General features: G+C 63.5%; 43 protein-coding genes and 1 other RNA gene (1 of these 44 only partly in view). 20 read left to right on the top strand and 24 right to left on the bottom strand.

Annotation, left to right across the window (positions count from 1 at the left end; all coding sequences use genetic code 11):
* Positions 1–50: 50 nt before the first annotated feature.
* The 5 genes from MWN76_RS19420 to MWN76_RS19400 form a co-directional block, all read right to left on the bottom strand.
* Positions 51–317, bottom strand: coding sequence for a PepSY domain-containing protein (locus tag MWN76_RS19420; RefSeq protein WP_250464583.1), 267 nt, complete (start codon positions 315–317; stop codon positions 51–53).
* Between the two features lie 70 nt (positions 318–387).
* Positions 388–843 (bottom strand): hypothetical protein, encoded by a 456-nt coding sequence (locus MWN76_RS19415; protein WP_250464580.1) that lies wholly within the window; start codon positions 841–843, stop codon positions 388–390.
* Between the two features lie 71 nt (positions 844–914).
* Entirely contained in the window at positions 915–2,198 is a 1,284-nt protein-coding gene (gene bioA, locus MWN76_RS19410) for an adenosylmethionine--8-amino-7-oxononanoate transaminase (protein ID WP_250464579.1), read from the bottom strand.
* Between the two features lie 113 nt (positions 2,199–2,311).
* Positions 2,312–4,777, bottom strand: a complete 2,466-nt coding sequence (locus MWN76_RS19405) for an ABC transporter permease (protein ID WP_250464576.1) — start codon at positions 4,775–4,777, stop codon at positions 2,312–2,314.
* Positions 4,777–5,511 carry an ABC transporter ATP-binding protein gene (locus MWN76_RS19400; RefSeq protein ID WP_250464574.1) on the bottom strand — a complete coding sequence of 245 codons (735 nt, stop codon included), beginning with the start codon at positions 5,509–5,511 and terminating at the stop codon, positions 4,777–4,779. Before MWN76_RS19400 ends, MWN76_RS19405 begins: the two co-directional genes overlap by 1 nt.
* Positions 5,512–5,803: 292 nt before the next feature.
* Between MWN76_RS19400 and MWN76_RS19395 the strand changes: the two genes are divergently transcribed.
* Both MWN76_RS19395 and ttcA read left to right on the top strand, forming a co-directional pair.
* Positions 5,804–6,472 (top strand): arylesterase, encoded by a 669-nt coding sequence (locus MWN76_RS19395; protein WP_250464572.1) that lies wholly within the window; start codon positions 5,804–5,806, stop codon positions 6,470–6,472.
* 240 nt (positions 6,473–6,712) lie between these two features.
* Entirely contained in the window at positions 6,713–7,630 is a 918-nt protein-coding gene (gene ttcA / locus MWN76_RS19390) for a tRNA 2-thiocytidine(32) synthetase TtcA (protein ID WP_250464570.1), read from the top strand.
* Here ttcA and MWN76_RS19385 read toward each other — a convergent pair.
* Positions 7,515–8,111 (bottom strand): hypothetical protein, encoded by a 597-nt coding sequence (locus MWN76_RS19385; protein ID WP_250464568.1) that lies wholly within the window; start codon positions 8,109–8,111, stop codon positions 7,515–7,517. The two genes, ttcA and MWN76_RS19385, sit on opposite strands and share 116 nt — an antisense overlap.
* Positions 8,112–8,309: 198 nt before the next feature.
* On the opposite strand from MWN76_RS19385, the gene putP reads away from it, so the two are divergent.
* The 3 genes from putP (at position 8,310) to MWN76_RS19370 (ending at position 11,192) form a co-directional block, all read left to right on the top strand.
* On the top strand, positions 8,310–9,782 hold the full coding sequence (gene putP / locus MWN76_RS19380) for a sodium/proline symporter PutP (protein WP_250464567.1): 1,473 nt from the start codon (positions 8,310–8,312) through the stop codon (positions 9,780–9,782).
* 137 nt (positions 9,783–9,919) lie between these two features.
* Complete coding sequence (locus MWN76_RS19375; RefSeq protein WP_250464565.1) at positions 9,920–10,432, top strand: O-acetyl-ADP-ribose deacetylase; 513 nt, start codon at positions 9,920–9,922, stop codon at positions 10,430–10,432.
* Positions 10,433–10,727: 295 nt separating this feature from the next.
* Complete coding sequence (locus MWN76_RS19370) at positions 10,728–11,192, top strand: Mpo1 family 2-hydroxy fatty acid dioxygenase (protein ID WP_250464563.1); 465 nt, start codon at positions 10,728–10,730, stop codon at positions 11,190–11,192.
* 135 nt (positions 11,193–11,327) lie between these two features.
* Here MWN76_RS19370 and MWN76_RS19365 read toward each other — a convergent pair whose 3' ends face one another.
* Complete coding sequence (locus MWN76_RS19365) at positions 11,328–11,813, bottom strand: Lrp/AsnC ligand binding domain-containing protein (protein WP_250464561.1); 486 nt, start codon at positions 11,811–11,813, stop codon at positions 11,328–11,330.
* Between the two features lie 198 nt (positions 11,814–12,011).
* On the opposite strand from MWN76_RS19365, the gene ald reads away from it, so the two are divergent.
* Positions 12,012–13,157 carry an alanine dehydrogenase gene (ald, locus tag MWN76_RS19360; protein WP_250464559.1) on the top strand — a complete coding sequence of 382 codons (1,146 nt, stop codon included), beginning with the start codon at positions 12,012–12,014 and terminating at the stop codon, positions 13,155–13,157.
* A gap of 247 nt (positions 13,158–13,404) precedes the next feature.
* On the opposite strand, the gene MWN76_RS19355 is transcribed toward ald, so the two are convergent.
* On the bottom strand, positions 13,405–14,121 hold the full coding sequence (locus tag MWN76_RS19355; protein ID WP_250464557.1) for a 16S rRNA (uracil(1498)-N(3))-methyltransferase: 717 nt from the start codon (positions 14,119–14,121) through the stop codon (positions 13,405–13,407).
* A gap of 82 nt (positions 14,122–14,203) precedes the next feature.
* Between MWN76_RS19355 and chrA the strand changes: the two genes are divergently transcribed.
* On the top strand, positions 14,204–15,388 hold the full coding sequence (gene chrA / locus MWN76_RS19350) for a chromate efflux transporter (RefSeq protein WP_250464555.1): 1,185 nt from the start codon (positions 14,204–14,206) through the stop codon (positions 15,386–15,388).
* A gap of 19 nt (positions 15,389–15,407) precedes the next feature.
* On the opposite strand, the gene MWN76_RS19345 is transcribed toward chrA, so the two are convergent.
* Positions 15,408–16,268, bottom strand: a complete 861-nt coding sequence (locus tag MWN76_RS19345) for a 6-carboxytetrahydropterin synthase (protein WP_250464553.1) — start codon at positions 16,266–16,268, stop codon at positions 15,408–15,410.
* A 140-nt stretch (positions 16,269–16,408) separates the two neighbouring features.
* Between MWN76_RS19345 and ffs the strand changes: the two genes are divergently transcribed.
* Together ffs and MWN76_RS19335 are read left to right on the top strand one after the other, a co-directional pair.
* An RNA gene (gene ffs, locus MWN76_RS19340) (signal recognition particle sRNA small type) lies at positions 16,409–16,506 on the top strand.
* Positions 16,507–16,697: 191 nt separating this feature from the next.
* The gene (locus MWN76_RS19335; RefSeq protein WP_250464551.1) at positions 16,698–18,590 is read left to right on the top strand and encodes a M2 family metallopeptidase; all 1,893 of its coding nucleotides are present in this window, start codon (positions 16,698–16,700) and stop codon (positions 18,588–18,590) included.
* Positions 18,591–18,772: 182 nt separating this feature from the next.
* Here the strand turns inward: MWN76_RS19335 and MWN76_RS19330 are convergent, their stop codons facing one another.
* The 8 genes from MWN76_RS19330 to purM form a co-directional block, all read right to left on the bottom strand.
* Positions 18,773–19,987 (bottom strand): alginate export family protein, encoded by a 1,215-nt coding sequence (locus MWN76_RS19330; protein ID WP_250464549.1) that lies wholly within the window; start codon positions 19,985–19,987, stop codon positions 18,773–18,775.
* Between the two features lie 72 nt (positions 19,988–20,059).
* The gene (locus tag MWN76_RS19325; protein ID WP_250464547.1) at positions 20,060–20,920 is read right to left on the bottom strand and encodes an ABC transporter ATP-binding protein; all 861 of its coding nucleotides are present in this window, start codon (positions 20,918–20,920) and stop codon (positions 20,060–20,062) included.
* Between the two features lie 27 nt (positions 20,921–20,947).
* Complete coding sequence (locus MWN76_RS19320; RefSeq protein WP_250464546.1) at positions 20,948–21,937, bottom strand: ABC transporter permease; 990 nt, start codon at positions 21,935–21,937, stop codon at positions 20,948–20,950.
* A gap of 86 nt (positions 21,938–22,023) precedes the next feature.
* Positions 22,024–23,418: a CmpA/NrtA family ABC transporter substrate-binding protein gene (locus MWN76_RS19315; protein WP_250464544.1), complete on the bottom strand. Its 1,395-nt coding sequence runs from the start codon at positions 23,416–23,418 to the stop codon at positions 22,024–22,026.
* A 639-nt stretch (positions 23,419–24,057) separates the two neighbouring features.
* A complete protein-coding gene (locus MWN76_RS19310) occupies positions 24,058–25,449 on the bottom strand; it encodes an OmpP1/FadL family transporter (protein WP_250464542.1) in 1,392 nt (463 codons plus the stop codon).
* A gap of 232 nt (positions 25,450–25,681) precedes the next feature.
* Complete coding sequence (locus tag MWN76_RS19305) at positions 25,682–26,392, bottom strand: DUF3108 domain-containing protein (RefSeq protein WP_250464540.1); 711 nt, start codon at positions 26,390–26,392, stop codon at positions 25,682–25,684.
* Positions 26,393–26,758: 366 nt separating this feature from the next.
* Complete coding sequence (purN, locus tag MWN76_RS19300; RefSeq protein ID WP_250464538.1) at positions 26,759–27,424, bottom strand: phosphoribosylglycinamide formyltransferase; 666 nt, start codon at positions 27,422–27,424, stop codon at positions 26,759–26,761.
* Positions 27,424–28,485, bottom strand: coding sequence for a phosphoribosylformylglycinamidine cyclo-ligase (gene purM / locus MWN76_RS19295; protein ID WP_250464536.1), 1,062 nt, complete (start codon positions 28,483–28,485; stop codon positions 27,424–27,426). Before purM ends, purN begins: the two co-directional genes overlap by 1 nt.
* A gap of 238 nt (positions 28,486–28,723) precedes the next feature.
* On the opposite strand from purM, the gene MWN76_RS19290 reads away from it, so the two are divergent.
* From MWN76_RS19290 to MWN76_RS19280, 3 genes are all read left to right on the top strand, one after another.
* On the top strand, positions 28,724–29,818 hold the full coding sequence (locus tag MWN76_RS19290; RefSeq protein WP_250464534.1) for a DUF2066 domain-containing protein: 1,095 nt from the start codon (positions 28,724–28,726) through the stop codon (positions 29,816–29,818).
* 1 nt (position 29,819) lies between these two features.
* Positions 29,820–30,545, top strand: a complete 726-nt coding sequence (hda, locus tag MWN76_RS19285; protein WP_250464532.1) for a DnaA regulatory inactivator Hda — start codon at positions 29,820–29,822, stop codon at positions 30,543–30,545.
* Positions 30,546–30,775: 230 nt separating this feature from the next.
* Positions 30,776–31,714 carry a universal stress protein gene (locus tag MWN76_RS19280; RefSeq protein ID WP_250464530.1) on the top strand — a complete coding sequence of 313 codons (939 nt, stop codon included), beginning with the start codon at positions 30,776–30,778 and terminating at the stop codon, positions 31,712–31,714.
* 121 nt (positions 31,715–31,835) lie between these two features.
* On the opposite strand, the gene MWN76_RS19275 is transcribed toward MWN76_RS19280, so the two are convergent.
* Together MWN76_RS19275 and sodB are read right to left on the bottom strand one after the other, a co-directional pair.
* Positions 31,836–33,725 carry a DUF885 domain-containing protein gene (locus MWN76_RS19275; RefSeq protein WP_250464528.1) on the bottom strand — a complete coding sequence of 630 codons (1,890 nt, stop codon included), beginning with the start codon at positions 33,723–33,725 and terminating at the stop codon, positions 31,836–31,838.
* 94 nt (positions 33,726–33,819) lie between these two features.
* Positions 33,820–34,401 carry a superoxide dismutase [Fe] gene (sodB, locus tag MWN76_RS19270; RefSeq protein ID WP_250464527.1) on the bottom strand — a complete coding sequence of 194 codons (582 nt, stop codon included), beginning with the start codon at positions 34,399–34,401 and terminating at the stop codon, positions 33,820–33,822.
* Positions 34,402–34,715: 314 nt separating this feature from the next.
* Between sodB and MWN76_RS19265 the strand changes: the two genes are divergently transcribed.
* Complete coding sequence (locus tag MWN76_RS19265) at positions 34,716–35,483, top strand: hypothetical protein (RefSeq protein WP_250464525.1); 768 nt, start codon at positions 34,716–34,718, stop codon at positions 35,481–35,483.
* A 173-nt stretch (positions 35,484–35,656) separates the two neighbouring features.
* Complete coding sequence (locus MWN76_RS19260) at positions 35,657–37,165, top strand: fumarate hydratase (protein WP_250464523.1); 1,509 nt, start codon at positions 35,657–35,659, stop codon at positions 37,163–37,165.
* 491 nt (positions 37,166–37,656) lie between these two features.
* Here MWN76_RS19260 and cysZ read toward each other — a convergent pair whose 3' ends face one another.
* The 5 genes from cysZ to gatC form a co-directional block, all read right to left on the bottom strand.
* The gene (cysZ, locus tag MWN76_RS19255; RefSeq protein WP_250464521.1) at positions 37,657–38,499 is read right to left on the bottom strand and encodes a sulfate transporter CysZ; all 843 of its coding nucleotides are present in this window, start codon (positions 38,497–38,499) and stop codon (positions 37,657–37,659) included.
* 13 nt (positions 38,500–38,512) lie between these two features.
* A complete protein-coding gene (locus MWN76_RS19250; protein WP_250464519.1) occupies positions 38,513–38,812 on the bottom strand; it encodes a PA4642 family protein in 300 nt (99 codons plus the stop codon).
* A gap of 265 nt (positions 38,813–39,077) precedes the next feature.
* Positions 39,078–40,529: an Asp-tRNA(Asn)/Glu-tRNA(Gln) amidotransferase subunit GatB gene (gatB, locus tag MWN76_RS19245; RefSeq protein WP_250464517.1), complete on the bottom strand. Its 1,452-nt coding sequence runs from the start codon at positions 40,527–40,529 to the stop codon at positions 39,078–39,080.
* 2 nt (positions 40,530–40,531) lie between these two features.
* Positions 40,532–42,010, bottom strand: coding sequence for an Asp-tRNA(Asn)/Glu-tRNA(Gln) amidotransferase subunit GatA (gatA, locus tag MWN76_RS19240; protein ID WP_250464515.1), 1,479 nt, complete (start codon positions 42,008–42,010; stop codon positions 40,532–40,534).
* A 46-nt stretch (positions 42,011–42,056) separates the two neighbouring features.
* Positions 42,057–42,344 (bottom strand): Asp-tRNA(Asn)/Glu-tRNA(Gln) amidotransferase subunit GatC, encoded by a 288-nt coding sequence (gene gatC / locus MWN76_RS19235; protein ID WP_250464587.1) that lies wholly within the window; start codon positions 42,342–42,344, stop codon positions 42,057–42,059.
* Between the two features lie 360 nt (positions 42,345–42,704).
* Between gatC and MWN76_RS19230 the strand changes: the two genes are divergently transcribed.
* The 6 genes from MWN76_RS19230 to MWN76_RS19205 form a co-directional block, all read left to right on the top strand.
* Positions 42,705–43,739, top strand: a complete 1,035-nt coding sequence (locus tag MWN76_RS19230) for a rod shape-determining protein (protein WP_250464514.1) — start codon at positions 42,705–42,707, stop codon at positions 43,737–43,739.
* A gap of 301 nt (positions 43,740–44,040) precedes the next feature.
* Entirely contained in the window at positions 44,041–44,913 is an 873-nt protein-coding gene (gene mreC / locus MWN76_RS19225; protein WP_284500748.1) for a rod shape-determining protein MreC, read from the top strand.
* Positions 44,900–45,379 (top strand): rod shape-determining protein MreD, encoded by a 480-nt coding sequence (gene mreD, locus MWN76_RS19220; RefSeq protein ID WP_250464510.1) that lies wholly within the window; start codon positions 44,900–44,902, stop codon positions 45,377–45,379. The genes mreC and mreD overlap by 14 nt, the downstream gene beginning before the upstream one ends.
* Positions 45,380–45,490: 111 nt before the next feature.
* On the top strand, positions 45,491–46,138 hold the full coding sequence (locus tag MWN76_RS19215; RefSeq protein WP_250464508.1) for a Maf family protein: 648 nt from the start codon (positions 45,491–45,493) through the stop codon (positions 46,136–46,138).
* Positions 46,135–47,625, top strand: coding sequence for a ribonuclease G (rng, locus tag MWN76_RS19210; RefSeq protein WP_250464506.1), 1,491 nt, complete (start codon positions 46,135–46,137; stop codon positions 47,623–47,625). The genes MWN76_RS19215 and rng overlap by 4 nt, the downstream gene beginning before the upstream one ends.
* Positions 47,626–47,853: 228 nt before the next feature.
* On the top strand, positions 47,854–51,524 hold the 5' portion of the coding sequence (locus MWN76_RS19205; protein WP_250464504.1) for a YhdP family protein. The gene runs 535 nt beyond the window's last position; only the first 3,671 of its 4,206 coding nucleotides appear in the window; its start codon is at positions 47,854–47,856; its stop codon lies beyond the right edge, outside the window.

Below are 51,524 nucleotides of genomic sequence, written 5' to 3'. Positions count from 1 at the left end.
AGTTCAAAGCCGAACGCCGGCCGCGCCGCCGGTGCGCGGCCGGGTCCGCTTCAGTCGTTGTCGGGCCTGTCCGACAGTACCTTGCCGCTGTTGGGGTCCACTTCCAGGTCCCGCTTCTCCGCGCCCTTGTAGGCTTCGATTTCCCAGCGGCCGTTGTCGAGCGAGACATCGGTGATGGGGGTATAACCCAGCTGTTCCAGTTTGGTCAGCAGCGTCGACAGTGCCATGGCGCCGGCCGGGGGTTTTTCGTCGGCGACAGCGGGCTGCACGGCGACAGCGATCAGTGTGGCGAACAGTAGTTGCTTCAATAGGCGCATCGGTATCTCCTCGGTTACCCACCAGAGGGCGGGGGCCTGGGGCCCGCCGCCGTTTTGTCGCCTGCGTGGATCAGGGAGAGGTGTCCTGCAGGCGCTGCTGTATCATCGCGCACCACTCGGCGCTGCCGCCATCGGGACCGTGGGCGCCATCGCCGCCGGTGAGCTTGTCGATGGCGAGGAACCACTCCTCACTGCCCACTTCCGGCAGGCCGCCGGGATAGAGATCGGCCATATCGCCGTCGTGCATGGCCAGTACCTGGTCGTTGACCCAGCCGAACCACTCCTCACTGCAGACAACCACCTCGCTTTCGTCGCCTTCCGGTGTCGTGGCCATCTGGTCGTCCTGGCCGCCCATTGTGGTATCCGGTTCGTCGGGGTCCGGCGGTGTGACCGATTCCTCCATCGTCTCGGTGATGGTTTCATCGGCGGAGCCATCGGCGCCGGCCGGATCGTGGGTGTCGCTCTGGCGGCCGCAACCGCCGAGGGTGAGAAGCAGCACTGCGATCAGGGGGATATAGCGATACATGGGAATCTCTGCAAGTTGCCAGTTTGATCCTAAGCATAGGATGGATTTGGCGACTTTGCCGGCAGGTTTTTTTACCCGAGCACTTCCACCATGGCGCCGGTGAGCTGGCTCAGGTCCCGCTCTGAGATCACATACGGCGGCATGGCGTAGACCAGCCTGCCGAACGGGCGCAGCCAGACGCCGCGATCGATCAGTGCCTCCTGCACCTGCATCATGTCCACCGGTTCGCGCATCTCCACCACGCCGATGGCGCCGAGGGCGCGCACGTCGGCCACCGCATCGGATTCCCGCAATGGCGCCAGTTGGGTCTGCAGTTGCTGTTCGATGCTGGCGACCCGCTGCTGCCAGGGACTGGAAAGCAGCAGGTCGATGCTGGCATTGGACACGGCGCAGGCGAGCGGGTTGCCCATAAACGTGGGGCCGTGCATGAATACGCCGGCCTCGCCGCGGCAGATACCGTCGGCGACCCTGTCGGTGCACAGCGTTGCGGCCAGGGTCATGGTGCCGCCGGTCAGCGCCTTGCCCAGCGCCAGGATATCCGGGCTGATAGCGGCGTGTTCACAGGCGAACAGTTTGCCGCTGCGGCCGAAGCCGGTGGCGATCTCGTCGGCGATCAGCAGCAGGTCGTATTCGTCGCAGAGTTCGCGCACGCGCTTTAAATACTCCGGCGAATAGAAGCGCATGCCGCCGGCGCCCTGCACAATGGGTTCCAGTGTCACCGCCGCCAGTTGCGCGTGGTGCTGTTCGATCAGCTGGCGCAGTTCGGCGATATCGTCGTCGCCGCAGGGTTGGTCGAATTTCGGCGCCGGTGCCGGCGCAAAGAAATGCCGGGTCAACTGGCCGGCAAACAGGTGGTGCATGCCGTTGACCGGATCGCAGGTGGCCATGGTGCCGAAGGTATCGCCGTGGTAGCCGTTGCGCAGCGCCAGCAGTCTGTTTTTCTCACTGCGACCCCGTGACTGCCAGTACTGCAGCGCCATCTTGATCGCGACTTCCATCGCCACGGAACCGGAGTCGGCCAGGAAGACCCGCTGCAGCGGTTGCGGGGTGATTTCCACCAGCCGTTTGCCCAGCTCGATCGCGGGCTCGTGGGTGAGGCCGCCGAACATCACGTGGGACATTTTTTCGAGTTGCCGGTGCGCGGCGGCGTTCAGCTCCGGCACATTGTAGCCGTGCAGCGCGCACCACCAGGACGACATGCCGTCGATCAGGCCGCGGCCGTCCTCCAGGTAAATCCGCACCCCCTCGGCGCGCTCCACCGGGTACACCGGCGGCGGGTCGATCAGGGAGGAGTAGGGGTGCCAGAGGTGGTTGCGATCGAAATCCAGATCCATAAGACAGGTGTTCTTTTTCATTCTCTCGTCACTCCGGCGAAGGCCGGAGTCCAGGGGGGCTCGGTGGCACTGGAGTCCGGTACTGGATCGAGTCCGGCACAGGCCCCGCGCCGGAATGACGATGTATCAAATTTTTACGCCAGCTCGCGCAGCACTTTCAACGGCGGCTGGCTGACCGAGCTGCGGCAGGCCAGGGTGCCGGCGGTGCCCACCAGCAGCGCGCCGGCCAGCGGGCCCAGCAGCCACAGCAGCGGGTGCCAGGCAAACGGCAGCTCGAACACCCGCTGCGACAGTACCGCCAGTGTCAGTTCGGCGCCGGCGGCGGCGAGCAGGCCGGCGGCGGTGCCGAGCAGGCCGAATTCCACCAGCAGGCTGTTCAGCAGCAGGCGCCGGCGGCCGCCAAGTGTGCGGATAATCGCCGCCTCCTGCAATCGCTCGGCGATGCTGGCGCGCACACCGGCGATCAGCACCAGCACACCGGCCACCAGCATCAGTGCCATGACCGATTCGATCGCCAGCGACACCTGGCCGATGGTGTCGCGGATGCGCTCGATGATCTTGTCCAGCTCGATCAGGCTGACGCTGGGATACTGGCGCACCAGCTCGTTGACGAACAGCTTTTTCTCCGCCGGCAGGTGGAAACTGGTGATATAGGTGGCCGGAAAGTCCCGCAGCGTGCCGGGGGCGAAAATCATGAAGAAGTTCGGCCGCATGCTGTTCCAGTCGAGCGAGCGCAGGCTGGTCACCGGCGCCTCCACTTCCAGGCCGCCGATGGAGAAGCGCAACTGGTCGCCGAGCGCCAGGTTCAGGCGCGCCGCCAGTTCCACTTCCACCGAGACGCCTTCGTCTGTCTCGTCCCACCACTGGCCCTCGAGAATGCGGTTGTCCGGGGCCAGGTTCTCGGTCCAGCTCAGGTTCAGTTCGCGGTTCAGGGCGCCGACGCGATCGCCGCCGCGCTCTTTGTTGTATTCCTTCGCCGGCACGCCGTTGATGGCCACCAGGCGGCCGCGCACCATCGGGTAGAGCTCGGTACTGGTGATGTTGTTTTCGGCCAGCATGGTTTCCAGCTCGTCGACATCGTGCGGGGCGATATTGAACAGGAAGTGGTTGGGGGCGTTGTCCGGCAGCTGCATGCGCCACTCTTCGACCAGCGTGGTGCGCGCGAACACCAGCGCCAGCATCGCCAGCAGGCCGGTACCGAAGGCGGCGATCAGCAGCGTATTGAAGGCGGCGCGGCGCTGCAGGCTGCCCAGTGCGATGCGCCAGCTGCCGCCGAGGGTCGAGAGGTGCCCGCGCACCAGCAGCTGGTTGACCAGCGCGGCGCCGCCCACCAGCAGCGCCATGCCGGCGAACAGCGCCAGGGTGATGGCGATATCGCCGGACAGCCACCAGATCAGCAGCAGCATCGAGGCCGGGCCCAGCACCAGCCCCAGCCACTCGCGCCGGTCCGGGTTGCTCCAGTCGCGGCGCAGGGTCTGCATGGGATCGGTGCGGGCCAGGCGCGCCAGTGGCGGCAGGGCGAAACCCAACGCGCAGGCGATGCCGGTCACCAGCCCCACCAGCAGCGGCCGCCAGTGGCTGGGCGGCGGTTCCACTGGGAAGAAATCCGCCATTAGCGACACGGCCTGGGCCTGTACCAGCGAGCCGATCAGCAGCCCGGCGACCGTGGCCAGCAGGACCAGGCCGGCGAGTTGGCCGAGGTAGATGCGCAGTACCTTGCCGCGGCCGGCGCCGAGGCTTTTCATGACCGCCACGTAGCTGGTGTGGCGCAGGCTGTAGCGGCGCGCGGCGAGGCCCACGGCGACACTGGCCAGCAGTACGGCGAGGCTGCCGGCCAGGTACAGGAAGCTCTCGGCGCGACCCAGCGCCGCGGCCACACGCGGCTGGCCCTCCTGCAGGTCGATCACCCGCTGGTGTTCGGTCAACTGCGGTTGCAGCCATTGGAAGTAGTCTTCCAGCGCCGCGTCGTCGCCGGCGAACAGGTAGCGGTAGCGCACGCGGCTGCCGGGTTGCACGGTGTTGGTGGCGGCCAGGTCTTCCAGGTTCATCATGACCCGGGCGCCCATGGAGAAGAGGTTGTCGCTGCGGTCGGGTTCGTGGTCGAGCAGGCCGGTGACGGTCAGCTCGGCGTCGCCAACCTGCAGGTTGTCACCCATTTCGAGATTCAGCAGCGGCAGCAGGCGCGGTTCCAGCCACACCTGGCCGGGTGGCGGTCCGCTGTCGGCCACGCGGCTGCGGGCATTCTCAGCGGGGCGCATTTCCAGTTGGCCGACCAGCGGGTAGCTGCCGCTGACGGCCTTGATGGCGGCGAACTGGAACTGGTCGCCAGCGGACAGCATGGAGGCGAAGCTGACGGTCTGGGCCCGCTGCAGGCCGCGCTCGCGGGCGCCCTCGAGCCAGGCCGGGTCTGCGGGTTCACTGCTGCGCAGCACCCGCTCGGCGGCCAGGAAGGTCTGCGACTGGATGTGCATGGCGCGGGTCAGCCGGTCGGTGAAATGGGCGATGGCGGTCACGCAGCTGACCGCCAGCACCAGCGCTGTGGCGATCAGCGCCAGTTCGCCGCCGCGCCAGTCCCGGAAGAGTAGCTTGAGCGGCAGCATCAGGCGGACACCTCCGAGAGGTTGTCGCCGGGGGCGGAGCCGGCAATTTCGACTTCGCCGGCGGCCATGCGCAGGTGGGACTGGCAGCGTTCGGCCAGGCGCTGTTCGTGGGTGACCAGCACCAGGGTGGTGGCGGATTCGGCATTGAGCTGGAACAGCAGGTCGATGATTTTCTCGCCGTTGCCGGCGTCGAGGCTGCCGGTGGGTTCGTCGGCGAACAGGATACCGTCGTTTTCGCTGTCGCTGCTGCCCGCAATGCTGCAGAAGGCGCGGGCGAGGGCGACACGCTGCTGTTCGCCGCCGGAGAGCTGGCGCGGGTAGTGGTGCAGGCGGTGCTCGAGGCCGACGCGGGCCAGGAACTCCCCGGCGCGCCTGGCGGCGCTGCGCTCGCCGCGCAGTTCGCTGGGTAGCATGACGTTTTCCCGCGCGGTGAGGCCGGGCAGCAACTGGAAGGTCTGGAAGACGAAGCCGACACAGCGGGCGCGCAGGGCGGCGCGCTGTTCTTCGTCCATGGCGGTAATTTCCTCGCCGCCGAGCCAGATTCTGCCCTCGCTGGGCACGTCGAGCCCGGCCAGCAGGCCCAGCAGCGTGGACTTGCCGGAGCCGGAGGCGCCGGTGATGGCGAGGCTCTCGCCGCGGGCGAGTTGCAGGGAGATGTTGTTCAACAGCGTCAGCGGGCCCTCGCCGGTGGCCACGCGGAGGTGTAAACTTTCGGCCCTGAGTACGGCGGACATGCTGGATTCCTTGTTCTGCCTGGTTACGCATCCCTCTTGCCTGTAAGAGGGGGTTGTGGCGGCCCTGCTGCCGGGGGAAGTTTGCGGGACACGGGCTGGGCGCCCCCCAGTGAATACGTCCCTGGACCCAAAGCACTCGCTTCGCTCGCGGGGCCGGCCCTACGCTCGTAATCGACATCCCTGTCTCATACGGTCCCGCAAACTTCCCCCGGCAGCAGCGCCTTTGCATCTGACTGCGGTATTCTTTTCGAGTCCCGCAGATTGATACGTTAAAAGCAGTGGAGAGTATGACATGACGACTGATTTTTTCCGGCGCCTGGCCGCGCATTTTGGCTTGTGCCTGCTGCTGTTGATCCCGTTCGCAGCCGCCCAGGCCTCGGCGGCGGACAAACTGGTGGTGCTGGGGGACAGTATCAGTGCGGCCTACGGTATCGATGAGGCCCGGGGCTGGGTGCAGTTGCTGCGCGACCGGCTGGCGGCGCGGGAGAGCCCGGTGGAGGTGGTGAATGCCAGTGTCAGCGGTGAGACCACGTCCGGCGGCCTGGCGCGGCTGCCGCGGCTGTTGTCGGAGCACGAGCCGCGCTGGCTGATCGTGGAGCTGGGTGGCAACGACGGCCTGCGCGGCTATCCGCCGCAGGCCCTCGCCCGCAATCTGCAGCAGATGGTGAAACTGGCCGACAAGGCCGGTGCCGAGGTGTTGCTGCTGGGCATGCGTATGCCGCCGAACTACGGTCGCGCCTATACAGAGGCGTTCGCGGCCGTCTACCCGCGGGTGGCGGAGGCGGCGGGGATTCCGTTCCTGCCCTTTTTCCTGGAGCCGGTGGCGCTGGAGGAGGGCGCCATGCAGACCGACGGTATCCACCCCACCGCCGAGGCCCAGCCGGCCCTGCTGGAGCATGTCTGGCCCTGTGTGGAGGCGATGTTGGGTGAGGAGGCGGATGCGCAGTCGTGTACTCCGTGATCGAAATGCGTACAATCGCGTGTTTTTGGCGGGGCCGTGTTCGAGCTCCGTGGCGGCCCTGGTACCGGGATTCGTTTGCGGGACACGCCGTGAACCCATCTATGGGGGCTTGTCTGCGAGGTCCTTCTCGCAGACAGTCCCGCAAACGAATCCCGGTACCAGGGCCTTCGCATTAAACTTTCGGCCCGAGTCCCGAGTCCCGAGTCCCGAGTCCCGAGTCCCGTTTGTAAGAGAACCACCATGTCCGAACTGGAAAACCGCCGCGAGCGGCTGGAATTCAACAAGCTGCAGAAGCGCCTGCGCCGCAATGTGGGTCGCGCCATCGCCGATTTCAATATGATCGAGGAGGGCGACAGGATCATGGTGTGTCTGTCCGGCGGCAAGGATTCCTACGCCATGCTGGATATTCTGCTGAACCTGCAGAAGACGGCGCCGGTCCGTTTCGAACTGGTGGCGGTGAATATGGACCAGAAGCAGCCGGGCTTCCCGGAGCATGTGCTGCCGGAGTACCTGCAGTCCCTGGGGGTGCCGTACCACATTGTGGAGAAGGATACCTATTCGGTGGTAAAGGAGGTGATTCCGGAGGGCAAGACCACCTGCGGTCTCTGCTCGCGGCTGCGCCGCGGCACCCTATACGGTTTTGCCGAGGAGATCGGTGCCACCAAGGTGGCGCTGGGGCACCACAAGGACGATATCGTCGAGACGCTGTTCCTGAACATGTTCTACGGTGGCCGCCTGAAAGCGATGCCGCCCAAGCTGCGTGCCGACGACGGCCGCAATATCGTCATCCGCCCGCTGGCCTATTGTCGCGAGACGGATATCGAGCAGTTCGCCCAGATCAGGCAGTTTCCGATCATTCCCTGCAACCTGTGCGGCAGCCAGGAGAACCTGCAGCGCCAGGCGATCAAGCAGATGTTGAGGGACTGGGACAGCAAGTTCCCGGGGCGCAGCGAGAATATCTTCGCCTCACTGACCCGGGTGTCGCCGTCGCAGCTGGCGGACCGGGACCTGTACGATTTCGAGAACCTGGCGCTGGACCGCTCTACGCCAGAGGCTGGCGGGAAGGTTGACCGCTCAATCGAGCGCCAGGTGCACTCCTGGGTCCCCGATGACGCGGCTGATGAGCCTCCCCGCTATATCGAGGCGCGCAATCTGTAGGATCGGCGGCGCTGATCAGTCGCGCATAGCTACACTCGAAGTCCCGCGCGGACGCGGCCGGCCCGTGGTGGAAGTGCTGGTGCCACAGCCGCGCCATGGCCGCAATATCCCCTTCGTCCACTTTGTAGACGTGTGCCGCGCGGTAGATCAGCCAGGCGATGGCGGTGGCGTAGCGCAGGTTGGTGGCCAGTTCGCTGTGGGGGTGGTCGAGGAAATCCCGCTGGCTGGCCAGGCCGCGTACCTTGGAGGCCAGGGCGGAGTGGTCGATCAGGTATTCGTCCCAGATCTCCCGGTGTGTGTGCGGCTGGATCTGGTAGATGCCGAGTCCGTGGCGGCGCCCCTGTTTCAGGTGAAACCCCAGTTGTGATTCCTGGGCGGCGGTGCCCAGCAACAGGTTTTCCATTCCCGGCGACCAGTTGCGCAGATGCTTGAGGGTCGGACGAATGACCAGCTGTCGCAGCTCGTCCAGACAGATACCCATAGTCTTGTCTGCCTCTCCATGTCTTTTCCAATATGTAGTTTGTGGATTGAGCTGCTGCCAGCGAATTAGTAGATTTACGCGCAATAAACACAATTATTGGCCCCGGCGTCCGCTGCAGAGGGGGTTCCTGCACTCAAAGTCTTTCGGTGCAGGAGGTTTTTTGCTCCCGGACGCCCTCTTTCAGAACAGGGATTCTCCATGACTTCTCAATGGCTGGTCGCACTGACTTTTGTTGCTTACCTGGCATTTATCCTGGCAATCGGCGTCTACGCCTACCTGCGCACCAAGAATGCCAGCGATTATTTTCTCGGCGGCCGCTCGCTGCCGCCGGCGGTGGCGGCGCTGTCCGCCGGTGCCTCGGATATGAGCGGCTGGCTGTTGCTGGCTCTGCCCGGCGCCGCCTATGCCTCGGGGCTGTCCGCGGGCTGGATCGCGATCGGCCTGTTTTCCGGTATCGTCTTGAGCTGGATGACCATGGCGCGGCGGCTGCGGGTCTACACCTACGAGCTGGACGACGCGCTGACGGTACCGGCCTACCTGCACCGGCGCTTCAATATGGGGCACCCCTACCTGCGCACTGCCTGCGCATTTTTCATCCTGCTGTTTTTCCTGTTCTACGTGGCTTCGGGGCTGAAATCGGGCGGTATCCTGTTCGAGGCGGTGTTCGATTGGGACTACCGCTGGGCCGTGGTTGTCGGTGCGGTGGCGGTGATCTCCTACACCCTGTTCGGCGGTTTCCTGGCGGTATCCTGGACCGACGTGTTCCAGGGGTTGTTGATGAGCCTGGCGCTGGTGATCGTGCCGCTGGTGTTGATCAACGACGAGGGGGGCTTTGCCGCCAGTTGGGCCAGGCTGCAGGATAGGGTGCCGGAGCTGATGCACTGGATGACGGACAACACAGGCCAGGCGCTGGGCATCGTCGCCATCCTGAGTTCTCTCGCCTGGGGACTGGGCTATTTCGGCCAGCCGCATATCGTGGCGCGCTTTATGGCGGTGCGGCGCCCGGAGGATGTGCCCGCGGCCGCGTCTGTGGCGGCGGTCTGGTCGCTGTTCGGTTTCCTCGGTGCACTGGCCGTGGGGCTGTTCGGCCACCTGGAAATCCAGCCGGTCCTGTCGGACAAGGAGAGTGAAAAAGTCTTTATGGTGCTGGTGGAAACCCTGTTCCACCCGGTGGTGGCGGGTATTCTGCTGGCGGCCATCCTGTCGGCGATCATGAGCACCGCGGATTCACAGCTGCTGGTGTCTTCGGCGGCGCTGGCGGAGGATATCTATCACGTCTGGTTCGGTCGCGAGACCAGCCCGGAGGCGATGGTGAAAGTGGGTCGTTGGGCGGTGGTTGCGCTGTCGCTGATCGCGGTGGCGGTGGCCATGGATCCCGAATCCAAGGTACTGGAGATCGTGGCCTACGCCTGGGCTGGCCTGGGGGCGGCGTTCGGGCCGGCCACATTGATCAGCCTCTTCTGGTCGCGCATGACCGGCGCCGGTGCCATCGCCGGTGTCGTTGTCGGCGGTGTGACCGTCGTGGTGTGGAAGTTGTTGTCGGGCGGAATCTTCGAGCTCTACGAACTGCTGCCCGGCTTCGTTCTCTCTGCAGCTGCTATCGTGATAGTTAGCGCAGTGACGAAATGTCCGGATGCTGTCGCCGAGCGCCACCGCAAAGTGTTGGGGTAGCCGGCGACGGATTGTTGCGCGGCAGCGCGCCAGAGCGCTGTCCGGCCCCCTTCGGGGGAAGATCATGAACTCCTGTTGTGAGGCGAAATGGAATTCCATCCGCAGCCATTATGTAACAAAGCGGTTGGAGAAACTGAGTGATCGAAGTCCATCTCGGTGATATCACTCGATTACAAGTCGATGTAATCGTCAATGCCGCCAACCAGCACCTGCAGGGTGGCGGTGGGGTAGACGGGGCCATTCACCGCGCGGCGGGGCCCCGCCTGCTGGAGGCCTGCCGGGAGATCGGCGGCTGCCCTGTCGGCGAGGTGCGCGCGACCCCTGCCTTTTCCATCCCCGTCAAACGCGTCTACCACACTGTGGGTCCGGTCTGGCGCGGCGGCAATCTTGGTGAGCCCGAACTGCTGACCGGCTGCTACCGCCAGTGCCTGGCGCTGGCGCGGCGCGAGGGCATGGCCTCCATCGCCTTCCCGGCCATCAGTTGTGGCGTCTACGACTACCCGCCGGAACGGGCGGTGGAAATAGCGGTGGAGCAGGTGCAGGCGCACCTGGAACGGGACAGCCAGCCGCAGAGGGTGATCTTCTGCTGCTTCGACGAGGCGATGGCGGAACTGTACCGGCAACAGCTCGAGGCGGTCGTAAGGCGCTAGTGTGCTGTACGGGGAACCCGCAAACAGTTCGCTGCGCCAAAGCGCCCAGCTCTGCGTTGAGAAAGCTTGAAATAACCCTGCTATTCCAGCGCTTTCTCGCCTTGATCTGAGCGCTTTGGCTGTGCTCCTTTGTTCGCGAACTTCCCGCACAGCACACTGGTGTCGGCGTCAAAAGACCATTGACCGGTGATTCACTTTTTGTGAATCATCCCGATCATCTGGTCATTGATATTTGGCAGTCGATATTTGATCATTGATGCCGTTTTCGATAATAAGAACGAGAGAGGACAAGACCATGCGCAGCGCTCAACAGTGGTTTGAGGAGTACGGTGAAAGCCACCAGAACCCGGCCAACAAGGCCATTCACTGGATTGCCGTGCCGGTGATCTACGCCACCGTGGTGGGCCTGCTGTGGGCGATTCCGCAGCCCGCCTTCATGGCGCAGGTGCCCTGGCTGAACTGGGCCGTGGTGGCACTGATTCCTACCCTGCTTTTCTACCTGTTCATGTCCCTGCCGCTGGCCCTGGGCATGGCGGCCGTCAGCGTGGTCTGCCTGTGGGGCTGGTCCGTCGTCGAGCGGTTGGGAATCTCTGTCTGGCAGACATCGCTGGCGCTGTTTGTGGCCATGTGGATACTGCAGTTCATCGGCCACCATATCGAGGGCAAGAAACCCTCGTTTTTCAAGGATATCCAGTTCCTGCTGATCGGCCCGGCGTGGGTGATCGGCTTTATCTATCGCCAGCTCGGCATTCGGTATTAATTCGGAATACGCGATCGGGCACGGCGCAGGCTGCCGGAATTGGGGGCCGCGCCTGAATGCCCGAAATAATGGTCGTGGCAGATGCGAATAAGGTGTGCGCGGCACACCTTGTCCGCATTCATCATTATTCCGCATTCACCGGTTGTAATGCACCGGTACCTCCAGCGTCTCCTTCACCTGCTCCATTACCACATAGCTGGTGCACTCCTGTACTTCCGGTAGCGTCAGCAGTGTCTCGCCGTAGAATTTGCGGTAGGCGCTCATATCGGCCACCCGGGCCTTGATCAGGTAGTCGAAATTGCCCGATACCAGGTAGCACTCCTGTACCTCCGGCAGCGCCGCCACGGCGTTGCGGAACTCCTCGAAAGCGTCCTGGGCGGAGCGGTTAAGGCGTATCTGTACGAACACCACCAGTGCCGCATCGAGATATTCCGGGTTGATCAGGGTGGTATAGCCCTGGATGACACCGTCGCTTTCGAGGCGCCTTACCCGTTCCACACAGGGGGTCGCGGTCAGGCCCACCTGGCGGGCCAGTTCCGCGTAGCTGGTGCGGCCATTCTTCTGCAGGACCCGCAGTATATTGCGGTCGATGGTACTCAGTTCATTGGCTCGCCTGCGCATAGCCTGTTCTCCGGGTAGTCATTTTGTTCGAAAAGTGTGCGCTCTGGCGCCCGATATAGTGGATTCCACTGGTTTGAAATTAAATCTACCACAAATCGACTTATAGGACGGCCCTATACTGGGGGAAATCACAGAGGCAGGGCCGGTGGATCCGTCACGCGAAGAAGCGGGCGCCGGCGGCAAATGAGGAGTACAAAAATGTTGATTGGTGTCCCGAAAGAGATCAAGAACCACGAGTACCGCATCGGCCTGACGCCGGCGAGCGCGCGCGAGCTGGTTGGCCACGGCCACGAAGTGATCGTGCAGAAAGACGGTGGCTCCGCCATCGGTTTTACCGATGAGATGTACGAACAGGCGGGTGCCAAAATCATCGATACGCCGGAGGAAATCTTCGCCAGCGCCGATATGATCGTCAAGGTGAAGGAGCCGCAGCCCCACGAGTGCGAGATGCTGCGCCCCGGTCAACTGCTGTACACCTACCTGCACCTGGCGCCGGATCCCAAGCAGACCGAGCTGCTGGTGAAATCAGGTGCCACCTGTATTGCCTATGAAACCGTCACCGACCGTTTCGGCGGCCTGCCGCTGCTGGCGCCGATGTCCGAAGTGGCCGGCCGTATGTCCGTACAGTGCGGCGCGCACCACCTGGAGAAAGCCCAGGGTGGTCTCGGCGTGCTGCTGGGCGGCGTGCCCGGCGTAGCGCCGGCCAAGGTGCTGATTATCGGTGGCGGTGTGGTCGGTACCAACGCGGCCAAGATGGCCCTGGGTATGGGCGCCGACGTGACCATCCTCGACCGCTCGCTGCCGCGCCTGCGCCAGCTGGACGATATCTTCGGTGGCGCCGTGCGCACTGAATACTCCACCAACGACGCGATCGAGACCCATGCGCTGGAAGCCGACCTGGTGATCGGTGCGGTTCTGATTCCGGGCGCCGCGGCGCCGAAACTGCTGACCCGCGATCACATCAGCCGCATGAAGAAGGGCGCTGTAGTCGTGGACGTGGCCATCGACCAGGGCGGCTGCTTCGAGACCTCCAAGGCGACCACGCACCAGGAGCCGACTTATGTGGTCGACGGTGTCGTGCACTACTGTGTTGCCAACATGCCCGGCGGCGTAGCGCGCACCTCCACCATGGCCCTGAACAACGCCACCCTGCCGTTTGCGGTGGCGCTGGCCAACAAGGGCGCCAAGCAGGCGCTGCTGGACGACGCCAACCTGCTGGAAGGCCTGAACGTTCACGCAGGCATGGTGACCTACGAAGCGGTGGCCGATGTGCTGGGTTACGAATACGTCGACCCGAAACTGGCGCTGCAGAAATCCGCCGTGGGCGAGGGCGCTGCAGCCTGATTGAACGGGCGGCCGCCACAGCGGCCGCACGAGAATTTTCTGAGGCAGAATACAAACAGTAACGCGCTTGTCGTCTGTGTCAGTCTTTCTCCCCACGGGGCGCACCCCTTGCGCCCCGCTCTGTGAGACCCGGTGGCGGGAGCCACCAGTTGCCAGCCGCGCGATTGCGCGGCTTTTTTTTGAGTGGGAATAAATCGCAGGGCGAGTACAAGATTTGCTCCTGCCTCAATCCATGAGCGCCGGGAAATCAGCGCCCGGGGAAAAGCCGGCTCAACAGCACCGGAATCGCCGTCTCCACCCGCAGGATCCGCGGCCCCAGGTGCACGGCCTCGAACCCCTGTTGCTGGAGCTTTTCCACTTCGTAGGGAATAAAACCGCCCTCGGGGCCCACCGCCAGAGTCGTGCTCCGGTCGATATCCACCGGGCAGGGGGTTTCGGTTACCGGATGTGCGACCAGTCTTTGCGAGCCGGCGGCGATCGCCGGCAGCTCGTCTTCGACGAAAGGTTTGAAGCGCTTGCGCAGTTCGATGATCGGCATGGCCGTATCCACGGCCTGCTCCAGCCCCAGGAGGCACTGTTCGCGCAGCCTGTGCGCCTCCAGCCAGGGGGTCTGCCAGTAGGATTTCTCCACGCGGTAGGCGTTGACCAGGTACAGTTTTTTGACACCCAGAGCGGTGACATGCTGGATGGTACGCTTCAGCATTTTCGGCCGCGGCAGCGCCAGGATCAGTGTCAGGGGCAGCGGAGCCGGCGCTGTCCGGTCGAGCGTCACCGCCAGTTCGATGCCATCTTCACTGTGTGCGATCACGCGGCCATTTCCGATTTCGCCGTCCAGCAGGCCCACCCGTAGCGTATCGCCGGCGGCGACGCGGTGCACCTCGCGGATATGTTGCAGTCGCCGGCCGCGCAACTGCACGCGACCGGGCTCGACAAAATCGCCCGCTTCCAGAATGATCAGGTTCAATTTGATACGCTCGTCGACAACCGGCGCCCATTATAGGGCGGTGATGCCGGTGAGGCGATGAAAGGGAAACACGGGGCCGCAGATGGAAACAGTTGCAGGGCAGTGGCAGATATTCCGGGATTTCCTGCGGCTGGGATGCCACAGCTTCGGCGGGCCCGTGGCCCATATCGGCTATTTCCAGCGCGAGTTTGTCGCGCGCCGCAAGCTGGTGGGAGAAGAGGACTTTGCCGGGCTGGTGGCGCTGTGCCACTTCCTGCCCGGTCCCTCCAGTTCACAGTTGGGCATGGCGATCGGCTACCGGCGCGGCGGTGTGCCCGGTTCGGTCAGTGCATTTCTCGGCTTTACCCTGCCGTCGGCGCTGCTGATGCTGGCCGCGGCCCTGTGGCTGGTGCGGGCGCCGGACAGTGCCTGGCTCGGCGGCGCCATTCACGGATTGAAAGTGTTCGCGGTGGCGGTGGTCGCCGATGCGCTCTGGCAGATGGGCAACAAGTTGAGCCGCGGATGGCGCCGCGGCGCCATCACCGCCGTAGTCGCAGCGTTCGTATTGGCCTGGCCGTCCCAGTGGACGCAGGTCGCCGCCATCGGCGGCGCGGCGCTGGCGGGCACTGTGCTGCTGCGCGGGCGCGCGCCCGGGCTCTCCCGGAGGCGGCTGGATGCTGCAAGTGGGGTCGGCTCCGGGGCCTGCCTGCTGTCGTTTGCGCTGCTGCTGGTGATAGCGCTGGGTGGCTGGGGCGGTTACCTGGCCGAGCTTTCCGGCAGTTTCTACCGCGCCGGCGCGCTGGTATTCGGCGGCGGCCACGTGGTGTTGCCACTGCTGGAGCAGCAGCCGCTGATCCGCCAGTTGCCGACGGAGGATTTCCTGCTGGGCTACAGCCTGGCCCAGGCAATGCCCGGGCCGCTTTTTACCTTCTCCACCTATCTCGGCTCGCTGCTCGGGCAGCAGGCCGGCCTGGCGCTGACCGGTGCCGCTGTGGCGACACTGGCCATTTTCCTGCCGGGGTGGCTGCTGTTGCTGGGCGTGATGCCGCACTGGCAGGCGCTGCAGCGTCGGCCGGCCGCGGCGGCCGCGATTGCCGGAGTGGGGGCAGCCGCGGTGGGGTTGTTGCTGGCGGCACTGGTCGATCCGGTGTGGCCGGCGGCGATTCGCGATGGCGGCGACCTGTGGATGCTGGCCGCGTTCTTTGCCGCGCTGAAACTGCTGAGGTGGCCGGTGTGGCTGCTGGTGATTGTCGCGGGGCTGAGCGGGGCCTTGCCGGGGCTGCTGTAATGCGTCAGCGGGGTGCCGCTCAGCGCGCCGGTGCCGTTTTGCCAGCACTGGCGATGGCGCCCTTGCCGAGGCCCTCGTAGGCGCGTACCTCGACCCGCGCGCCCGGCTGCTCGGCGGCAATCTGGCCGGCGATATACTGGGCCAGTTGCTCGACGGTGGTGTCGCAGTCCAGTAGTTCGCAGCGGCGGGCGGGAATTGTCAGGGCGAAATCCCCCTGTTGTGCGCGGTAGGCGAACTGGAGTTCGGGCTGGTCGCCCTGTGTTACCAGGTCTTCGCGAGTACCCAGGTAGATATCCCGCCAGCGTTCGGCCCACTTCGATTCCCATCCACCGTGGCGCGCGCCGTCGACAAAAACCCGGATGCGGGAGCGGTGGCCGTGGGCGATGCGCTGGCAGTTGCCGGCGTGTTTTTTGAGGCCGTGGCTGTAGTGATAATAGGCGTCGGCAATCTCTTCGCAGCCGAAGGACAGCTGTAATTTTTCCACGCTGGTAGGGAAGGCCGGCGCCAGTTGCCGGACACTCCAGCGCGCCACGCTGTCGCTGTCGATGGCCTCGGCGGCCACCAGTGCAAATGCCTGTTCCGGGCCGCTGACGCGGATGTGCTCGCCTCCCGCGATCTGCCAGTGCAGCTCGACCCGCTCTCCGTCCCGCGCCAGGGTCAGGTGGGGCGACTGTGTCGGTACCAGCAGGCGGTGGTCCAGCTGGTCATCGAGCCAGTTGCGCAGGGTCTTCTTGACGATACCGAAGTCACACACCATGCCCTGTTCGTCCAGCGCGCCGTCCAGCACGGCGTTGGCCAACCAGGTTTCCCCGACCAGGCCGCGCCGGTGATCCAGGTAGCTGAAATCTACATTGGTGAGGTTGTCGACAAACAGGTGCATGGATAACTCTGGGTCACGAAATTGCGGGCGACATTATACCGGTTTAGGGGCTGGAACTCGCGCCCGCTAATCTCTATAATCGCGCCCTCTTCGGTTGTGGGGTGTTTTGCACACCGGGCCGAAGGACGTTGTGGCGGCCCTTCCGGTCCCCCCGCAATGAACAGCTGTGAACTCCGCCAGGCCCGGAAGGGAGCAACGGTAGCAGTGGTGTCATGTGCCGGGGGTGTTGCTGGTTGGGCTGCCTCCTTAATCCCACTCCGTCGATTCCTTTCTTCCCGCTTTTCCCGCAAAAATATCTCCCAAAAAAACGCTATCTCCGGCGAATTTTATGCCGTTGTCGTATACCGGCTGGCGTCCCCGGCCCGCTTGCCGGTGCAGTTATGCTATAAACGGCGACAGCTATTCCAGATAACACTAAAGAGGGAACCGATGAAACAGATTGCCCTGGCCATTGCCGTGACTGCGGCACTCGCCGGCTGCGACTCCAGGCAGGCCGAGCAGAAAACCGTCCAGTCCGCGGACGCCACCGCCCGGACCAGTGCGGAGACTGCGGCGCAGTCCGCTTCCGGGGAGCTGACAGCAGAGGACGCCCGGGCCTTCCTGGACGATGCCCAGACGCGCCTGGAGGAAATGGCCGAAGAGGCGAGCCACGCGAGCTGGCTGGCTTCCACCTATATCAATGTCGATTCCCAGTATGTCGAGGCGCTGGCGTCCGAACGCTATACCGGGCTGGCCGTCGAGCTGGCTTCCGAGGCGGCCAGGTTCGATGATGTCGAGCTGGACGACGAAACCCGCCGCCAGCTGACCATGCTGAAACAGGGCTTGGTTTTCCCGGCGCCCAAGGATCCGGAGCTGACCGCCGAACTTGCACAGATCGGCTCCAAGCTGCAGGGCATGTACGGTGCCGGCAAATACTGCATGGACAAGGACGGCGGGGAGAAATGCTACACCCTGACCGAGATGGGCCAGATGATGGCCAACAGCCGCGATCCGGCGCTGCTGAAGGAACTGTGGACCGGCTGGCGCAAGGTGGCGCCGCCGATGAAGCCGCTGTATGAGCGCCAGGTGGAGATAGGCAATGCCGGTGCGCGGGAGCTGGGCTACGACAACCTCAGCACCTTCTGGCGCTCGAAATACGATATGGACCCCGACGCCTTTGCCGCGGATATGGACGCCCAGTGGAACAAGGTCAAGCCGCTCTACAAAGCCTTGCACTGCCATGTGCGCGCCAAGCTGAACGAATACTACGGCGACGACGTGGTACCGCCCCAGGGCAAGATTCCGGCACACCTGCTCGGCAATATGTGGGCCCAGCAGTGGGGCAACGTGTACGAGCTGGTCAAGGACGACGACATGCAGGCGCCCTACGACCTGACCGAGCTGGTGGTGGATTCCGGCATGGACGAACAGGAAATGGTCAAGGCCGGTGAGCGCTTCTTTACTTCGCTGGGCTTCAAACCGCTGCCGGAAACCTTCTGGGAGCGCTCCCAGTTCACCCAGCCGCGCGATCGCGACGTGGTCTGTCACGCGAGCGCCTGGAATCTGGACGGCCAGGACGATGTCCGCATCAAGATGTGCATCAACAAAACCGGCGAGGACCTGGTGACCATTCACCACGAGCTGGGCCACAATTTCTACCAGCGCATCTACAACGACCAGCCATTCCTGTACAAGGAGGGCGCCAACGACGGTTTCCACGAAGCCGTGGGCGATACCATCGCGCTGTCGATTACGCCCAAATACCTGAAGCAGATCGGGCTGCTGGACGAAGTGCCGGACGAGAGCAAGGATATCGGCTTCCTGATGCAGCAGGCGCTGGACAAGATTGCCTTCCTGCCGTTCGGGCTGCTGGTGGACAAGTGGCGCTGGCAGGTATTCAACGGCGATGTGCAGCCGGGGGACTACAACAAGGCCTGGTGGAAACTGCGCGAGGAATACCAGGGCATCGAGGCGCCGGTGGCGCGCAGCGAGGCCAATTTCGATCCGGGTGCCAAATACCATATCCCGGGCAATACGCCTTACTCGCGCTACTTCCTGGCCCATATCCAGCAGTACCAGTTCCACCGTGCGTTGTGCGAAGCGGCTGGCGAAACCGGCCCGCTGCACCGCTGCTCCATCTACAAAAACGATGCCGCGGGCAAGAAACTGCGCAATATGCTGGCCATGGGCGCCAGCAAGCCCTGGCCGGAAGCGATGGAAGCCCTGACCGGCCAGCGCGAACTGGATGCCTCGGCGATCATCGATTATTTCCAGCCGCTGATGGATTACCTGGAAGAACAAAACAAAGACCGCCAATGCGGCTGGGCAGAGCCGCGCGCCTAGCGAGCATGCTCGCTGCGCGGCTCTGCGACCGGCCAGGGATGGCCGGGCCGGAGCTTAAGCGAACTCTCCGGAGTTGCGCCATGGATGGCCTGTTCCAGACCAAGACCCGCTTCACGAGCACGGAGACACGCGCGCCTAGCGAGCATGCTCGCTGTGCGGCTCTGCGAAACAACTCGTGCAGATCAGAACTGGGCCTGGGCTGTCAACCACAGCTTGTCGGTATCCACACTGAAATCGTCGGCCGTATAGCGACTGTATTTCAGGCTGAGTTTGGCGAAGCCCAGTTTACCGCCGGCGACAAAGCCGTACTCACTGCCCAGTTTGTCCATGCCGGAAACACCCGAGTCGTCAGAACTGAGCTGGTGGTAGTTGACGGCCAGCTTGACCCCGGCCAGGGAGGTGCCGAGAGAGGCGTAGATATCCTCGATGCCACCGGCAATATTACCGGTACCGCCGCCGAGGAACCTGTCGTTCCAGCCCTGGAATTTATGCAGTGTCGCCAGCGGCGTGATGAACTGGCCGTCGATACCATCCGCACCCAGCAGTTCGTAGCCCGCTTTCAGCGTCACCTGGCCGAGTTTGTAGCCGCCCTCGGCGAGCAGGTAGTCGGCGTCGTAACTGGTCGGGTTGTCGGCGGCATCTGACTGGGTGGCGTACTCCAGCGCATAGCTGGCGGCGCCCGCTTCGCCGGCAAAGCGCAGGCCGTATGTGTCGGTGGAGAAGGCGGCGGCGTCTTCGTTGTCGATCAGGTAGGCATAGGCGGACAGGGTGCCGGCGCCGATCCCGGCATACCCGGCATTCAGCAGATAGGTATCATTCTTGTGATCGCCGGCGGGGCTGTCCTCGCCGAAAATACGATTCACATTATTGATATGGGCGAGAAACAGCGTGGTGTCGCTAAGACTGTTATCGGTGATGGAAAAGCCGTCGTAGGTCTGCTCATTCTGGCGGAAGCCGACACCGCCGACAAAACGCTGGTTATCCAGCAGTATGCGCTGGCGACCGTACTTGAGCAGTGTTTCTCCCAGGCCGTAGCTGAGCGTTGCGCGGTTGACCTCGGTGCCCTCCGGATCGCCGATGCCGCCTTCGAAATCGCTCAGGTGGGTGACATCGTCCATCTCGACCAGGGCGCTGAAGCCCCGGTAAGCGGCGGATTCATACGTCAGCCGGGTCCTGAGGCTGGTCAGGTCCAGTGTCCCCGCGTCTTCGGCATCCACCTGCTCGGTGCGGGCCCGGAAGCCGAGGGATACCTCGCCAAGGCCCAGCGCTTCGCCGAAAGACGTCGCAGGGGCCGCATCGGGCGCGGCTGTATCGGCGGACTGTGCGGAGGTGTTCATGGCGGCGGAAATTGCGGCTGCCAGCAACAGTTGTTGCAATGGGAAGGTAAGTCGCTTCATGTGCTGTCCCCAGAGAGCTTGGTTGGTCATCTTCTTTTCGGTGATATTGCGTGTGCCCGCTCTGCCGGCCGTTCAGGCCGCGCGTTCCACGGGTTTATTGTTATCGGTATCCGTGTCCTGTTTTGCGTCGGCTTTCTCCGTATTCGGGGCGGCGCGGCCGTGCCTGTCGTGCAGGAACTTCAGGACCCGTGCGCGGTAGCGGTTGTAATCGGTATCGTCGGCAAGATCCAGGCGGTGGCGTGGCCTGGGCAGTCCGACATCGAGTATTTCACCAATGGTGGCGGCCGGGCCGTTGGTCATCATCACAATGCGGTCGGAGAGCAGTACTGCCTCGTCCACATCGTGGGTGATCATGATCACGGTGTTATTCAGTTCTGCCTGGATTTCCATCAGTGAGTCCTGCATATGGGCACGGGTGAGGGCGTCCAGCGCACCGAAGGGTTCATCCATCAACAGCACCTTGGGCTGCATGGCCAGCGCGCGTGCAATGCCCACACGCTGTTTCATGCCCCCCGATATTTCCGACGGGCGCTTGTGCATGGCGTGGCCCATATGCACCAGGTCCAGGTTGTGTTCGATCCAGTCCCGTATTTCGCCGCGGCTTCTGGTTTTGCCGAACACCTGCCTGACTGCCAGCTCGACATTTTCATAGGCGCTGAGCCAGGGCAGCAGGGAATGGTTCTGGAACACCACTGCCCGCTCGGGGCCGGGTTCTGTCACCTCCTTTCCGTTCAGGATCACCCCGCCGCGGGTGGCCCGATAGAGGCCGGAAACCACATTCAGTACTGTGGATTTACCACAGCCCGAATGACCGATCAGCGACACGAACTCACCTTTTTCAATCTGCAGGTCCACGTCGCGCAGGGCGGTGAAGGTGCCCCCGGGGGTGGGAAATTCCATATCGATATGGCTGATATCCAGTAGTGCACTCATTGTCTTCTCCTGAGGGGCATGTTTCGATCAATGGGGAACGCTTTCGCTATTCCAGGAAACCATCTTCTGCAGTTGCAGCATGGTGCGATCGAGCAGGAAGCCGATAAGGCCGATAGTGATTACGGCGGCCATGATGCGGGCCAGCGAATCCGAGCTGCCGTTCTGGAACTCGTCCCAGACGAATTTACCCAGCCCCGGGTTCTGCGCCAGCATCTCCGCGGCGATCAGCACCATCCAGGCCACCCCGAGCGACAGCCGCATGCCGGTGAAGATCATTGGCACCGAGGCCGGCAGCACGATTTTCTGTACATGCTTCAGTGCCGGCAGTCGCAGTACCCTGCTGACGTTGAGCAGATCGCTGTCGATAGTGGAAACGCCCATCGCGGTATTGATGACCATCGGCCAGAGGCAGCACAGGGTGACGGTGATCATCGAGTTCAGGAACGACTTGGCCACCAGGGGATCGGTCGATGTGTAGAGCGCGCTGACCACCATGGTCACCAGCGGCAGCCACGCCAGTGGCGATACCGGCTTGAATACCTGTACGATCGGGTTGATGGCACTGTTCAGGGTGCGGCTCAGGCCGGTGGCGATGCCGAGTGGAATGGCGATGGCAACGGCGAGCAGGAAACCGCTCATAACCGTCACCAGGCTGGTAAGGATCTGATCGATAAAAGTTTCCTTGCCGGTATAGTCCCGGATCTTTGGCTGGTAACCCGGATCTTCCGCAACCCGTTTGGCATTGCGTACTTTCTGTCGCTCGTAGAAGGCGGCCTCTTTTTCCCGCGAGCGCCTGTGCTCCTGGTAAAGCGCATCGAACTGTTCCCAGACTGCAACCGGTCCGGGGAACTTGCCCAGTGAGGTGTCGATATTCTGCGCAGCCGTGGACCACAGCAGCAGGAATACCAGCATGCCGGCGACAGGCGCGGCCAGGGCCTTGCCGGCGCGAAGGAAAAGCTGGCTGTCTATTGCCGGCAACCTGAGACCGGTGATTTTATTTCCCGTCAGGGTGGTCATGATCCTCTGCCTCGTTTGCGATTTCTGAAGATTGCTGGAAATGGTCAGTGCGCGCGGCGCACCCTACTGCGAGTCCCAAGTAAATTTCAGAGTTTTTGCCCCGATTTCAGCCCGATCGGGAACTTGTCGATATATTCATTGGGTTTGTGGCCGTTGTAGACGATACCGTCGATAAAATGTGTCTGTGGTTCGCGGTAGCCGTCTTCGGATTCGAAATCCGGGAACTGCTCGGCGGCGGCGAGCCCGTCCGCGATCAGCGACCGGGCCGCGGCCTCGTAGATATCGGGGCGGTAGACCCGGGCCGCCAGGTCGCTGTACCAGTCGTCACTCTTGTCTTCCGGTATCTGGCCCCAGCGACGCATCTGCGTCAGGTACCAGATGGCGTCGGAGTAGTAGGGATAGGTGGCGTTGTAGCGGAAGAAAACATTGAAGTCGGGTACGGAGCGCTTGTCGCCCTTTTCGTACTCGAAGGTGCCGGTCATGCTGTTGGCGATGACTTCGTAGTCTGCGCCCACATACTCGGAGCGGGACAGGATTTCCACAGCCTCCGGCCGGTTGGCGTTGTTGTTTTCATCCAGCCACATGGCGGCGCGGATCAGTGCACGGGTCAGGCGGATGGTGGTGTTCGGGTATTTTTCTGCAAAAGCCCTGGTGATACCGAAAACCTTTTCCGGATTGTCCTTCCAGATCTCATAGTCCGTCACTACGGGTACGCCGATATCCTTGAATACCGCCTGCTGGTTCCATGGCTCGCCCACGCAGTAGCCATAGATGGTGCCGGCTTCCAGGGTGGCCGGCATTTGCGGCGGTGGCGTTACCGAGAGCAGCGCTTCGGCATCGATCTGGCCGGAGATATCCCCCTTGTGCGGCGCGTAGTAGCCGGGGTGGATACCGCCGGCAGCCAGCCAGTAGCGCAGCTCGTAGTTGTGGGTGGACACCGGAAATACCATGCCCATATTGAAGGGGCGGCCGTCCGCCCTGTATTTGTCCACCACCGGCTTCAGCGCGTCGGCCTTGATCGGGTGCTGCGGCAGGCCGTTCTCCATCTTGGGTATATTCGGTTTCATCTGCTGCCAGATTTCGTTGGAGACAGTGATGCCGTTACCGTTCAGGTCCATGGAGAAGGGGGTGATGATTTCCGCTTCGGTACCGAAGCCCATGGTGGCGGCGATGGGTTGGCCGGCCAACATGTGTGCCCCGTCCAGCCGGCCATCGATCACGCCGTCGAGCAGGACTTTCCAGTTGGCCTGTGCCTCGATGGTGACGTAAAGCCCCTCGTCTTCAAAGAAACCTTTTTCGTAGGCAATGGCGATGGGCGCCATATCGGTGAGTTTGATAAAGCCGAACGTGAGCTCCTCTTTTTCCGGGTAGCCCAGCTCCGCCGAGAACGCCGCTGCACTGCCGAGTGCCAGGGCCGCAGCCGCCCCGATAGCCTTCACAAAACCGGACGCTGCGCGCCTGTATACCTGAGTCCATTGCATGTCAGAGTCTCCCCCCGTCTGGTGGTCTGGAAAATCTTCGCAGATAAAAAAAGCGCCCATCGACTGGCTGCCCCAGGGCAGGAGTCGATGAGCGCCTCTGCTCACTGTCGGCCGCGATGGCCGACGCTGGTTGTATGGGCGCCGCAACAATTGTCGGCGTCCCGGACCTGGCCGTTGTTGTCGCGACGGCCGGTCGCTGTAACCGGGGTGTTGCACAGAATATGCCAATGTTTTTGCCGCACGCTGGCGTGATTGGCCCGCCGGCTCTCTCAGGGCAGCCGGCCGATCGGCGGTCAGCGGCCTCGGCTGTTGCAGTAAGCCGATGTATTTATTGGTTTTTTATTGCAGACAGCGCGATGTTTCAGGGGGCGCGCTGGGAGTGGCGGCCGACAGGTATATTGTCCGTACAAAACGGGAAGGTGGGTGATCCGGGTGGGAGCCCGGCAGGGAATAGAGGGTTTCTTTTAGTGCGATACCAGTGCGATACCAGTGCGATACCGGCCGTCGGGTGTATTTTTTGGTGCGACTGGCGGCCCGCTGGCGCACTTCAAAGGCGCAATGCCGGTGCGGAAGTGTGTAAACGAAAAGGGCCGGACATCGCTGTCCGGCCCTTCGGGGATGCTCCGTTCGGAGGTCCGATCAGAACTTGTAGTTCAGGGAGACGCTGGCCAGCCAGGCTTCGATGTTGGTCGTGCCGCCATCGAAGTAGGTGGGCACCGGAATCTCGGTGAATTCCTGGATGGTTTCGTCGTCACCCCACAGATAGGCAAAGCCGCCGTCGATACTCAGTTGCTTGTCGAACTCGTAGGTACCGCCGAAGGTGACCCACTGGCGGTCGGTGTCTGGGATCGACAGGGTGCGCCAGGTGATCGGCAGTCCTGCGGCATCGGATTCAGGGATGTTCAGCCCGTCGCGTGCAGCGCCCTCATCGTAGGCGTAGCCGATACGCAGAGTTACTTCCTCACACGGATAGTACTCACCGCCGATGCTGTAGCGCCAGCCGCTTTCGAAGTTCTCTTCCTTGATATGCAGCGGGTTGAAGGGCTCCGGGTCCACGCCCAGTCGGGCGCTGGGGATATTGGCTTCCAGACGCTGGAAGTCGTCCCAGTCGGTCCACATGGCACCCAGGGCCAGACCCCAGTTTTCGTCGAAGCGGTGGTAGAAACCCAGCTCGACGGTGTCCGGCAGGTCCAGCTTCAACTTGCCCCTGGCATCGTCGAACGGGGGCAGAGTCGGTACAAGTACGGAGGGCAGCAGGTCGGAGTTAACATCACCTTCCAGTTCTGGATCGGATTCGGCGTGGTAGGAAATACCCAGACGGGTGCGATCAGAAATATGCCACAACCCGCCAATGCTCCAGCTCACATCCCAGTCGTCGCCCTCGAGATCCAGGATCTCGGCGCCGCTCGGATCAAAACCCAGTGAGGGAGCCACAAGGTCTGCCAGCGGGAAGTCGTTGGGGATGGTGGTTCTCAGGGTGGCGTCCGCATAGAGGAAGTTCGCGGCCAGCCCGATACTGAACTGGTCGTTGAAATCGTAGGCGATCGACGGTGCGATATTGACGGTCAGCAGTTCGGTCTTGTTGGCGATGGAGGTAACCAGGAAATCGTTGGAGAAATCGGTTTCCAGGCCGTAGTCGGTATACATCGCCAGGCCGAAGGACCAGCAGTCGTCGATGGGCGCCGCCAGGTAGGCGTTGGGTACCCAGGCGCTGGTAGCGTAGTCGTCATCACGGGTACTAAAGGTCGCATTACCCACTGGAGTAAAGTAGGTGACGTCGCCCTCGGCATCGATTTCCGGGTTGACGTAGGTAACGCCGCCGGAAATAGTGTAGGAATCAAACAGAGCGGAGCCGGCGGGGTTGCGGGCCAGGATTGCGGCGTTGTCCCCGATGGCGTTTTCAGCGGCGAAGGCGCGGCCGAGACCGGAGGCGCTGGTTTCCTGCAGGTAAAAACCGGCGGCCATGGAACCGCTGGACGCGGTACTGATCGCTGCAGCCAGAACTGCACGGCGCAAAAATGTCTTTTTCATGAGATCCCACTCTATATTGCTGATTTCAAATCGCCGCGGGCAAAAATACCGACTGCCCGTGACGGGACAACCCTTGCGGGTTTTTCGTTCTTGCAATGAATTCCCTGTTGCGCAAGTCTAGCAGCGCCAAACAGGCACAACAGTGGAAGTGGGCGACTTTATAAAGACAAAAGCCTGAAAAATCCATGGAGTGACGCCATTTTTTTTCGGCTTTTGCGGTGGAGTGAGAACTTTATTGGTTGGTGCTGACGCTTTTTCCGTCGGTGATTAATTTGGTCAGGGAGATCTGGTAGGTTTTGCCATCCTCTTCCTGCTGTTTTAATTTCACCAACGCGTAATCCCACTGCGGCGCAAACCAGATAGTGGTTTCGCGATCGGCGTCCTCTTCGCGAATCCGCTCCACCTTGATGGCCTCGACCGGCCCCAGGGGCGTCTCTATTGTTTCGCGGCCGCTGACGGCAAATTTGTAGTGGCGGATCCTTTTGCCGTCGGCCACCGCGTACTGCAGTTTTTTGCGGCCGGCGGCGACATCGAGCGCCAGTTGCAGCTGGTAGGTGAGTTTGTCCTGTATCCCCGCCGGGACATTGTCCAGGGTCCGCTTTTCGTCGCGGACATTGATCACGCGGCGCTGCTCCGGTTCGAAGCGCAGCACCTTGTGCCTGTCGCGGCCCAGGCCGGTCTTGTGGTATTCGTAGTGTTGCGGCGCCAGTTGGTCGCCCTGTTCCCGGAAGCGGGAGAACTCGCGGATATCGGCGAGGAAAGAGTCGGCGTTGAACTGCAGCCGCCAGTTATCCCCCTCCCCGGTGAGGCGGCGCACGGCGGTGACGCCGATGCCGCTGTAGCGGGCTTCGTAGGTGGCTTCAAACGGTTTGAGTTCCTGCGCCCCGGCGGGGGCGACGATGAAGAGCAGGAAAGCGAGGAGAGTGAAAAAACGAAACGGCACTGCGACCTCCGATTGTCTGCGCTGGTAGCGGTAAAGTACAACGTCACAATCATCGGCTCCGGCGGCTGTACTGGAGCTGAATCCCGTGGAGTCTAGCCCGGATATTTCACCAGGGGCCGCGATGATCGCGCCGAGATCTGTGCGCTCAGTGCATTTTTGCGGCGTACATGCATGCTCATTGCACGTATTAGCCGCAAAAATGTGCTGAGCGTGCAGAGATCAAGCGAGGGCGCGGCCAGCGGCGGCCAGTAACACTTTGTACCGCGAGTAAAGCTCCAAAAAATTAGCAAAAACATAAAGTTACGCTAGATATGGAACGGCTTGGTGAAATACCCGGGCTAGACCGGCGGCCGGCCGTGTAGTTTCTCAGTTTTCTATCCGATGGCCGCTGCGCGGCAGGAACTCGCCGTCCAACTGGCAGCGATCCTCCACCATGCGCAGCCTGCCCTCGGCGAACCAGCTGACCGCCAGCGGATAGATGACATGTTCCTGCACCTGTATCCGCCTGGCAAGCGTGTCGGGGGTATCGTCGTCTTTCACCGGTATTGCCGCCTGCACAATGGTCGGGCCGCCATCCAGTTCCTCAGTGACGAAATGCACAGTGACACCGTGCTCCGGGTCACCGGCCTCCAGTGCGCGCGCGTGGGTGTTCAGCCCCTGGTATTTCGGCAGCAGCGACGGGTGGATGTTCAACAGGCGACCGCTGTAGTGGCGCACGAACTCCGGTGTGAGGATGCGCATGAAGCCGGCCAGTACCACCAGGTCCGGCCGGTGGCAATCGATTTCTTCCATCAGGGCGCGGTCGAAGGTCTCGCGATCGCCATAGTCGCGGTGATCGATGGCCACCGCGGCAATGCCGGCGTCGCCGGCCCGGGCCAGGCCGTAGGCGCCCGGCTTGTTGCTGATCACGGAGCAGACGGAGAAACTGGCGTCGTCGCGCGCGGCGGCGTCGATCAGCGCCTGCAGGTTGGTACCGCTGCCGGAGATAAGCACCACGACGCGGCACTTGCCGCCATCCTGTTGCCGCGTCATCACAGGCCCGCCAGCTCCACGGACTCACCGCCTTCGCTGACGGCTTCGATACTGCCGATCACGAAGGCGTCCTCGCCCAGCTGCCTCAGGGTGTCTACCGCGCGTTCCGCTTCGTCCGCGGGGACGCAGACGACCATGCCCACGCCGCAGTTGAAGGTACGGTACATCTCGCGGCTGTCGATATTGCCGGCCTCGCGCAGCCAGCGGAACACCGGCGGCATTGCCCAGCTTGTCACATCGATGCGGGCGCAGGTGCCCTGCGGCAATACCCGCGGCAGGTTCTCCAGCAGGCCGCCGCCGGTGATGTGGCTCAGCGCGTTGACCCGGCCGCGCTTTATCAGTTCCAGCAGGTTCTTGACATAGATGCGGGTGGGCGCCATCAGCGCCTCCGCCAGCGGCTGGCCGCCGACGTCCTGTTGCAGGTCCGCGCCGCTGACCTCGAGTACTTTGCGGATCAGTGAGTAGCCGTTGGAGTGGGGGCCACTGGCGCCGAGGCCGATCAGCTTGTCGCCGGCTTTCACTGCGGAGCCGTCGATGATTTCGGACTTCTCCACCACGCCGACACAGAAACCGGCCAGGTCGTAGTCGTCGCCCTCATACATGCCGGGCATCTCAGCGGTCTCGCCGCCCACCAGGGCACAGCCGGACAGTTCGCAGCCGCGGCCGATGCCGGTGACGACGTCGGCGGCGATGTCCACGTTCAGTTTGCCGGTGGCGTAGTAGTCGAGGAAGAACAGCGGCTCGGCGCCGGCCACCACCAGGTCGTTGACGCACATGGCCACGAGGTCGATCCCGATGGAGTCGTGAATCCCCAGGTCCATCGCCAGCCGGAGCTTGGTGCCCACGCCGTCGGTGCCGGAGACCAGTACCGGTTGCCTGTAGCCGGCCGGCAGTTCGCACAGGGCCCCGAAACCGCCCAGCCCGCCCATCACCTCCGGGCGTGCAGTGCGCCTGGCGACATGCTTGATACGCTCGACCAGGGCGTTGCCCGCATCGATATCGACGCCGGCATCTTTATAGGAGAGGGGCTTTTGCGGCGGTTGCGGCTTGGAATCGCTCATGATTCTTCCTGCGGTGGGCGTTGAAAAGGCGCGTATTCTAGTGGAAATTTAGCCGGTTGTGCGACCGGCCCCGCAATTCTTGCGAATCTTCCCCTCGCGGGGGCCCTTTGGCGAGAAATGCGGGCCAGGTACTGGGAGAAATACCCGACACTGATACAATAGCCGCAAATTGGCCCCTCCCGCCCTGTACCGCGGGGCCGGCCTTTGCCACAGATAAGATGTATTGGGGAGATATCCAATGGCTCAGCTGCCCGGATTTGGAGTTGCGCTGCTATTGGCGGCACTGCTGCTCTGCGCACTGGTAGCGCCCGCCCAGGCCCGTGTGATTCCGGATCTGTACGAGGTGATCGAGGCGGTGCCCAGCCGCGGTGCCAGCGACCGCGCCGCCGCCGGCAGTCGCGGCCTGGAGCGTATCTTCGTGCGCGTTACCGGCGATACCGATATCGGCGGCAATCCCCGCGTGCAGCCGGTCTTGAAGGATGCCCAGCAGTACCTGCAGAGCTACCGCTACGAGCGCGAGGACAACCAGCTGTTCCTGCACCTGTCCTACGATCCCAGCGCCATTTCCGACCGCGTCCACGAACTGCAGCTGCCCGTGTGGCCCAACAATCGCCCGGGTACGCTGGTGTGGATGGCGGTGGATACGCTGCAGAGCGGGCGCAGCGGCCTGAGCCAGCAGGACTACCCGGAACTGTTCGCCGCGCTGGACGCCATGGCCATGGAGCGCGGCCTGCCGGTGGAATTCCCGGTCATGGACCTGAACGACCTGCGCAATATGCCGCTGGGCAACCTCTGGGCCCAGGACGAGCAGGCCGCCGAGCGCGCCGCCGTGCGCTACAGCCCGGACGCCACGCTGATGGGGCGGCTGCTGGAGTTGTCCGGCGACCGCTGGCAGGCGGACTGGCTGCTGATTCACGGTGGCCGCAGCTACGCTTTCGACGCCAGCGGCAGTTCCCTGGAAGAGGTGGCCATGCGCGGTATCGACGGCGCCGCCGACCTGCTCGCGGAGCGCTACGCCGTGCGCCCGGGCAACAGCGGCCAGCAGAGTGCCGTGATCCTCGAGATCTCCGGTGTCGACAGCTTTGCCGACTACTCAAAGGCATCCGCCTATCTGCAGGGGCTGGCCCAGGTCAGCGGCGCCGAGTTGTTGTCGGTGGACGGCGATCGCATGCGCTTTGCCCTGACCACTGCCGCCCGCATGCAGAATCTGCGCGACGCGCTGGCGCTGAATCGCCAGCTGGAGCCGCAGGCGGAGGCGGACCCGATTGACCTGAGCGGCTACCGCGCGCCCCTGGGCAGCGCGCAACATCCGCTGCGCTACCGCTGGCACTGAGATGACCACAGACAAGGGTGTTCCGCAGCAGCTGCCGCTGGGGGTTTCCCTGCGGGACGACGCCACCTTCGACAACTTTTTCCTGCCGGAATCGGATCCCAACCGCCAGGTGGTGACGGCGCTCAAGGCCTTTGCCGCCGGTGACAGCATCGATCCGGCCATCTATATCTGGGGCGAGCCCGGCAGCGGTGTCAGCCACCTGCTGCAGTCCGTGTGCCAGAACGCGGAGGCCGCCGGCCGCAGCTTCCAGTACCTGCCGCTGGTGGACCTGCTGCCGATGGAGCCGTCGGTGATCGTCGATGGCCTGGAGCAGTTGGAACTGGTCTGCATCGACGACCTGCACCTGCTCGAGGGGCATCCCCAGTGGCAAACGGCGATGTTCCACCTGTATAACCGGGTCAAGGACAGCGGCGGCCAGCTGTTGCTGGGGGCGCGCAAGTCTCCCCGCGGGCTGGATATCGAACTGGCCGACCTGCGCTCCCGCCTGCAGTGGGGGCTGGTGTTCCAGCTGCAGCCGCTCAGCGATAGCGACAAGCTGGCGGCGCTGCAGAACCGCAGCCGCCTGCGCGGTTTCGACCTGCCGGAAGATGTGGCTCTCTATATCCTCCACCGGGCGCCGCGGCACACGGGAGCGCTGTTCGCCTGCCTGGAGCAGTTGGACCGGGCATCGCTGATGGCCAAGCGCAAGATCACCATCCCGTTCGTCAAGCAGGTGCTGGATATCTGAGGCGTTATCCATCGCCCTTTTCTGCAGGAGCCTGTGAGCAGGCTCTCGCAGCCGCGACCCCATCCCCCCGTTACAGCCCGGATGTTGCACCTTTCCCCGCCACCGGGCGCGCCCCGGATTGTCGATACCGGTTTTCATCGCGCAGCTGCCACAATATCAATTGGGGCAGTCGGGCTGTGCGTTCACGTCGCCGGCTTCTATTGCGTTCTCATCCTTTCCGGGGATCGGTTATGCAGAACTTTCATAATATTCTCTTTGTCAGCCACGCCGTCGGCGACGAGAGCGACGGTTTCATGCAGGCCCTCAGTGTGGCGCGCCACAGCGGCGCCTCCCTGCGGGTGGTGGTGGTCTGCCCGGCGTTGCCGGAGGAGTTCGGCGATTACGCCGAGGCCTATTTCGACGGCCTGAAGCAGGATGTGGTGCAGGCGCTGGAGGCCGCGCGGGCAAACCTGAACCTGGGGGAGAACGAGCTGCCCGTGGCCATCGATGTGGAGTGTGGCAGCACGCCGGCAGAGCGGGTGATTCGCCGGGTGCAGGCCGAGGGCTTCGACCTGGTGATCAAGAACGTGGAGGGGCGGACCCGGCGCAAGGGCTTCCGGGCCATGGATATGGAACTGCTGCGCAAATGCCCCTGCCCGGTGTGGCTGTGCCGACCGATCCGCCGTTCGCGTGCGGAGATCCGCGTGCTGGTGGCGGTGGACCCGGAGTGCGAGGAGGCAGCTGCCTACGATCTGGCCATACGGCTGCTGCGCCTCTCCCGCAGCCTGGCCGATACCTGCAGCGGCACTCTCTCCGTCGTATCCTGCTGGGAGTACGATGTGGACGAGTACCTGCGCCACCACGTGCCCCTGCATATTTCCGACGAAGACCTGGACCGGGTGATCGAGCAGGCCGGCTCCACGCACCGCGGCAAGCTGGACACACTGATCCACGCGGCCGGGATCGGCGGTGATATCGAGGTGCACCACACCATCGCCCAGCCGGAGCGCTTTATACCGCTGCTGGTGGAGGAAAAGGAATTCGACATTCTGGTCATGGGCACGGTGGCCCGCACCGGTATCCCCGGCTTCATCATGGGCAATACCGCGGAGAATATCCTGCAGAAGGTCAGCTGTTCGCTGCTGGCACTGAAGCCGGGTGATTTTGTGTCGCCGGTGAAGGCGGGGTAGGGGCGCTGCGGGACTTTCCCGGGTCGTGCTGCGCAGCATCCGGGCTATGCGGACATGAGACAGGTTCTGATATCGCGCGTAGCCCGGATGTAGCGAAGCGCAATCCGGGGAAAACGGGGCCCTACTGCTGGGTTTTCACCTCTGCAATCCACTCGTCCACCAGCGTCTCCAGCACGTCCAGCGGCACGGCGCCGTTGGCCAGTACCGTGTCGTGGAAGGCGCGGATATCGAACTGGTCTCCCAACTCGTCTTTGGCCTTGTCGCGCAGCTCGACGATTTTCAGCATGCCGATCTTGTAGGCGGTGGCCTGGCCCGGCATCACGATGTAGCGCTCGATCGCCTTGACCACATCGCCTTTCGGGTTGGGGGTGTTTTCCACCAGGTAGTCGATAGCCTGTTCGCGGGTCCATTTCTTGCTGTGGATACCGGTGTCCACCACCAGCCGGCCGGCGCGCCAGAGCTCCATCGCCAGGCGGCCGAAGTCGGAATAGGGGTCTTTATAGAAACCGATCTCCTTCGGCGCCATTTCCGAATAGAGGCCCCAGCCCTCGGTGTAGGCGGTGTAGCCGCCGTACTTGCGGAACTTGGGAATCCCCTCCAGCTCCTGGGCGATGGACAGCTGCATATGGTGGCCTGGAATGCCCTCGTGGTAGGCCAGCGCCTCCATCTGGTACTTGGGCATATCGGCCATGTTGTACAGGTTGGCGTAGTAGATGCCGGGGCGCGAGCCGTCCGGTGCCGGGCGCTGGTAGAACGCCTTGCCGGCGGACTTTTCCCGGAAGGGCTCTACCGCCTTCACGGTCAGGTCTGCCTCGGGCATGGTGATAAACAGCTCGTCGAGGCGCCCCTTCATGGTATCGATGATGTCGGTGGCCCTGGCCAGGTACTGTTTTTTGCCTTCCTCGGTATTCGGGTAGTAGAACTGCTCATCGGTACGCATGAACTCGAAGAATTCCTGCAGGCTGCCCTCGAAACCCACCTGCTTCATGATCGCGCGCATCTCGTCGTGGATGCGGGCCACTTCCCTGAGGCCGGTCTCGTGGATCTCGTCGGCGCTCATGTCGGTGGTGGTGTAGACGCCGAGGCGGAAATCGTAGAAATCGTCGCCGTCAGCCAGTTTCCAGGCGCCGTCGTCGGTGGTGGCGCGTTTCTCGAGTTCCTTGAGGTAGGCGATCAGGTCCCGATAGGCCGGCTGCATGCGCTCGAGCATCGCGGTTTTTGCCTGCCCGACCAGCTCGGTCCTCTGCTCGTCGGAAATTTCCAGTTTTTCCACCTTGCCCTTGAAGTCGGCGAATAGGGTGCTGTCTTCTCCGTCGTCAAAGGGGGCGCCGCTGATCAGGTTCTGGCCGTCGCTGATCACATAGGGGAACACGAACCTGGGCACGATGGTGCCGGCCTCGGCGCGGGTCTCCAGGTTTTCCTGCAGCTGCGCGAAGTGCTCCGGCAGCGCGTCCAGGCGCGAGATGTAGGCCCGGGCGTCCTCGACACTGTCGATGCGGTGCTGGTTGATCAGCAGTGACGCCACGCCGGTATGGGTGGCGTACATCTGGTTGACCGGATAGGTGTGCAGGCGCCACTTGTAGCCCTCGATATCCTGTTCCAGGTTGCGCTTGGCCAGCTTCAGGCTCAGGCGCGTGGCATCGTCCAGCCGGGCCGGGTCCAGCTCGTTCAGCTCGGCCAGCTGGCGCTTGTTGATCTCCAGGGTCTCTTTCTCGAACTCGGGCGAGATATCGTCCCACTTGCCGTAGTCCTCCTTCATACCGAGGAAGGTCTTGAACTCCGGGCTGCGGTCCAGGTGTTCCTGGAAGAAGTCCTCGAACATCTGGTTGGCCCGGGCGATGGCCTCGGTATCGCCCCGCTCCGCGGCGGTGGTCTCTGTGGCGGGGGCAGTGGCCTCTTTGGCGCTGTCCTGTCGGGCGGCCTGTTCCGGAGCCTGGTGTTCGCTCCGCTCACAGCCGGTGGTGGCCAGGGCGCTTATGGCGGCGGCCAGCAGGGTGGTTTTCAGCTTCATGGTCGTGGTTCCCGGAAAGTTCTGTTCTGGTTTTTATCGGAATCTGGATACAAAAAAAGCGGGCCGGGGGCCCGCTTTTCCGCGCTGTCGCGCTTTAGGCGAAGTTCTGGTTGACGAAGTCCCAGTTCACCAGGGCCCAGAAGGCTTCCATGTACTTCGGGCGCGCGTTGCGGTAGTCGATGTAGTAGGCGTGCTCCCAGACATCGCAGGTCAGCAGCGGGGTCTGGTCCGACTCGGTCAGCGGGGTGCCGGCGTTGGAAGTGTTGACGATGGCCACGGAGCCGTCGCCTTTCTTGACCAGCCAGGTCCAGCCGGAACCGAAGTTGTTCACGGCGCTGTTGGTGAATTCTTCCTTGAACTTGTCGAAGGAGCCGAATGCCTTGTTGATGGCCTCGGCCACGGCACCGGTGGCTTCGCCGCCGCCGTTCGGGCTCAGGCAGTTCCAGTAGAAGGTGTGATTCCAGACCTGGGCTGCGTTGTTGAATACGCCGCCAGAGGCGCTCTTGATCACTTCTTCCAGGGATTTGTCGGCGTCCGGCGTGCCTTCCAGCAGGCCGTTCAGCTTGGTCACGTAGGTCTGGTGGTGCTTGCCGTAGTGATACTCGAGGGTTTCCTCGGAGATGTGCGGTTCCAGGGCATTCTTCGCATAGGGGAGATCAGGCAGTTCGAAAGCCATGGTTTTTTCCTTCCTTTGTCTCGGGTTATTGATTGGAGCATTCTACACGCGCTACTGAGTGAGCCAAAGCGCGCTCTCGATCTATCGAAATTGGGACGATTTCCACAAACGCAAGTGCCCGCAGGATATTTTTCCCTTGTCCGTGGGTGACAGTTTGCGCCCCCTGATGAAATATCCGGGCTAGTCTTGATACGGTAACCGCTTACTTTTTCGTCAATTTTTGGTATAACTGCCGCTGAATTCGACCAATCACCAGCGCTGCGCGCGGGCGAATCCGCGCGCAGACCAGTTAAAAATATCGGGTATAGTCAACCATGCAACGCAGAGAGCCCACACTGGACGGCAGCAGCGCCCCCATCGAGCCGCAACTGGACACCCGCCCGGGTGGCCGCAGCGCCGCCCGCCCGGCGGCGCCGCCGCCGGAGCCGGTGGAAGAGCGCAGTGGTGGCGGTTCGTCGTTCCTGGCCGTTGCGGCGCTGATCCTGGCCCTGGCCGGTATCGGTGCGGCGGCTTTCCTGTACAACCAGTGGCAGGCCACCCGGGTCGAGCTGCTGGACGCGGACAAACGCATCGCCCAACTGGAAAAACGCTTCGAGATGTCGGACGAGGAGTCATCGGCCTCGGTCGAGGTGCTGAACGCCAAGGCCAAGGAGAATGCCTCCGAGATCCGCAAGCTGTGGGGCGTATCCTACGACACCAACCGCAAGAGTATCGCCGCCAACAAGAGTGCGGCGGCTTCGGCGGCCAAAGACGCCGCCGCGGTCAAGAAGGAGGTGGCAGCCCTGGCCGGCAAGGTCAATGGCCTCTCCGGCAGTGTGAAGAAGATCGGCGCGGTGGAGATGCAGTTGGCACAGCTGCGGGAGAGCAACACCGAGAACCAGCGCGACGTGGCCGACAAACTGGCCAGGCTGGAGCGCCAACTGGCGTCCGTGCGCTCGGACCTGACCGCCCGTGTCGGTGCCAATGAAGAGGCGATAGAGTCCGTCGACGCCTACCGCCGCTCGGTGAACAAGGACCTGGTCCAACTGCGCGATGCAATCCGCAGCCTGCAGTCCAGCGGCTCGACGGCCTCGTCTATGTAAAACCGGCTGGTCAACCAGACGTCGGGGCGAGCCTTGTGCTCGCCCTTTTTTGTTGCTGGCTCTTCAGGTCGTTGGCGGTTGAGAACCCTGTGGCAGTGGCAAATGCAATCCCCGCCAATAGCCCCGCAAATCGTGTAAAATCCCCCGCCTCGAGATGCCAATCGGAGCTGGAAATGACCACTATCCGCCAGGATGACCTGATCGACAGCGTGGCCGACGCGCTGCAGTTTATCTCCTACTACCACCCGCAGGATTTCATTCAGGCCCTGAACAAGGCCTACGAGAAAGAGGCCAACCCGGCGGCGAAGGACGCCATGGCCCAGATCCTGATCAACTCCCGCATGTGCGCCCAGGGCCACCGCCCCATCTGCCAGGACACCGGCATCGTGACCGTGAAGCTGAAAGTGGGCATGAATGTTCAGTGGGATGCGGATATGGGCGTGACCGATATGGTCAACGAGGGCGTGCGCCGCGCCTACCAGAATCCGGACAATGTGCTGCGCGCCTCCATCCTCGAGGACCCGGACGGTGCGCGCAAGAACACCGGCGACAACACGCCGGCGGTAATCCACTACGAAATCGTGCCGGGCAACACCGTCGAGGTGCATGTGGCGGCGAAGGGCGGCGGCAGTGAGGCCAAGAGCAAGTTTGCGATGCTGAACCCGTCCGACTCGGTGGTCGATTGGGTGCTGGATATGGTGCCGAAAATGGGCGCCGGCTGGTGCCCGCCGGGCATGTTGGGGATCGGTATCGGCGGCACCGCCGAGAAGGCGATGCTGCTGGCGAAGGAGTCCCTGCTGGATCCGATCGATATCCAGGACCTGCAGGAGCGCGGTGCCTCCAGCCGCGCCGAGGAGCTGCGCCTGGAACTGTACGACAAGGTCAACAAACTGGGTATCGGCGCCCAGGGCCTGGGCGGTCTGACGACCGTACTGGACGTGAAAGTCAGGGACTACCCAACCCACGCCGCCAACAAGGCCATCGCCATCATTCCCAACTGCGCGGCCACCCGCCACGCGCATTTCACCCTGGACGGCTCCGGCCCGGCGCGCCAGACACCGCCGAAGCTGGAAGACTGGCCTGAGATCACCCGCGAGGCGGGCGGCAACACCCGCCGCGTGAACCTGGACGAGGTCACCCGTGAGGATGTGCTGGGCTGGCAGCCGGGCGACACATTGCTGCTGAACGGCAAGATGTTGACCGGCCGCGACGCGGCGCACAAGAAGATGGTCGATATCCTCGCCAAGGGCGAAAAACTGCCGGTGGATCTGGCCGGTCGCTTTATCTACTACGTGGGCCCGGTGGACCCGGTGCGCGAGGAAGTGGTGGGCCCGGCCGGTCCGACCACCGCCACCCGCATGGACAAGTTCACCCGCACCATGCTGGAAGAGACGGGCCTGTTGGGCATGATCGGCAAGGCCGAGCGTGGCCCGGTGGCGATCGACGCGATCCGCGACAACAAGGCGGTCTACCTGATGGCCGTCGGCGGCGCCGCCTACCTGGTGGCCCAGGCGATCAAGGGTTCGAAAGTGGTGGCCTTCCCGGAACTGGGGATGGAAGCCATCTACGAGTTCGAGGTGGAGGATATGCCGGTGACCGTGGCCGTGGACAGCGAAGGTGAATCGGTGCACCAGACCGGGCCGCTGATCTGGAAGGCGAAGATTGAGGAGGGGGCGGTTTAACCCTCCCCGAATTGCTCAATCCATCGTAGGGGCGAACCTTGTGTTCGCCCTGTTTGTTTGTGGCACTTTGGGCGGGGGCTGTAAGAGAACTCCGGGGCGGCCCTGCTACCGGGAACTACTTGTGGGACACGCCGTAAATCCATCCCTGGAGACTTGTCCGCGAGGTCCCTCTCGCAGACAGTCCCACAAGTAGTTCCCGGTATCAGGGCCTTCGCATCAACTCCACTATTTTTTCACGCCCCGGTTCGAAGCCTAATAAAAACTCCAAAGCCGATGCGAAGGCGCTGATACCGATAGCGGTTTGCCAGACCTTATGAGACAGGGATGTCGATTAGAGCGTACAGGGATGTATTCACAGCGTGTCTGGCAAACCGCTATCGGTAGCAGTGCCGCCACCAAATCTGCTTAGTGGCACCAATCGAGGCCGGGTGCCACAGACAAACAGGGCGAACACAAGGTTCGCCCCTCCATGAACGAAGTGGGTCCGCCGGTTACCGATTCTGCAATTCAGTGGAGTGCGAATCTGTCCCCGGATCCCCCTCCTGTCGCAGCCGCTCGATCCACAGCGCCGTACCGCCGGCCACCGCCGCCGGCATTACGAAGATATTCAGCACCGGCACCATCTTTGCCAGCATCACGGCACCGCCGAAACCGAGTGTGCTCAGCTTGCGCCGCAGCAGCACGCTTTTCAGTTCGTCGAAGGGCCGCTGGTGGTTATCCAGCGGGTAGTCGACATACTGGATTGCCATACACCAGGCGCCCCAGAGTGCAGTCAGTACCGCCGGGATAAACACCGTCCAACTGGTGAAAAGGGAAATCACCAGTACCACCAGGCCCCAGCCGATAAAGTAGCGCAGCTTGCGCAGCTCCCGCCCCAGGGTGCGCCAGACCATGCGGCCAATGGGCTCCGCCGGCGGCGCCTTGCCGGTCAGCAGCTCTTCGACTTTTTCCGCCAGGAAACCGTTGAAGGGCGCCGCGATGATATTGGTGATGATGCCGAACAGGTAACCGTAGACGAACAGGAAAAACAGCACCACGAGAATTGCAATCAGCCAGGCCAGCCACTGGAACACATTGGCGGCCCAGGCGGCGCCGGTCGCCATCATCGCCCGCCACCAGGACATGTTCTCGGTGTTGACCGGCTCGTGCGACAGCAGGCTGCCCAGGTACTCCGCCAGCCCGTCGATCTGCGACAGCATCACCGCCGTCAGCGCGACAAACAACACCAGGTTGATCAGTAGCGGAACGATAATGAACGGGCGCAGTTCCCGCCGGGTCAGCAGTCGCGCGCCGCGAAGCAGGGCGTCGACACCGTGTGCCGGATTGGAGGTCATGGGATTTCTCCGCTCAGGCGTCAGCGCCCGCGCTCTTCAGGATGGCCGAATATTCCGCGCCCTGGCGGTGCTCATCGATGCGTGCGAGCAGCGTTTTACCGTCGGGGCCGGGGCTGTTGATGTCCAGGCCCTGTTCCTGAAACAGGCGCACAAAGGTTTCGAAGTTTTCCGCTTTCATACTGCGGTAGGCGCGCTCCAGCAGGTGGTAGTCGCGCTCAATCCCCTCTGGTGGTTCGCCGACCAGGAAGCCGGCAATGCGCTCGTCGTCGAAGACCTCGCCGAGGACTTTCTGTTTGTCTTTTTTCAGGCTCACAAATCTCTCCTTTTCCCTCTCATTGGCATTCGCGCGGCCGATTCGAGCTTCAGTATTCTTGCCGGGTTTCGGGTACCAGTAAGCAGGCTTCCGGGCGGCACTGCTGCCGGGAACTCTTTGCGGGACACGCTGTGAATACATCCCTGTACGCTCGTAATCGACATCCATGTCTCATACGGTCCCGCAAAGAGTTCCCGGCATCAGCGCCTTCGCATCAAATTTCGGTATTCTTTTCGAGTCCCGAGTCCCGAGTCCCGAGTCCCGCTCAAAGCAACGCGTCCAGCTTTTCCCTCAGGATCTTGTTGATCACCTGCGGATTGGCCTGGCCCTTGGACGCCTTCATGATCTGGCCGACAAAGTAGCCCATCATCTTCGGCCGCTTGTCCTCGTCGGCGTTGCGGTAGTTTTCCACCTGCCTGGCGCTGTTGGCGATGACTTCGTCCACCATTTTTTCGATGGCGCCGGTGTCGGAGACCTGCTTCAGGCCGCGCTTGTCGATCACGGTATCGGCGTCGCCCTCGCCGCTGGCGATGGCCTCGAACACCTGCTTGGCGATCTTGCTGGAGATGGTGCCGTCTTTGATGCGTGCGATCAGGCCGGCCAGGTGTTCGGCGGAAACCGGTGACTGCCCGATGGTCAGCTCCTGCCGGTTCAGCAGCGCCGCCAGTTCGCCGGTCATCCAGTTGGCGGCCAGTTTGGGTTCGCCGCACTGTTCCGCCAGGGTTTCGAAGTAATCGGCGGTGGCGCGTTCCTGGGTCAACTGGTCGGCGTCGTAGGCGGACAGCTGGTACTGTTCGCGGAAACGCGCGGCCTTGGCGTCGGGCAGTTCCGGCATCTCGCCGCGCAGCCTGTCGATATAATCCTCACTGAGTTCCACCGGCAGCAGGTCCGGGCAGGGGAAGTAGCGGTAGTCATTGGCCACTTCCTTGCTGCGCATGGAGCGGGTCTCGTTCTTGTCCGAGTCGTACAGGCGGGTTTCCTGCAGGATGCTGCCGCCGTCTTCGAGGATATCGATCTGGCGTTCCGCCTCCACCTTGATGGCCTTCTCCACAAAGCGGAAAGAGTTGATATTTTTCAGCTCGGTGCGGGTGCCCAATTTCTCCTCGCCTTTCAGGCGTACGGACACGTTGGCGTCGCAGCGCAGCGAGCCCTGGGACATATCGCCGTCGGAAATACCCAGGTAGGTGACGATGCTGTGGATTTTCTTCAGGTAGGCGACCGCCTCGGCAGCACTGCGCATGTCCGGTTCGGAGACAATCTCGATCAGCGGCGTGCCGGCGCGGTTCAGGTCGATACCGGACATACCGTGAAAGTCTTCATGGAGGGACTTGCCGGCGTCCTCTTCCAGGTGCGCGTGGTGCAGTCGCACCTTCTTGCTGCTGCCGTCCTCCAGGTGAATCTCCACTTCACCGGCGCCGACGATCGGCTTCGCCAGCTGCGTGGTCTGGTAGCCCTTGGGCAGGTCCGGGTAGAAGTAGTTCTTGCGCTCGAATACCGAGCGGCGGCCGATCCCGGCGTTCATGGCCAGGCCGAACAGGGTGGCGTAGCGGAACGCCGCTTCGTTCGGCACCGGCAGCGTACCGGGCATGGCCAGATCCACGGCGCAGGCCTGGGTGTTGGGTTCGGCGCCGAAGCGGGTGCTGGCGCCGGAGAAGAGCTTTGACTGGGTGGAAAGCTGTACGTGGACTTCCAGCCCGATAACGATTTCCCATTCCACGATTATTCTCCTCCCGCCGCGGCAGCTTCTGTGAGAGAGAGGGCGCTGGCCCGGTGCCAGTCGGTTGCCTGCTGGTACTGGTGGGCGACGTTCAGCATGCGCGCCTCATCCAGGTAATTGCCGATAATCTGCAGCCCTACGGGCATGTTGCCGACCCGGCCGCAGGGCAGGGACATGCCGGGCAGGCCCGCCAGGTTGGTGGCGATGGTGTAGATATCCTCCAGGTACATGGCGACGGGATCGGCGACTTTGGCGCCGATCTCGAAAGCCGGGGAGGGTGCGGTCGGGCCCATGATCACGTCCACTTTGCCGAAAGCATCGACAAAGTCCTGCTTGATCAGCCGGCGCACCTGCTGCGCCTTGTTGTAGTAGGCATCGTAGTAGCCGGCGGACAGGGCGTAGGTGCCGACGAGAATGCGGCGTTTGACCTCCTCGCCGAAGCCCTCGCCGCGGGAGCGCATATAGAGGTCGCGCAGGTCGGCGGGGTTTTCGCAGCGATAGCCATAGCGCACGCCGTCGAAGCGCGACAGGTTGGCGGAGGCCTCCGCCGGCGCGATGACATAGTAGGCGGGTACCGCCAGGTCCGTGTGCGGCAGGCTGATGTCCACCAGCTCCGCGCCCAGCTTCTCGAATTCCTTCAGCGCGTCCTGCACTCGCGCGGCGGTGTCCGCGTTCAGGCCCTCGCCGAAATACTCCTTTGGTACGCCGATCTTCAGGCCCTGGACTGACTTGTTTAAGTCGGCGGTAAAGTCCTCCGCATCGCGCTGCAGGTTGGTGGAGTCGCGCCTGTCGGGGCCGGCCATGGCCGACAACAGGTGGGCGCAGTCCTCGGCGTTGCGGGCGATGGGCCCGGCCTGGTCGAGGCTGGAGGCGAAGGCCACCATGCCCCAGCGGGAGACGCGGCCGTAGGTGGGCTTGAGGCCGGTGGTGTTGGTCAGCGCGGCCGGCTGGCGGATGGAGCCGCCGGTGTCGGTGGCGGTGGCGCCGGGCACCAGCTGCGCGGCCACCGCGGCAGCGGAACCGCCCGAGGAACCGCCGGAGACGCGATCGGTGTTCCAGGGGTTCTTCACCGGACCGTAGTAGCTGGTCTCGTTGGAGGAGCCCATGGCGAACTCGTCCATATTGGTCTTGCCCAGGGACACGGCGCCGGCATGCTGCAGGTTCTCCACCACGGTGGCATCGTAGGGCGGCACGAAGTTATCGAGCATCTTCGAGCCACAGCTGGTGCGCACGCCGCTGGTACAGAAGATATCCTTGTGGGCGATGGGCACGCCGCACAGGGCCGGCGCGTCACCCGCGGCCAGTTGCCGGTCGGCGGCCTCTGCCCGCTGCAGGGCCTGCTCGGCGGTGACAGTGATAAAGCTGTTGTAGTTGCTATCCTGCTGTTGGATTCGATCCAGCAACTGCCGGGTGATCTCGACACTGGAGAACTGCTTGTCCCGCAGTCCTCGAATGATTTCGGCGATGGTGAGCTGATGCATGGTTGTTCCGCGTTGTCTTGTCTGCGTTCCTTTTCGGGGCTGTGGCTCAGTCGATGACCTTGGGCACCAGGTAGAGGCCCTGTTCGGACTGGGGCGCCAGGGCCAGGAATTCCTCGCGCCGGTTCGGCTCGGTGACTTCGTCGGCGCGCAGTACCTGGACCGCATCCAGCGGGTGCGCCATCGGTGCCACGCCCTCGGTGTGGACGGCCTGCAGCTTGTCCACCAACTGCAGGACATCGCCCAGCCGGCTGCTGACTTCCTCGACGGTTTCCTCGGAGATGGCGATGCGGGCCAGCTCCGCGAGTTTTTCTACAGTTTGCGCATCTACGGACATCGTCAGGTGCTCCAGCTTGAATGGCAATTTGTATATCGCCCCGGCCAGAGTGGGCGGGGCGGAAGGGGCGCAAATTTAGCACAGTCCACTGCAATTCTCACCGGCGGCCGTAGAATTGCCCCGTGGAAATGGGATCGGGCGTTCTAAATTGCCCATTTTTTGTCCTTGCCCTGAACCCCCGCCGTTGTTAGAGTTTGCCGATTCTGGCCGGGGTCTGTGCGCCTGTGGCCGCGGGACCGGAAAATGCGGTCCGGAACTCAGAATTTTTTGTGTGGACTAACTAGGCTTTAGCCAGGCTCAAGTCTGCCAGCTGCGCCCGCCCGGGGCGCTGTAAAAATTAGTACAAGGTAATCGAATTCCATGTTTAAACGTTTGCGGGGCATGTTCTCCAGTGATCTGTCTATCGACCTGGGGACTGCCAACACGCTGATCTACGTCCGCGATCGCGGCGTGGTCCTGGACGAGCCCTCCGTCGTCGCCATCCGCCACTACAACGGCCAGAAGATCGTCGAGGCCGTCGGCGTCGAAGCCAAGCGCATGCTCGGCCGTACTCCCGGCAACATCACCGCCATCCGCCCGCTGAAGGACGGCGTCATCGCCGATTTCCAGGTGACCGAGAAGATGTTGCAGCACTTTATCAAGAAGGTGCACGAGAACAGCTGGATGCGCCCCAGCCCGCGGGTGCTGGTGTGTGTGCCCTGCCAGTCCACTGAGGTGGAGCGCCGCGCGATCCGCGAATCCGCGATGGGCGCCGGTGCGCGTGAGGTGTGGCTGATCGAGGAGCCGATGGCCGCGGCCATCGGCGCCGGCCTGAAGGTGGAGGAGGCCAGTGGTTCCATGGTGGTGGATATCGGTGGCGGTACCACCGAGATCGCGATCATCTCCCTGAACGGTGTGGTCTACTCCGATTCCGTGCGTATCGGCGGCGATCGTTTCGACGAGGCTATCGTCAACTATGTGCGCCGCAACTACGGCAGCGTGATCGGCGACGCCACCGCCGAGCGCATCAAGGAGGAGATCGGCTGCGCCTACGCGGGCAGTGAAGTGCGCGAGATCGACGTGCGCGGCCGCAACCTGGCGGAAGGGGTGCCGCGCAGCTTCACCCTGAACTCCGATGAGATTCTCGAGGCCCTGCAGGAGCCGCTGACCGGTATCGTGCAGGCAGTCAAGAGCGCGCTGGAGCAGTCTCCGCCCGAACTGGCGTCCGATATCGCCGAGCGCGGCATGGTACTGACCGGTGGCGGCGCGCTGCTGCGCGACCTGGACCGGCTGCTGATGGAAGAGTCCGGCCTGCCGGTGATCGTCGCCGATGACCCGCTGACCTGCGTCGCCCGCGGCGGTGGCCAGGCGCTGGATATGATGGACAAGAGTCGGTTGTACCTGGTTTCCAACTGACGTTTGGTTATAGCCTCGGGGGATGTTAGCGAACTCCGGGGCGATCCTGCTACCGGTATTCGTTTGCGGGACACGGACTAGGCGTCCCCCCGTGAATACATCCCTGTAGGCTTGTCGGCGAGGTGGCCCGGCCGCTCCAGGTATTCACGGCGCCTTCGGCCCCTCTCGCCAACAGTCCCGCAAACGAATACCGGCAGCAGCGCCGCCCGGATCTCGCTTACAGGCACCCGAGGGTGCCAAAGTCAATACCGGGCCACAATCCGATAACAACAACTCACTGAACTGACCTGTAGACGGGGGTCTGCCCATCAAACCGCTATTTACCCGCGGCCCCTCGCCGGAATCCCGCATCCTTGTGCTGGGCCTGGTGGCGGCGGCGCTGATTGTGATCAACATCTACACCGACTGGCTGCAGCCTCTGCGCGAGCGTGTCACCGGGCTGGTGTCACCCTTCTACTGGATTACTGATACCCCCGATCGGGTGGGCAACTGGGCCGGGGAGCAGCTGCGTTCGCGGGAGGAACTGCTGGAAGAAAACAGCCGCCTCAAGCGCCAGGTATTGCTGCTGGAGCAGCGCAGCCAGCTGCTGGCCTCGGTAAAGGCCGAGAACACCCAGCTCAAGGAGCTGATGAACTCGGCGGACTCCGTCGATGAGCGGGTGCTGGTGGCTCAGATTATCGGTGTGTCGCCGGATCCTCTCGAGCACGTGCTGGTCATCGACAAGGGGCGCGATGACGGTGTCGGCCTGGGCACGCCGATCATGGATGCCAGCGGCCTGCTGGGCCAGGTGATCGAAGCCGGCGATTCCTCGAGCCGCGTGCTGCTGATCACCGATGCCAGCCACGCCATCCCGGTACAGGTGCTGCGCAACAGCGTGCGGGCCGTGGCCGAGGGCACCGGCGACCTGTACCGTCTCAAATTGCGCCACCTGGCCAATACCAGCGATATCCGCGAGGGCGACCTGCTGCTCAGTTCCGGTCTCGGTGGCCGCTTTCCCGCCGGCTACCCGGTGGGCGAGGTCATCTCCGTGCGGCGTGACCCCGGCCACGCCTTTGCCGAGGCGGAAGTACAGCCGCGCGGCCGCATGAACCGCAGCCGTTTTGTGCTGGCGGTGATCGAAGAGCGCGATACGGCCCAGGGCAACGACAGAGAGCGGGACCTTGGAAGCGAATAACCGCTGGTTCATCGCCGTCACGGTCCTGCTGGCACTGCTGCTCGCAGTCATGCCGCTGCCGTACAACTGGCTCTGGTTCCGCCCGTCTTTTACCGCACTGCTGGTGATCTTCTGGATCACGCGCATGCCGCAGAGCCTCGGTGTCGGCTTCGCCTGGATGGTGGGGATCCTCGAGGATCTGGTCACGGGTTCGGTGCTCGGCACCCACGCGCTGGCCCTGGCGGTGCTGGCCTACTTCAGCCTGCTCACCTACCAGCGCACCCGCGCGTTCAACCCCGCCCAGCAACTGATGTGGGTATTTATCCTCGTCGGCATCAACCAGGTGGTGGGCAACTGGGTACACGGCCTGGCGGGCAAGCCGGTGCCCGGCCTCACTTTTCTCTGGCCCGCGATCACCAGCGCCCTGCTGTGGCCCTGGATGGCGCCCTGGCTGGGCCTGATGGCCGGCCGCCTGCAGGTCAGGTAAAGTGGAGACCGACCGGTCGCAACCGAAGAGTAAAGCCGGGTAAAGGGCGATCATTTTTCGATCGATGCCGTTATAATCGGTCTCCAATCCAGACAAACAATAAGCAGTACCGTGCCTGAACTCCCAGCTCACAGCCAACTCCTCCTCGCCTCCGGCTCGCCGCGCCGCGCGGAACTGCTGGAGCAGATCGGCGTGCCCTTCTCCCGCCTGACCCCCGATGTGCCCGAAGAGCAGGGCGAGGATGAGGGAGCGCGTGCCTACGTCGCGCGCCTGGCGCGCAACAAGGCCGCCGCCGGACTGGCGCTGGCCGGTGCACCTGCGACCGGACTCTGGGCCCTGGGCGCCGATACGCTGGTCCTGGCCGGCGGACAGGTGCTGGAAAAGCCGCGGGATTTCACCGACTTTGAATCCATGATGCGATCGCTGTCCGGGCGGGAACACGCGGTCGTGACCGCCATCTGCCTGCGCGGCGACGGGCGCCAGTTCGAACATCTGGTGGAGACCCGGGTGCGTTTCCGCCATCTCGACCACCGGCTGGTCGACGCCTACTGGCGCACCGGCGAACCCGCCGACAAGGCCGGCGGTTACGGCATCCAGGGGCTGGGTGCGGCGCTGGTGGAATCCATCAGCGGCAGCTACAGCAACGTGGTCGGCCTGCCGTTGGAGGCACTGGTACCGATGCTGGAGAAAGCGGGCATACCCTATTGGCGGGAGCCGTCGGCGAGCGGGAAGACAGTCACGAACAGGAAGGATGCGTGAGCGAAGAATTATTGATCAATGTCGCCCCGATGGAGACCCGCGTCGCGCTGGTGGAAAACGGTGTGTTACAGGAAGTCTACCTGGAGCGCAGCGCGCGCCGCGGCATCGTCGGCAATATCTACAAGGGCAAGGTGGTGCGCGTGTTGCCCGGCATGCAGGCGGCATTCGTCGATATCGGCCTGGAGCGGGCCGGTTTTATCCACGCCTCCGACATAGCGCCGCTGGACGAGGAGGGCATGGAATCCCGCGAGAATGCCGAGGTGGCGGATATCCGCGCCCTGGTGCGCGAGGGCCAGTCGCTGGTGGTGCAGGTGGTCAAGGACCCGATCAGCAGCAAGGGCGCGCGCCTGACCACCCACCTGTCCGTCTCGGCCCGCTACCTGGTGTATATGCCGCAGACCCGGCATATCGGGATCTCCAATCGTATCGAGGACGACGGCGAGCGCGAGCGCCTGCGACAGCTGGTGGAGCAGGCCTCGGCCAAGCTGGCGGAGGAGGGGCAGAGCGGCGATGGGGGCTTTATCCTGCGCACCGTGGCCGAGGGTGTCAGCGAGGACGAGCTGCTGCGCGATATCCCCTTCCTGTACAAACTCTGGGGCGAGCTGGAAAACCGCATCAAGTCGCGGTCGCTGCCGTCGGTGATCTACGAGGACCTGCCGCTGTTCATGCGCGCGCTGCGCGACCTGGCGCGGCCCCACACGGAGAAGATCCGCATCGACTCCCGCGAGGCCCACGGCCGCGCGGCGGAGTTTGCCGGCAAGTACGCGCCGGAAATTGCCGGGCGCCTGGAGCACTACCCCGGCGAGCGACCGCTGTTCGATCTCTATGGCGTCGAGGAGGAAATCCACAGGGCGCTGCACAACAAGGTGACCCTGAAGTCCGGTGGCTACCTGATCGTCGAGCAGACCGAGGCGATGAGTACCATCGATGTCAACACCGGCGCATTTGTCGGACATCGCAATCTCGAAGAGACTATCTTCAAGACCAACCTGGAGGCGGCCACCGCCATCGCCCGGCAGCTGCGGCTGCGCAACCTGGGCGGCATCATCATCATCGACTTTATCGATATGAAGGATACGGAGCACCAGCGCCAGGTACTGCGCACGCTGGAAAAGACACTGGAGCGGGACCACGCCAAGACCAGCATCACCGGTGTGTCCGAACTGGGTCTGGTGGAGATGACCCGCAAGCGCACGCGGGAATCCCTGGGCCAGTTCCTGTGCGAGCCCTGCCCGGTTTGCATGGGGCGCGGTACCCTGAAGAGCGCGGAGACCGTCTGTTACGAGATTTTTCGCGAAACCATTCGCGAGGCCCGCGCCTACGACAGCGAGAAGATCATGGTGCTCGCCAGCCAGGTGGTGATCGACCTGTTGCTGGACGAGGAATCGGCCAATGTGGCCGACCTGGAAGAGTTTATCGGCCGGCCCATCCAGTTCCAGGTGGAGCCCATTTACAACCAGGAGCAGTATGACATTGTTCTTGTGTGAAGGCGGCGCCCGGGACTCGGGACTTCGGACGCAAGCGGGACTCGGGACTCGGGACTCGGGACCCGGGTTCGCCTGCAAGCACGCTCCTGCCGATTCGGCCAGGCGCGCCGGGAGCAATACGAAAGCGCTGGCGCGGGCAGCAGGCCGCGTCCTGGTACAGGTTTCTCTCGTGTTACCGGGTCTCGGGTCCGGATTGTTTGTTGAGCCCCGTTATCACGGAGGCTTCCGATGACGGGGACTCTGCGCTGGCTCGCCCGCAAGTTCTGGCTGCTGACCATCACCCTGGTCATCAGCCTCGCCATCCTGGTGCAGACCGGTCGCATGCTTTCGCCGCTGGTGGAGGACTACCGCCCGCAGATCAGCAACTGGCTGTCGGCGCGCCTCGGTGTGCCGGTGCAGATGGAACGGCTGTCGCTGCGTTGGCGGGCCCTCGAAGTGGCGCTGCAACTGGACGAGTTGCGCCTGGGGGAAAACGGCGAAGTGCATATGGGCTACGGCCTGTTTCACCTGGACCTGCTCTCGAGCCTTTGGAACCGCGAACTGGTGTGGAAAAACCTGCAGGTGCGGGATTTCTCCGCCGAGTTGAGCCGTACCGAAAGCGGCGGCTGGCATATCGAGGGATTCCCGCCCGGCGCCGATGGCGCCGCGGCGGAAGAGGCTGCGGGTGCCCCGCGCCTGGGCGACCCGGCGCGCATCTTCCAGTTGGGCCCCAAAGTCCAGGTGCGCAATGCCAGTATCCGCCTGCGCCTCGCCGACGGCGCCAGGGCCGAGATGAACCTGCCGCGAATACAGCTGGAAAACGCCGGCGACTTCCACCGCCTGACGGCGCGGGCCTTTATTTCCTCCACTGCCGGCGTTGCACAGGATTCCGATGGTGCCTCCGGGCACGCACTTCTGGGGCAGGGCGAGACGCTGCGCCTGATCCTCGAGGGGCGCGGCAACCCGCGCGACCGCGACGATTTCTCACTGAATGGCTATGTGCAGTTGAACGACATGCTGGTGGATGCGGACACCATCGCGCTGTTGCAGCAACTGACGCCCCTGCCGGAAAAATACCACTGGCGTGGCCGCAAAATGGCCCGCGGCAGCCTCTGGCTGCACAGCGAGGCCGACAGCGGCTACCGCCTGCGCGGCCGCCTGGAACTGGCGCAACTGGAAGTGGATGCCGCGCGGGAAACCGGCGCCGAGCGCGAGCCTTCGCTGCTGGAGCCCCTGCGCGGCCTGTCCGGCGATCTTTCCGGCCACTGGCAGCCGGGCGGCAACTGGCGCCTGGCGCTGCAGCAGGTAGAGCTGGACTGGCGCGACCTGCCGATGCCTCCGCTAAACCTGCAGGCCCGCAACAGCGCGGAGAGCGGCCTGCAATTGTCGGTGGACCGCATCGAACTGGGGGCCTGGAGCCGCATTCTGGAACGAATGGCCCTGCTGGAGGGGCCGGCCGCGGAGTGGCTGCAGGCGCTCGCGCCCTCCGGTCGCCTGGAGCGGGTACAGTTTGCCCGCGGCGCCGACGGTGGAATTGCCCTGAGCGCCAACCTGCGCGACCTGACTGCCGCCGCCCACCGCGGTGCCCCGGCGGTGCAGGGATTGAACGGCTACCTGGAAATGCGCGGCGGCGACGGTTTCGCGCAGCTGGCGGGGGGCGACGGCGTTCGTATCCAGTTCCCCAAACTCTATGAGAACGCTTTCGAATTCACCCGTGTCGGCGGCACCGTCGCCTGGCAGGTCGATCGCGACAACAACTCGGTACAGGTCAACTCCGGGCTGTTGCGGCTCGGCGGCGAGCAGGGCGACATCCGCGGCCAGTTCCTGCTGCAGCTGCCGTTCGTGCCCCACAGCCGCCCGGCCGAATTCACCCTGGCACTGGGGCTGCGCGACGCACCGGTGTCGGCGCAGGGACAACTGGTGCCCCACACCGTCAGCGACGACCTGCGCAATTGGCTGGCCGATGGCCTGGGCAGCGACAATCCCGGCCGCGTCTCGCGCGCGGGATTCATCTACCGCGGCAGCAGTTATCGCGAGGGCGAGGATCCCGAACTGCTGGCCCTGGGCGACCACCCGGAGCGGCAGACAGTGCAGTTGGCGGCGGATGTGACCGACGGCGCGCTCGACTATGCGCCGGGCTGGCCGGCGGCGAGGAATATCTCCGCGCGCCTGCTGGTCAACGACCGCAATGTACTGGTCAACGCCGAGGCGGCGACGCTGTGGAATATCGCCGCGCGCGATATCGAGGTGGGAGTGACCCCCAGCCCCACCGGCGACGGCTCCCTGCTGGGGGTGCATGCCAGGCTGGAGGGGCCGGCATCCGACGGCCTGCGACTGCTGCGCGAATCGCCGCTGCGCGAGCGCCTGGGCAGCGCCTTTGACGACTGGCAACTGGGCGGCCGTATCAGTGGCGACCTGACCCTGTCCCAGCCCCTCGGCGGCGCCGAACTGCCGGCGCGCCAGAATGTACAGCTGCAATTGCAGGGCGGCGACCTGCGTCTCGACAAGCTGCGCCTGGATATCGATGGGCTGGGCGGGCGCATCCATTACGACAGCGACGACGGCCTGGCCGGCACCCGCCTGAGCGGCGATCTCTGGGGTCGGCCGCTGCAGGCGCGTATCGAGCATATCGGTGACGGCGACGAGCGGGACACCCAGGTGGTGATCGATGGCAGCAACAGCATCGAGGCGGTGCAGGACTGGAGCGGTCGCCCCGAGCTGGCCTGGCTGGACGGTGTCTTCGACTACCGCGCGCTGGTGACCATCCCCGCGGCCAGCAAGGAGAAACCCTACTCGGCCATCTTCGAAATGACGTCCGACCTGGAGGGTGTCGCGGTGGACCTGCCGCCGCCGCTGGGCAAGGTGGCGGACGAGAAAACCCGCTACGTACTGCGGGTACCGATCGGCGAGCAGGGCAGCCTGTTCAATCTCAGTTACGGCGAACACCTGCAGGGGCAGTTCTGGCAGGTGGACGGCGTTGTCGACCGCGCTGCCATCGCCCTCAATGCCGAGGCCGAGCTGCCGCGGGAGCGGGGCCTGGCGATCAGCGGCGACCTGTCGCAGATCGACCTGCCGCGCTGGCAGCAGTCGCTGGCAGTGTTCGGTGGCAAGGGCGGCGAATCCGACCATGAAAACAGTGGCGGCGCAGCCGCGGCGGACATCGACAATCCGCTGCCGATCACCCTCGACCTGAGCACCGACCGGCTGCAGCTGGGTGCGGTGGATATCGAACATATCCACGTCCGCGGACGCGGTCTCGGGGCCGACTGGCAGTTGCAGTTCGACAGTGCCATGGCGTCGGGCAGTGTCAGTGGCGTCATGAACGGGGCCACGCCGCTGCAACTGGACCTGAGCCACCTGCACCTGCCCGCGCCACAATCGTCGCAGGGCGGCGGCGCGGCGAAGAAGGAGGAAACCGATGCCTGGGCCGGTTTCGATTTCACGCAGTTGCCGCAGGTGGATTTCAGTACCGACAGCCTGCGGGTCGGCGAAGAGGACATGGGTCGCTGGTCGTTCCGCCTGCGGCCGTCGCAGTCGCGGCTGGTGATCAGCGATATCCGCGGCGCCGCGCGCGGTGTGCGCGTCGAGGGGCGCGGCCGGGGCGACAACAAGCTGGGTGCCCAGTTGATGTGGTTGCGCGACGAGGAGGGCAACGAATCCTCCCAGTTTATCGGCCGCCTGCTGGCGGATGACCTGGCCGACGTGCAGCGGGCCTGGGGCCAGGAGCCGGCCATCGAGAGCGAGACCGCCATTTTCGATACGGCGCTGCGCTGGGACGGCTCGCCGGCCCAGGTGGCGGCCAATCGCCTGTCCGGCGAACTGAAGATCGATATCCGCGACGGCCGTTTCATGCGCGCCACCGACAGCGCCGGCTCCGCCGTGCTGCGCCTGCTGTCGCTGTTCAACTTCGATACCTGGGC

Source organism: Microbulbifer litoralis, from assembly GCF_023634065.1.
In the GTDB taxonomy this organism is placed as follows: domain Bacteria; phylum Pseudomonadota; class Gammaproteobacteria; order Pseudomonadales; family Cellvibrionaceae; genus Microbulbifer; species Microbulbifer litoralis.
This window is presented reverse-complemented; position numbering and strand designations above follow the sequence as displayed.

Excerpts from the sequence above, each read along its gene's own strand:
- MWN76_RS19415 (WP_250464580.1), bottom strand. The coding sequence starts at position 843 with ATGTATCGCTATATCCCCCTGATCGCAGTGCTGCTTCTCACCCTCGGC.
- gatA (WP_250464515.1), bottom strand. The coding sequence starts at position 42,010 with ATGCATCAGCTCACCATCGCCGAAATCATTCGAGGACTGCGGGACAAG.
- ttcA (WP_250464570.1), top strand. The coding sequence starts at position 6,713 with ATGTCCGAACTGGAAAACCGCCGCGAGCGGCTGGAATTCAACAAGCTG.
- MWN76_RS19330 (WP_250464549.1), bottom strand. The coding sequence starts at position 19,987 with ATGAAGCGACTTACCTTCCCATTGCAACAACTGTTGCTGGCAGCCGCA.
- MWN76_RS19230 (WP_250464514.1), top strand. The coding sequence starts at position 42,705 with ATGTTTAAACGTTTGCGGGGCATGTTCTCCAGTGATCTGTCTATCGAC.
- MWN76_RS19345 (WP_250464553.1), bottom strand. The coding sequence starts at position 16,268 with ATGCACCTGTTTGTCGACAACCTCACCAATGTAGATTTCAGCTACCTG.
- MWN76_RS19365 (WP_250464561.1), bottom strand. The coding sequence starts at position 11,813 with ATGCGCAGGCGAGCCAATGAACTGAGTACCATCGACCGCAATATACTG.
- MWN76_RS19385 (WP_250464568.1), bottom strand. The coding sequence starts at position 8,111 with ATGGGTATCTGTCTGGACGAGCTGCGACAGCTGGTCATTCGTCCGACC.
- MWN76_RS19310 (WP_250464542.1), bottom strand. The coding sequence starts at position 25,449 with ATGAAAAAGACATTTTTGCGCCGTGCAGTTCTGGCTGCAGCGATCAGT.
- ald (WP_250464559.1), top strand. The coding sequence starts at position 12,012 with ATGTTGATTGGTGTCCCGAAAGAGATCAAGAACCACGAGTACCGCATC.
- putP (WP_250464567.1), top strand. The coding sequence starts at position 8,310 with ATGACTTCTCAATGGCTGGTCGCACTGACTTTTGTTGCTTACCTGGCA.
- hda (WP_250464532.1), top strand. The coding sequence starts at position 29,820 with ATGACCACAGACAAGGGTGTTCCGCAGCAGCTGCCGCTGGGGGTTTCC.
- MWN76_RS19265 (WP_250464525.1), top strand. The coding sequence starts at position 34,716 with ATGCAACGCAGAGAGCCCACACTGGACGGCAGCAGCGCCCCCATCGAG.
- MWN76_RS19395 (WP_250464572.1), top strand. The coding sequence starts at position 5,804 with ATGACGACTGATTTTTTCCGGCGCCTGGCCGCGCATTTTGGCTTGTGC.
- MWN76_RS19320 (WP_250464546.1), bottom strand. The coding sequence starts at position 21,937 with ATGACCACCCTGACGGGAAATAAAATCACCGGTCTCAGGTTGCCGGCA.
- gatC (WP_250464587.1), bottom strand. The coding sequence starts at position 42,344 with ATGTCCGTAGATGCGCAAACTGTAGAAAAACTCGCGGAGCTGGCCCGC.
- MWN76_RS19280 (WP_250464530.1), top strand. The coding sequence starts at position 30,776 with ATGCAGAACTTTCATAATATTCTCTTTGTCAGCCACGCCGTCGGCGAC.
- MWN76_RS19315 (WP_250464544.1), bottom strand. The coding sequence starts at position 23,418 with ATGCAATGGACTCAGGTATACAGGCGCGCAGCGTCCGGTTTTGTGAAG.
- MWN76_RS19370 (WP_250464563.1), top strand. The coding sequence starts at position 10,728 with ATGCGCAGCGCTCAACAGTGGTTTGAGGAGTACGGTGAAAGCCACCAG.
- bioA (WP_250464579.1), bottom strand. The coding sequence starts at position 2,198 with ATGAAAAAGAACACCTGTCTTATGGATCTGGATTTCGATCGCAACCAC.
- MWN76_RS19335 (WP_250464551.1), top strand. The coding sequence starts at position 16,698 with ATGAAACAGATTGCCCTGGCCATTGCCGTGACTGCGGCACTCGCCGGC.
- MWN76_RS19290 (WP_250464534.1), top strand. The coding sequence starts at position 28,724 with ATGGCTCAGCTGCCCGGATTTGGAGTTGCGCTGCTATTGGCGGCACTG.
- MWN76_RS19420 (WP_250464583.1), bottom strand. The coding sequence starts at position 317 with ATGCGCCTATTGAAGCAACTACTGTTCGCCACACTGATCGCTGTCGCC.
- MWN76_RS19260 (WP_250464523.1), top strand. The coding sequence starts at position 35,657 with ATGACCACTATCCGCCAGGATGACCTGATCGACAGCGTGGCCGACGCG.
- purN (WP_250464538.1), bottom strand. The coding sequence starts at position 27,424 with ATGACGCGGCAACAGGATGGCGGCAAGTGCCGCGTCGTGGTGCTTATC.
- MWN76_RS19400 (WP_250464574.1), bottom strand. The coding sequence starts at position 5,511 with ATGTCCGCCGTACTCAGGGCCGAAAGTTTACACCTCCGCGTGGCCACC.
- chrA (WP_250464555.1), top strand. The coding sequence starts at position 14,204 with ATGGAAACAGTTGCAGGGCAGTGGCAGATATTCCGGGATTTCCTGCGG.
- purM (WP_250464536.1), bottom strand. The coding sequence starts at position 28,485 with ATGAGCGATTCCAAGCCGCAACCGCCGCAAAAGCCCCTCTCCTATAAA.
- cysZ (WP_250464521.1), bottom strand. The coding sequence starts at position 38,499 with ATGACCTCCAATCCGGCACACGGTGTCGACGCCCTGCTTCGCGGCGCG.
- MWN76_RS19275 (WP_250464528.1), bottom strand. The coding sequence starts at position 33,725 with ATGAAGCTGAAAACCACCCTGCTGGCCGCCGCCATAAGCGCCCTGGCC.
- sodB (WP_250464527.1), bottom strand. The coding sequence starts at position 34,401 with ATGGCTTTCGAACTGCCTGATCTCCCCTATGCGAAGAATGCCCTGGAA.
- MWN76_RS19325 (WP_250464547.1), bottom strand. The coding sequence starts at position 20,920 with ATGAGTGCACTACTGGATATCAGCCATATCGATATGGAATTTCCCACC.
- MWN76_RS19405 (WP_250464576.1), bottom strand. The coding sequence starts at position 4,777 with ATGCTGCCGCTCAAGCTACTCTTCCGGGACTGGCGCGGCGGCGAACTG.